39 protein-coding genes (1 of these 39 running past the window's edge) are annotated in these 42,484 nt (G+C 35.5%); 21 read left to right on the top strand and 18 right to left on the bottom strand.

Annotation, left to right across the window (positions count from 1 at the left end):
* The first annotated feature begins 329 nt into the window (after positions 1-329).
* Positions 330-1,886, top strand: coding sequence for an MAC/perforin domain-containing protein (locus ACMHJ2_RS01405; RefSeq protein WP_413511177.1), 1,557 nt, complete (start codon positions 330-332; stop codon positions 1,884-1,886).
* A gap of 185 nt (positions 1,887-2,071) precedes the next feature.
* Here ACMHJ2_RS01405 and ACMHJ2_RS01400 read toward each other — a convergent pair whose 3' ends face one another.
* A complete protein-coding gene (locus ACMHJ2_RS01400) occupies positions 2,072-2,569 on the bottom strand; it encodes a DUF6265 family protein (protein ID WP_413511176.1) in 498 nt (165 codons plus the stop codon).
* A gap of 191 nt (positions 2,570-2,760) precedes the next feature.
* Between ACMHJ2_RS01400 and ACMHJ2_RS01395 the strand changes: the two genes are divergently transcribed.
* Entirely contained in the window at positions 2,761-3,120 is a 360-nt protein-coding gene (locus tag ACMHJ2_RS01395) for a hypothetical protein (RefSeq protein WP_413511175.1), read from the top strand.
* Positions 3,121-3,270: 150 nt separating this feature from the next.
* On the opposite strand, the gene ACMHJ2_RS01390 is transcribed toward ACMHJ2_RS01395, so the two are convergent.
* The 6 genes from ACMHJ2_RS01390 to ACMHJ2_RS01365 form a co-directional block, all read right to left on the bottom strand.
* Positions 3,271-5,244 (bottom strand): OmpA family protein, encoded by a 1,974-nt coding sequence (locus ACMHJ2_RS01390; protein ID WP_413511174.1) that lies wholly within the window; start codon positions 5,242-5,244, stop codon positions 3,271-3,273.
* A 17-nt stretch (positions 5,245-5,261) separates the two neighbouring features.
* Positions 5,262-6,194: a type IX secretion system membrane protein PorP/SprF gene (locus ACMHJ2_RS01385; protein WP_413511173.1), complete on the bottom strand. Its 933-nt coding sequence runs from the start codon at positions 6,192-6,194 to the stop codon at positions 5,262-5,264.
* A gap of 8 nt (positions 6,195-6,202) precedes the next feature.
* On the bottom strand, positions 6,203-7,438 hold the full coding sequence (locus tag ACMHJ2_RS01380) for a gliding motility-associated C-terminal domain-containing protein (protein ID WP_413511172.1): 1,236 nt from the start codon (positions 7,436-7,438) through the stop codon (positions 6,203-6,205).
* A gap of 34 nt (positions 7,439-7,472) precedes the next feature.
* Positions 7,473-8,078 (bottom strand): hypothetical protein, encoded by a 606-nt coding sequence (locus ACMHJ2_RS01375; RefSeq protein WP_413511171.1) that lies wholly within the window; start codon positions 8,076-8,078, stop codon positions 7,473-7,475.
* Positions 8,079-8,163: 85 nt separating this feature from the next.
* A complete protein-coding gene (locus ACMHJ2_RS01370; protein WP_413511170.1) occupies positions 8,164-10,230 on the bottom strand; it encodes a hypothetical protein in 2,067 nt (688 codons plus the stop codon).
* A 31-nt stretch (positions 10,231-10,261) separates the two neighbouring features.
* A complete protein-coding gene (locus ACMHJ2_RS01365; protein WP_413511169.1) occupies positions 10,262-15,934 on the bottom strand; it encodes a DUF11 domain-containing protein in 5,673 nt (1,890 codons plus the stop codon).
* A 1,096-nt stretch (positions 15,935-17,030) separates the two neighbouring features.
* Here ACMHJ2_RS01365 and ACMHJ2_RS01360 point away from each other — a divergent pair.
* The 4 genes from ACMHJ2_RS01360 (at position 17,031) to ACMHJ2_RS01345 (ending at position 19,967) form a co-directional block, all read left to right on the top strand.
* Entirely contained in the window at positions 17,031-17,792 is a 762-nt protein-coding gene (locus tag ACMHJ2_RS01360) for an enoyl-CoA hydratase/isomerase family protein (RefSeq protein WP_413511168.1), read from the top strand.
* A 71-nt stretch (positions 17,793-17,863) separates the two neighbouring features.
* Positions 17,864-18,655 carry a hypothetical protein gene (locus tag ACMHJ2_RS01355; RefSeq protein ID WP_413511167.1) on the top strand — a complete coding sequence of 264 codons (792 nt, stop codon included), beginning with the start codon at positions 17,864-17,866 and terminating at the stop codon, positions 18,653-18,655.
* A gap of 82 nt (positions 18,656-18,737) precedes the next feature.
* Positions 18,738-19,190: a 6-pyruvoyl trahydropterin synthase family protein gene (locus tag ACMHJ2_RS01350; RefSeq protein WP_413511166.1), complete on the top strand. Its 453-nt coding sequence runs from the start codon at positions 18,738-18,740 to the stop codon at positions 19,188-19,190.
* A gap of 6 nt (positions 19,191-19,196) precedes the next feature.
* Positions 19,197-19,967: a UDP-2,3-diacylglucosamine diphosphatase gene (locus ACMHJ2_RS01345; protein WP_413511165.1), complete on the top strand. Its 771-nt coding sequence runs from the start codon at positions 19,197-19,199 to the stop codon at positions 19,965-19,967.
* A gap of 57 nt (positions 19,968-20,024) precedes the next feature.
* Here the strand turns inward: ACMHJ2_RS01345 and ACMHJ2_RS01340 are convergent, their stop codons facing one another.
* Together ACMHJ2_RS01340 and ACMHJ2_RS01335 are read right to left on the bottom strand one after the other, a co-directional pair.
* On the bottom strand, positions 20,025-21,335 hold the full coding sequence (locus ACMHJ2_RS01340) for an HTTM domain-containing protein (RefSeq protein WP_413511164.1): 1,311 nt from the start codon (positions 21,333-21,335) through the stop codon (positions 20,025-20,027).
* Complete coding sequence (locus ACMHJ2_RS01335; protein WP_413511163.1) at positions 21,307-22,260, bottom strand: bifunctional riboflavin kinase/FAD synthetase; 954 nt, start codon at positions 22,258-22,260, stop codon at positions 21,307-21,309. The genes ACMHJ2_RS01340 and ACMHJ2_RS01335 overlap by 29 nt, the downstream gene beginning before the upstream one ends.
* 142 nt (positions 22,261-22,402) lie before the next feature.
* Between ACMHJ2_RS01335 and ACMHJ2_RS01330 the strand changes: the two genes are divergently transcribed.
* Positions 22,403-23,215: an endonuclease/exonuclease/phosphatase family protein gene (locus ACMHJ2_RS01330; protein WP_413511162.1), complete on the top strand. Its 813-nt coding sequence runs from the start codon at positions 22,403-22,405 to the stop codon at positions 23,213-23,215.
* Between the two features lie 169 nt (positions 23,216-23,384).
* Here ACMHJ2_RS01330 and ACMHJ2_RS01325 read toward each other — a convergent pair whose 3' ends face one another.
* The 4 genes from ACMHJ2_RS01325 to rimP all read right to left on the bottom strand — a co-directional run bounded on the left by ACMHJ2_RS01325 (position 23,385) and on the right by rimP (position 28,959).
* Positions 23,385-24,059 (bottom strand): zinc metallopeptidase, encoded by a 675-nt coding sequence (locus ACMHJ2_RS01325; RefSeq protein ID WP_413511161.1) that lies wholly within the window; start codon positions 24,057-24,059, stop codon positions 23,385-23,387.
* Positions 24,060-24,184: 125 nt separating this feature from the next.
* Complete coding sequence (gene infB, locus ACMHJ2_RS01320; RefSeq protein WP_413511160.1) at positions 24,185-27,187, bottom strand: translation initiation factor IF-2; 3,003 nt, start codon at positions 27,185-27,187, stop codon at positions 24,185-24,187.
* Between the two features lie 54 nt (positions 27,188-27,241).
* On the bottom strand, positions 27,242-28,480 hold the full coding sequence (gene nusA, locus ACMHJ2_RS01315) for a transcription termination factor NusA (RefSeq protein ID WP_413511159.1): 1,239 nt from the start codon (positions 28,478-28,480) through the stop codon (positions 27,242-27,244).
* A gap of 11 nt (positions 28,481-28,491) precedes the next feature.
* Positions 28,492-28,959 (bottom strand): ribosome assembly cofactor RimP, encoded by a 468-nt coding sequence (rimP, locus tag ACMHJ2_RS01310; protein WP_413511158.1) that lies wholly within the window; start codon positions 28,957-28,959, stop codon positions 28,492-28,494.
* Between the two features lie 180 nt (positions 28,960-29,139).
* Between rimP and ACMHJ2_RS01305 the strand changes: the two genes are divergently transcribed.
* Positions 29,140-29,967: a universal stress protein gene (locus ACMHJ2_RS01305; RefSeq protein WP_413511157.1), complete on the top strand. Its 828-nt coding sequence runs from the start codon at positions 29,140-29,142 to the stop codon at positions 29,965-29,967.
* 254 nt (positions 29,968-30,221) lie between these two features.
* Here the strand turns inward: ACMHJ2_RS01305 and ACMHJ2_RS01300 are convergent, their stop codons facing one another.
* From ACMHJ2_RS01300 to ACMHJ2_RS01280, 5 genes are all read right to left on the bottom strand, one after another.
* Positions 30,222-30,440 (bottom strand): hypothetical protein, encoded by a 219-nt coding sequence (locus ACMHJ2_RS01300; RefSeq protein ID WP_413511156.1) that lies wholly within the window; start codon positions 30,438-30,440, stop codon positions 30,222-30,224.
* Positions 30,441-30,576: 136 nt separating this feature from the next.
* On the bottom strand, positions 30,577-31,404 hold the full coding sequence (locus tag ACMHJ2_RS01295; RefSeq protein WP_413511155.1) for a mechanosensitive ion channel family protein: 828 nt from the start codon (positions 31,402-31,404) through the stop codon (positions 30,577-30,579).
* A complete protein-coding gene (locus tag ACMHJ2_RS01290; RefSeq protein ID WP_413511154.1) occupies positions 31,385-31,615 on the bottom strand; it encodes a hypothetical protein in 231 nt (76 codons plus the stop codon). Before ACMHJ2_RS01290 ends, ACMHJ2_RS01295 begins: the two co-directional genes overlap by 20 nt.
* Positions 31,615-32,199 (bottom strand): RNA polymerase sigma factor, encoded by a 585-nt coding sequence (locus ACMHJ2_RS01285; protein ID WP_413511153.1) that lies wholly within the window; start codon positions 32,197-32,199, stop codon positions 31,615-31,617. The genes ACMHJ2_RS01290 and ACMHJ2_RS01285 overlap by 1 nt, the downstream gene beginning before the upstream one ends.
* 66 nt (positions 32,200-32,265) lie before the next feature.
* Positions 32,266-32,859 (bottom strand): riboflavin synthase, encoded by a 594-nt coding sequence (locus ACMHJ2_RS01280; protein ID WP_413511152.1) that lies wholly within the window; start codon positions 32,857-32,859, stop codon positions 32,266-32,268.
* A gap of 57 nt (positions 32,860-32,916) precedes the next feature.
* Between ACMHJ2_RS01280 and pdxA the strand changes: the two genes are divergently transcribed.
* The 13 genes from pdxA to nuoF form a co-directional block, all read left to right on the top strand.
* Positions 32,917-33,987: a 4-hydroxythreonine-4-phosphate dehydrogenase PdxA gene (gene pdxA, locus ACMHJ2_RS01275; RefSeq protein ID WP_413511151.1), complete on the top strand. Its 1,071-nt coding sequence runs from the start codon at positions 32,917-32,919 to the stop codon at positions 33,985-33,987.
* Positions 33,988-34,037: 50 nt separating this feature from the next.
* Positions 34,038-34,625, top strand: a complete 588-nt coding sequence (locus ACMHJ2_RS01270) for a YceD family protein (RefSeq protein ID WP_413511150.1) — start codon at positions 34,038-34,040, stop codon at positions 34,623-34,625.
* 9 nt (positions 34,626-34,634) lie between these two features.
* Positions 34,635-34,832 (top strand): 50S ribosomal protein L32, encoded by a 198-nt coding sequence (rpmF, locus tag ACMHJ2_RS01265; protein ID WP_002989043.1) that lies wholly within the window; start codon positions 34,635-34,637, stop codon positions 34,830-34,832.
* A 166-nt stretch (positions 34,833-34,998) separates the two neighbouring features.
* A complete protein-coding gene (locus ACMHJ2_RS01260) occupies positions 34,999-35,997 on the top strand; it encodes a beta-ketoacyl-ACP synthase III (protein WP_413511149.1) in 999 nt (332 codons plus the stop codon).
* 30 nt (positions 35,998-36,027) lie between these two features.
* Entirely contained in the window at positions 36,028-36,513 is a 486-nt protein-coding gene (gene accB / locus ACMHJ2_RS01255) for an acetyl-CoA carboxylase biotin carboxyl carrier protein (RefSeq protein ID WP_413511148.1), read from the top strand.
* A gap of 67 nt (positions 36,514-36,580) precedes the next feature.
* A complete protein-coding gene (gene accC / locus ACMHJ2_RS01250; protein ID WP_413511147.1) occupies positions 36,581-37,933 on the top strand; it encodes an acetyl-CoA carboxylase biotin carboxylase subunit in 1,353 nt (450 codons plus the stop codon).
* Between the two features lie 405 nt (positions 37,934-38,338).
* Entirely contained in the window at positions 38,339-38,539 is a 201-nt protein-coding gene (locus ACMHJ2_RS01245; RefSeq protein ID WP_413511146.1) for a cold-shock protein, read from the top strand.
* Positions 38,540-38,746: 207 nt separating this feature from the next.
* The gene (locus ACMHJ2_RS01240; protein WP_413511145.1) at positions 38,747-39,112 is read left to right on the top strand and encodes an NADH-quinone oxidoreductase subunit A; all 366 of its coding nucleotides are present in this window, start codon (positions 38,747-38,749) and stop codon (positions 39,110-39,112) included.
* Positions 39,113-39,124: 12 nt separating this feature from the next.
* Positions 39,125-39,679 (top strand): NADH-quinone oxidoreductase subunit B, encoded by a 555-nt coding sequence (locus ACMHJ2_RS01235; protein WP_413511144.1) that lies wholly within the window; start codon positions 39,125-39,127, stop codon positions 39,677-39,679.
* Between the two features lie 2 nt (positions 39,680-39,681).
* A complete protein-coding gene (locus tag ACMHJ2_RS01230; RefSeq protein ID WP_413511143.1) occupies positions 39,682-40,203 on the top strand; it encodes an NADH-quinone oxidoreductase subunit C in 522 nt (173 codons plus the stop codon).
* A gap of 25 nt (positions 40,204-40,228) precedes the next feature.
* Positions 40,229-41,464: an NADH-quinone oxidoreductase subunit D gene (locus ACMHJ2_RS01225; RefSeq protein ID WP_413511142.1), complete on the top strand. Its 1,236-nt coding sequence runs from the start codon at positions 40,229-40,231 to the stop codon at positions 41,462-41,464.
* Positions 41,465-41,467: 3 nt separating this feature from the next.
* Entirely contained in the window at positions 41,468-41,998 is a 531-nt protein-coding gene (gene nuoE, locus ACMHJ2_RS01220) for an NADH-quinone oxidoreductase subunit NuoE (RefSeq protein ID WP_413511141.1), read from the top strand.
* A 4-nt stretch (positions 41,999-42,002) separates the two neighbouring features.
* Positions 42,003-42,484 carry the 5' end (the start) of an NADH-quinone oxidoreductase subunit NuoF gene (nuoF, locus tag ACMHJ2_RS01215; protein WP_413511140.1) on the top strand. Its footprint extends 877 nt past the window's final position, so 482 of the gene's 1,359 nt are visible here — the first part of the coding sequence; the start codon lies at positions 42,003-42,005; its stop codon lies off the right edge, out of view.

Genomic DNA, 42,484 nt, shown 5'->3' with positions numbered 1-42,484 from the left:
AAAATTAGTATTTTCAAATGTAGTATACTCCTTACTTCCTTTATATAATAAAGCTCTTTAATGACCTTTATCTAATCTTAATTTAACAAGGACGCCAATATTAATCATACTTACGATTAATTTAAAGAATTCATTTAAATGCAAACAATCTAGCTTCTCTATACATAAAAACAAATAATTAAACATTATGTTTAATTTAAAAACATTAGAACACTACTTATTAAAACATCAATACTAAATAATATATAATTAACTATTAACATTAAACAAATATTAATAAAATCAATTAATTTTAAGCTATTATTGTATAATTTATAACAATTAACGACATGAAAAAAAAACTGTTTTTAACATTACTAATTGCTTTATCGATACTATCATGTTCTTCTGATGATAAAACTATCGTTAAAGAAACCGATTATTCAGGTCAAATAATAGCTCCTAGGACAGCAGGTGATAGTAAATATGATATCCTAGGGTATGGATATAAAATAACTGAGCCACTAGCAAGCACTCAAGCAGTTGGGAATTTTTCTATCATAGATATAGAAAAACTAGTAAACTCTGAACCAGCCAATTCGATTTATTTTGACAACCCCTTTATAGGAGAAATCACCCAAAGAATTTTCTCTGGGGAAAATTTTTATAAATACGTAGAAGAAGTTATCTCTCATACAAATTTTAGTGGTTCAGTAGCTTCCAATGGTATTGAGAAATCTGCAGAACAAGGAATGTTTTCTGCAAGTGTTAAAACTTCCCAAGAAAATCAATCAAAAAACTCATATTCTTCAGCCTATTCGTATGCGACAGCAGAAGTAATAAAAAAAGAAAGAAGATTATTCATAGATACAGATATTGAAGTATTAAAAAAATATTTAACTCCATATTTTCAAGAGAAGGTATCAAAAGTAAACTCTAATTCAAATGCCTATGATTTGGTCAAAACTTTTGGTACTCATGTTTTATTAGATATCACAATTGGTGGAGATTTTAAATCCGAATTTAAATCTTTATCAATAGAAGAAAGTAACTATACTAATAAAAAAAGGAATGCAGAAGTTGGAGCAAAATTTACTTTATATAAAATTGGCGTAGGTGCTTCAGTCGGTTGGGGAGGAGAATCTTCAGAACAAGAAATAAACAGAATTACTAATTGGGCAAGCTACATTCATTCTAAAGGAGGAACAACTAACGGGTTGTCTTTAACAGTAAATTCAATTGGTGCTATTACTTATTCCATAGGAATTGGTACCTGGGCAAGTTCTATTACTGATAAAACAGCACGATTAGTAGATTTAAACTGGGACAAAACCTATCCGCTATATGAATTAATTACTGATCCTATCAAAAAAGAGTTGGTTAAAAAGGCAGTAAATAATTACATCTATGCTAATACTCCTGAAGAAATTGAGACCAAACCTTTACATAGATATTGGAATGGAAGACATAAAATGTTTTACTCAACTACTATTTATGGAGAATCTAGAATGACAAATGATTGGAAATATGAAGGGGTTTTAGGTTATATTGATGCTAATCAAAAATCGACTACTAAACCTTTATATAGATATTGGAATGAAAGACACAAAATGTTTTATTTTACTGCCACTTATGGGGAATCTAGGATGACCAAAGATTGGAAATATGAAGGGATTTTAGGTTATATATATACTACTGAAATAAAAGGAACAGTTCCTTTGTATAGATATTGGAACGAAAGACACAAAATGTTCTACTTAACTACCACTTATGGAGAATCTAGAATGACAAATGATTGGAAATATGAAGGGCTTTTAGGTTATGTCTATAAATCAGATCTGCCTTGTATAAATATAGATGACAATCCGAATGCCAAACCTGTTCCCAATATTATGAATTGGGAATAAAACTAGGGATTAGGTGAATTTTTAAAGACACTGTACCACAAACTGTATAAGTATAAAATTCTGCTTGGTTGAAACTAAGCAGAATTTTTTTATATCCCTACTATATTGGCTTCAAAGACTTAATCTTGCAATTATATCCATGTTTTTTTATTAGATCATGTTTCGAATTATTCCTTTGTGAAACCTTATTTCTTCACAAACTCAAAATCAATCTGCATCTCTGTATTAGAAATCTTTGCTTTGAGTTTTTCTCCTTCCCTTTTATAGGCAATATGCGTTGGAAAATCATTCGCTTCATTTACACAAACAAAAGAATCTTTGGTCAATTCAGCTACTTTAAAGACTGTTTCATCTTTATCATCTGCTGTTTTCACAAAAAGGCTCCACTGCCCATTCCCGTGTTCCAATCGCATGTACTCTTTACTTAAGGTATCTCCTTTAGCCAAAGTAAATCCTATTCCCTCATATTTAGTTTCATTGATTTTTTTCCAAGATTCAAAGGTTTCATTTCCCTCTTTATCATTGGTTCTTTTCCAATCGCCAAGTAGCCAATCCACTCCTGCTTTTTGTACAACCTCTGTGGGTGTTTCTGTTGGGCTTATTTGCTGTTGACTGTCGTTTTTTTCGTTTTTACACGAGGTTAATGTAACAGCTAAAGTCACTAGAACTATTATTTTTTTCATCTATTAGTTGAGATTGGTTATTGTAATACAAATTAAAGGTAAGCAATTTTGTAAATAAATAAAGCTGTATTTCTTGTTATTTTTTAGATCCCTAAGTTTAAAATAGAGGTATTAACTTGGGTTAGACCTTCCTAAATTTTGCCTAAAAAGAAACGGAAATTGAGAAAAACTGAATATATTTGTTTTAAGTCATGATGAAATACAACAAACATATCGCCCACTTTTTGTGTCTTATTCTAGTATTACTAGGTGCAGAAAAGATTAGTTTCTTTGCTCCACAAGACTGTGAAACCAAGCAATCTTTTTGCCCAACAGCGAATATGTATGTGTATCATTTGGGAACTTCGTCCCCCAATGATTTAGGAAACACTTCTAAAAGCAAGAATTGTAAAGCTACTAATATTCTGTGTGAAACTTTTTTTATTGCACAAGATATTGCACAAACAAAAGAACGCAAGGCCCCAAAAGTGATAACTGAATTGTATTTCTACAAACCCGTCATCCATTCGAATCCATATATAACACTAGTAGATCCACCTCCTATTGTTTAGTAGCCAATAAAACAGACTAAGAGTTCCCAAGAAGGGGACTCTTTTTGTTTAATTATAGAGGTACAAAATAGTCAAAAAAAAGAGCTACTCAAAATAAGTAGCTCTTTTGGATTTAAAATCCTGTGTTTATAGTAAATAGCAATTTCGATTTTACATTTTTACAATAATAAATTCACTTCTTCTGTTTTCTTGGTGTTGTTCTTCAGAACATGAACTATCATTCGTACATCCGTTGATTAATTGACTTTCTCCATAACCTTGCGCAGAAATACGCGCTTTATCTATGCCTTGTTTGATTATCCATTGCATGGTAGCTTTTGCTCTGCGGTTAGATAATTGCTTATTATAGGTGTCATTTCCGCGACTGTCTGTATGAGAGCGAACCTCAATCTTAAGGTTTGGATACTTGTTTAATACCTCAACTACCTTGGCTAATTCAGCTGCCGCATCTGGACGAATCACAGCTTTATCAAAATCAAAATAAATAGGTTGTAATTTCAATTTCTTAAATAAGTCATCGTCTTCTGTAATGGTTTCTTGTATAGGATCTAAACCTATTTCCACTTGCTCGACTGCGTTTAATTCATACCCCATCGTTTGACTGATTTCTTTGGTTTGGAATTCAGGCGCTTCGGCTTTTAATCGGTATTTTTTACCACAATCCAAATCGGTAAGAATGAACTTGCCATGCTCATCGGCTTGTAAGTTATGCAACACCGAATAAGTCGCATCATAAACGGTTATTTTGGCTTGTGCTAGTGATTCTTTTGTAGAGGCATTGAACACCCGTCCATCGATACTTTGTTTACAGATCAAGTCTTTTTTCTCTTGTACGAAGTAAATATCATCTCCTCCTGTTCCGCCACTTCTATTAGAACTAACAAACCCTTTTTTTGTCTGAGGATCAAAATAATAGCCAAAATCATCCGCAGAACTATTCATCGGTTCTCCTATATTTTGGACCGCACCAAATGATCCATCTACATTGATTTTGGTTCTAAAAATATCTAACCCGCCTAATCCTGGTCTTCCGTCTGTTGAGAAATACAACATATAATCACTGGAAATAAATGGAAATGTTTCACGTCCTTCCGTATTAATTGGTTTACCAATATTCTCCACCTTTCCAAAGCTTCCGTCGCTTTGTCTTTCTACGCGGAACAAATCACTTTGTCCAATCGAACTGTGGCGATCCGAAACGAAGTACAGCCATCTATCATCGGGCGTTAATGCAGGATGTGCATTATTGGCTTTGGGATCATTAATTGTTACTGCTACAGGCTTACTCCAGGTTCCATTCTCTTGCCAATTGGATTGAAACAATTCTAACCGTGCGTTTTTATACCTATTTTGCTGGATTTCATCTTTTTTAGCTGTTGCATTTTGGGTAAAATACACCGTTTTTCCATCTTTCGTAAATACGGCTGTCGATTGGTTGATATCTTGTCTATCGCCATCAAAAAACAACTGGGGTTCATCGAAGGTTCCATCGGGGTTTATTCTGGAAGCATATAAGCTTGTATAGGCTTCATTGGTCCATTTGTGTATTTCATTACCCGAAGCTTCTTTGGATGCCCTTGCAGAGGTATAAACGAATTGATCTTTATAAATAGTCGCTCCATAATCGGAATACTCACTATTAATTTGCAGGGCTTCAACTTCATATCGATTGGAACGTTTTTCAATATCGGATTTGTAGTCGTTCTTATTTGCTTCAAACAATTGAGCGCGAGAATCTCCCTGCTCTAAAGCAGTAAATTCTACCATATACTGATCTGCTAGCTCATAATTTTGTATAGTTCGCAACGTTTGAGCATATCGATAATAATATTCTGACTCAATAGCTTCTTGGCTTTCTTTTGCGAATTGAAAAAGTTCTTGATACCATTTATTTGCATCGATTAGCTTTCCCGTAAAATAATAGGCATCTCCTAATTTTTGAAGTGTATTTACACTTTTAAATCCTTTTTCAGCTGCTTTCTGGTATATTTCAATCGCATTGATATACTCATATTTTTCAAATTTTTGATCCGCTTTATTTTCCCGTCTTTCTTGTGTCCATCCAATAGATGTGGTCAAGGCGATTGAAGATAAAACTAGGAGTTTAACTACTCTCTTTTGCATAATTTATCATCTTTAGGTTAGAAGAAACGCGGTGCGGTTTTTCTTGTGTAGCGATTAAAAATATCGGCGCGTAAGAAAAATTCATGTGATCCATTGTTATAGTGTCTCAATTTGGAAGTATCTGCATCATACGAATAGCCTACAAATAAACTTTCAGTAATTTGGAATCCAACTAATCCACTGACAGCCGCATCCCAGCGATACCCTATCCCAGCAGTTAACTTTTCAAAAAGCAGAAAGTTTGCGGTTACATCTACCTGTAAAGGAGCTCCTTGTACCCCTTTCATTAAAAACGCAGGTTTGAATTTCAAGGTTGGATTGATATCAAATACATAGCCCCCCATTAAATACAAGTGCATTTTTTGCTTCATGGTAGTCACCTCATTGTCGTCATACCGATGGGTTTCCAAAAAGCTAGGAATAGATACGCCCAAATAAGAGCGATCTGAATATAGATAAATACCCGCTCCAAGGTTAGGTGTAAATTTATTAGAAATATTCTCTTGAATATTCACATCTGACGGATCAAAAGGATGTCCTTTAGCATAATCTACATTCAGCAGATCTGCGGATGCTTTTAATCCAAAAGCCAGTTGATAGGTATAATTTAATCTTACTTTATACGAAAAATCAATTGCAATATTATTTTCATCCATAATACCAATTGATTCATTTACAAAAGATAATCCAATCCCTACATTAGAATCACCAATAGGTGTAGAAACAGAGAAGCTCGCCGTTTTTGGTGCGCCATCTAATCCAACCCATTGCGTTCTATAATTTCCAAATAGGCTTAATACTTCTCTAGTTCCTGTATAAGCAGGGTTATAGACAGAAGTATTATACATATATTGCGCAAACTGTGGTTCTTGTTGCGCAAAACTGTGTTGACAAGCACTTATCAATACTAAGGCTGTTCCAACTTTTTTGAGTTTATTTAAAAAATCCATCCTTTGTATTAATTCGTTTCTAAATGTAAATACCCTGCTTTCTTAATTGTCCGTGAGCCTCCGTCTTTTACTACTTCATAGACTAAAACATAATAATAGGTTCCTGAAGGCAACATTTTACTGTCGTTTATTGTTCTCTTACCCTGAGAATATCCATCAAAAACATTTCCATTCGAATCGTAGTTCTTAGTTTCAAATACTTTAGCCCCCCATCTATTAAAGATTTGAACGCTATTATTTGGGAATCTATTAATATTATCAATAAAGAAATAATCATTTACTCCATCTCCGTCAGGAGTAACAATATTATAAATAACAACATCGCCTTCTAACAGCCAATCCGTTTTTACTGTAGCAAGGGTAAAATACCCTAATCCTTTTACGGTTGTAGGTGTTGTAACCCTACGCGTACTCATATCAACAATTCCGCCTTCATCGATCCATATTTTTTTATCTTCATCCCATCGAACAATATGCAGATCTTCTTCTGGGGTACCTAAAACTTCAGGAGAAGTAGTCCTATCATCCCAAGTTAATTCCAGAATGATATGTTTCTCATCTTTACTTCCTTTGTTGATGTACCAATATTCTTTTGTGTTTAACGCCTTGATTATTCCCGACGTTTTAGATCTCGTATCAAAAAAAGCATCATCCTTGTATTTATAGTGACCCACATAAATTTCTTTCGCATTTTCTGGTGCAGAAATACGCGCTTCTCTATAATATCCTTCATCGCCTATTGGAAAAGTAAAAGCGTCTTTTCCTACTTTATCAATCGAACCATCTACGTGACTCGCATCACTTTGTTTGTTTGCTTTTGCTCCTTCTAAGAAGGCAAAAGAGCCTTGGCTTTCATCAATCGTTACAATACCGTCCAAAAATTCAACTTCTCCTTTTGCTGAAATCCCATTTGAGATATAAAAAGCATTTTTAGGTGTTGAATTATTAAATTCAATGTGATTAAAACGGATGAATTGACTCCCTGTAATCGTCTGTAGTTGATTGGAGATAAAAATAGTTTTTCCTGAGGTTCTCAGTTTACTGTCTTCTCTAAAATCAAACAAACCATCATTAGTCAAGTTATCATGTACATACAAAGTTCCGTTGTTAAACACTGTGGCTTTATTTTTGTTTTCCAAGGGAAAAAACGTTGCCATTTCAGTATTTGGCATAATGTACAAACCTCCATAATTAACGGTTTGCCCAAACGCTAAACCACTTGTCAAAGCAAAAGTCCAAAACAAAATTTTAGGGTTTATCATCATCTTTAATTTATGCTTATTCTTTAACAACAAAAACAATATTCATAATCGAATATGCATTTCCAGCATTACTAATTGTATAGGTCATTTTCCCATCTGCTTGAATCACAATATTTGAAAATACCGCCGTATCATAATCGGTTACATAGTAATACAAATCCGTTGCACTAGGGAAGTAAGGAATCTCTGCAGGTGCACCACTACTACTTGCAGTATTGCCTTGTAACGTAAATTGTTTGGTATATTCTTGGTATAAATCCTTCGCGCCATTCCCTTGTGTTGACGTATCAAATACAATGGATGGCATATAGAAAAATTTCACTGCTTTATTATCCGTAGTCACCATTTGTTGCCATTTCGTTCCATCATTATAATAGAATCCTGCAACTACATCATTTTGTTTTTTTGTGTTGTAAACCGTCATCCCAGCTACATGAACATTTAAAGGAGAGGGATTTGTAGTACTCACTAATTCTAATCTTGGCAATAACAATCCTTTGTTTGTCGATTCAATTTCAAGCATTGCATTAGCATTGATTTCAGGAGTTCCGCCTACTTTAGTTTGTGCAAAACTTACAATACTCCATACTGAAAATAGTAATCCTAAGTATATCTTTTTCATTTCGTTATTTGTTTTAGAAAAAATGATGGGAGCTCATTCTCTCAGAAAAGTGTGCCCCCCATCATTTCCTGTGGATTAATTTAAATTAGGGCTGAGCCATTTCATTTGAAGTATATTCAACTACAACTTCATACGTCGCAGCTGGCAACATGAGGTATTGATTACCAACTCCGATATTAAATTTAATTTCAGTTCCTCCAGTCACTTCAACATCTGTTGTACTGGCAGTAACGATATGCCCTAAGGCATCTAGCAATTTGATAGACAATACTTGTCTAATTTGTTTATCCCCAGCTAAAGTAAATGAAACAGGTGCTGCAACTGCTGAATAAGCTTGAAGGGTTGTTGCACCTTTTCCTAAATACACTCTATAGCCATTGTAAATATTTCCAGTAAATACGGTATCACCTAAATTGGTAATCGTATCTCCTAGGGCTTGCTTCACAACATCTTTGTATTTATTGATTAAGTTTACTAAGAAAGAAGCTGGTAATTCAATTTCTTTGTTCTCTTTTGTTCCATTAGGAAGTGTAAGTATTTCGTAGAATACAGGCGAAGTAGCTGCATCATTATCATGATCTCCAAAATACACGTTTCCGCCTTGATTCAATACATTGGTAATAGCATTCTTAACCTCCTCATTGTTATTGATAGAGTTTAGGATATCTTCAGTCATATTGATGAAATCCTTATTTCCTCCTTCCGCTGTATATTCATAATAGATTTCCCCTACTTTAACATCTGCAGCAACAGGAGCTGTGCGCACATCTGCAAAAGAAGGCAATGTACCATCAGTAGCCACTTCCGAACGTTTAATTTGGGTTTTGGTTTCGTTTGCAGCAACTAAGTCTGTTAAGTTAATCGTTTCATAAGCAGTTCCATTCCAGTATTGGAATACCCAAATGGTTTGACCTGCATTATTTGGATCTTCAATCTCTTGATAAACCACATTACCTTGATAGAATTGCGAAACATATTGCAAGTATTCTTCCACCGAATTGAAGGTCATCGCTGTTCCACCAATCGTAACATTAATTGGCTGTTGTGTAGTCAGAATTTCTTCAATATTGTGAATTACACCTCCTACAACATCTAAATAAATAGCTCCTACAGGAACACTTGTCCAATTAGCTGTATTAGTTTCTCCTCCAGCTTTGATAAAAGCTTCAGATAAGTAGTACTGTTTATTTTCATAACTTACAACCGTCGTATTAGTTTCAGCAGCTGCGACTAAGTCACTGATTTCAATTGTTTTGTAGGTATTTGTTACCTCATCCCAATATTGGAATACCCAAATTTTTTGGCTTGCATCATTTGGATCTTCAATCTCTGTATAAATCACATTGCCATTTGAGAATTGCGTAATATACTGTAGGTACTCTTCTACAGTTGTAAAGGTTTTATCTCCTTCAACTGTCGTAATAGTAATACTTGTCGGAGATTCAATAATCTGTTGAATATTATTAACCACTATATCTGATACCGCAATCGTGATTACGCCAGGTGCATTGTCTGGAATATTTGCCAAGGTGTTTGCAGCATCAGCGGCTAACCAATCAATAATCGTTTGTTCTGAAAAATAAATAACGCCCGTTACTTTTCCATTAGCTCCTACGACTTCTCTCATAAATGTTTTGGTTTCCAAGCCATTTACAAGGTCTTCGAAGTTAATTTCTTGTCTTACATATTTTGTATCTGCAGTACTGTAAGTTACCGTGTAGAATTTCCCGCCTTCGTATACAACAGAGGTATGCGTTTCTGGTGTGCCGTCATTATCTGGATTAGAAGGAACAATGTAATTGATTAATTCTTGAATATTTGTAATGTTTCCTGCTATGTTTTCAATTACTGTATCCAATTCTGCTCTTCCCACAATTCTATTCCATTTCGCATCTACCCAGTAGTAAAACCCAGCAGGTACATCTGTTGTACCTTTTATATTGTACACTAATAAGCTTTCTGTTTGTACCCCAGTAATTGGTGCAAATATGGCAAGGTCTGTTAATTCAACACGAGGAATTAAAATACCTTTATTTGTTGCTGTTATATCTAATTGAGAAGATGTAACAGGGGTTGGAGTTCCGATACCAACCTGAGCGTTCGCAAAATAACTCGCTCCTACTAATGCTGCTAATAATGTAATTTTTTTCATAGTAAGTATGATTTTGATTGTGATTTGTTTTTTATTTAATTTTTTGTGTTACGTTTAGATTTGATTTGACTACACAAGTATTCATATGTAGACGAATAGGTAATCTTTTACCTACTAAACATCCATTTCTATAAGTTTGAACATAGATGACGCTGTATTTTGGCCCTAAGCCAGCTCCATTTGGTAATTCATCTTGAAATTCTGGTAAATTAGTTGGTAGATTGTATTTGTTTGCACTCGTTTCCGTAAGTGGAAGTCCTCCCATTTCTGCTGTAAAAACTTCGTAAATAGAACATCCATCCCCCGGATTAATGGTAAAAGTTCCTCCTTTACACACCTCGAGAACTTCAGTTTCAATATCTACTCCCACATCAATTTTAGGAACCACACTTACTTCATAAATCTTAGTAAGGTCTCCCAATACGCCAACCACACTTCCGTAGGATATTTTAACGCGGTCAAAAGGCTGGTCAACATCGGAAACAATTATTTTATACTTGTTACTGTAACCTAGACCCAATAATTTTAGAGAAAGAAGCTGAGCGCCATTGGTTCCGTCGAGTTCTGGACCAACTTTATGCTCTCCTAAGTATCGCTGAATGGTATATCCTTTAATCAACTCCAAACTTAAAAGAGGATTTCCAGGAATCTCTGTTACGATGTGTACTTTATCTCCTGGCATTGCTTGTTGTTTGAATATAACCGTTAAACTAGCAGCATTTAATACCGCCACGCCTCTCGCAATTGTAGCATAGGTAGTAGGATCATTATCAACTGCATTCCATGCATTAGTCACAGAAGCTGTTGCACTTGCGACACCTAATCCTAAATCTTGCACGCCATGTAAAACATCTAATACAGATGGATGAACTCCGTCAGCTACAGGTTGACAATAGTCTGTTGAGAATTGAGTAACGTTTTTAGTATAGTGTACACTAAATACTTTAGCTATTTGTGCAAGTCCTACTAGCGATCCTTGAGAAATACGGATGCCCTTAAAGTCTTTAGGTCCTGATTTATCAGATGGAACAAAAGTAAATTCAACTACGTTATCTGCTGCTAATAAGTCTAGCAACCCTCCTTGTACCGATTTTAACGTTCCAATCGTATTTCCATTGGCATCTAAACCTTGTACAGAAATTCCACCAGCAAGCACTAATAAGCTATATTGTTTACCTAATTTAACAGATACAGGTGTACCCGCAGGAACGATATGATCGAAATTAATATTTTGCCAAACCGTACCAATTCCCAGTAATCCTAACCCTGTTGTTAACGTTGAATACGTTTGTGGATTACCATCAATGGCATTTTCTTGATTTGTTACCCCCCCTGTAATGACTGCTCCCCAGCTTGAACTATGTCTAGCATATACTCGCTCAACAGTTGGTGGACATAGGCTATCATCATACACAGTGATAATTATATTTTCAAAAGATTCACAACCTTCATTTGAAATAGCAACAACCGTAAAAGTATAAATCCCTGGTGCAGCAAATGAGCTTGTTAAATCATTAAATAGATTTCCTTCATGGTCATACCATTCAATTGTTCCACTCATTGAACTTGTAGCTGTTGGTAAAGTTATGATTTGACCAACTCTTGTGCTGATTTGTTGACTTCCAGAAAACGTAATTACGGGAGATTCTTTTTGTGTTACTACAAAGGCATTTGACATTTCAGCCACTTCACTTCCTTTGGTATAATTAACCGTATAGCTACCTGGAAAATCACTAATTAAGGTCTTTTCCTTTCCATAATTAACGTTAGTATTCCCTGATCCAAATGTAGCTTGATCAATCGCTTCTCCATTGATATACCATTGATAGGTATCTGCATTAGCAACTGCTATATTTGAATCCAAGGTAAAGGTCGTATTCTCACATAGATCAGGAGCTTGATTCGATGTAATCACTGCTTTTGGCAAAGCAGTATCGAAAGTAACAGCTATAATTGTCCCTGGATTTTTTGTCAAATCAGGTTGCGTAGGATTCGTATTATCCACTGGAGGGTAAGAAGGATAAGAAATAACATTACCAGCTTCTTTGGTAAATGCAATATTCTTAATTTCTGATATTCCTACTAGCGTTTCATTCACATCCACAGAAAAAACGAACTGTCTTTCACTATTTGGAAGCATTGCCCCAGTAAAATCAAAAATCACTTCCTCTCCATCATCTGATAATCTACCTGCAACAGAAGATCGAAATGCAGTACCAACAGGCCATTTATCCGTTACCGTAAATTGACTTACTGTGGTTGTTCCCGTATTTTTCACATGAATCGTATACTCCACAACTTCTCCTCCAGATACCGAATCAATTGTAGCATCTCCATCTACTTTATATGATTTCCAAGAAACTAACTGTTGCGGTTGACAAAGTCTTTCTACTTTATAGATTTCTATAGGAGGAAATACGCCAACGCTTACTACATTTTTGATTCCGATAGCAATGCGATCATATTGTCCATTTGGTTTGAATGGAATATCGACAACCGCAGTAGAGTTTAATAAGCCTAAGATGTCCGTTCCCTCTAACAATCCGTTATTCCAATTTAAACGATCTACTAAGACATCTCCTCGATAAGCGGCTATTTCCAAATTTTCTAATAATGAAAGAGAAATACCTCCAGTACCTACTTTCATGCGAATATTCGTCACATCATTTGCTTGTGAGAGTGAATTAAAGTTTATCCATTGTTTCACGCCTCCTGCTACACTAATCGTACCTAAGCTCATTTGTGAACCATGGGTAGAGTTATCATCAATAGCGCGTTCTGGATACGTTACTCCCGCACCTCCTAATAGATTAACGGATAAATTAATTCCTTCATATTCAAACGAAGTTGAGAAAGGAGCTACACAAGAATCTGAACCTGTTTCATAACACATCCCATACACATTCATCGTATTGGGTTGGGCTAGTAATCCTATAGCGCTATCGGTCTTGTCTGTGATACGAACCGTTTTATACGCTTGTGTTGGTGTGATTGCTAAATAGGTACGTCCTAATTTATCTACGACAACTCTTATTTTCCCATTTCTAAGCGAAGAGGCAACCGCTTGACTACTTTCTTCTAAAATAGGGTTTCCATTGGCATCCTTAACGGTTACTACAAAAGAGTGATTACCTAATAACAACCCATCTAATAATCCAGTAACAATATTCCCCAAACTACCTCCTATCAACTGTTTTAGGGCAGAGCCCTCAAAGTCAATGCGAACATAAGAGGTCGTATGTGCAGGTACTGGGTTTGTATATCCCAACTCAACAAAACCTTCGTATTTATTTCCTAATCCCAATAAAATACCTGCTCCAGATTGCAAGGTTGCATAGGAATCAAAATTATCATCAAATAGATTATCGATATCATTGGCATTTTTTGCATCTACTAATTGCGTAGCACAAACTGGGGCTATAAAAGGAGATACAACTGTGGGTTGTAAACAAGCTGTATTTACTCGTTTTACATCGTATAATCGAATAGATGGTGCAGCACTTACACTGACCAGAGATTGAACTTGAATATCAACGCGATCAAATATTTGCGTAGTGGGAAAAGTTAGGGTTTGAATCCCACCTGATCGAAATAAGTTTAATAGATTTAAATTATTAACCAACCCTTGTTGTAGGGTAAACGTTTGTTTTTGTTCGTTTCCTAAATACGTTATTACTTTATATCTTCCCAATAAGTCTAGAGATAAAAGACTCGGCGTATTCAATTGTAAACGAACTTTGACCTGATCACCTACTTGAGAAGGTTGATTAAAATAGATTGTCTGATTAACTGTTCCAGCTACAGATACCAACCCATTACTTATTTCAGCATAGTCCGATGAACTATCGCTGATTGCATAATAAGGGTTCTTCACACCCGCACTACTTAAATCACCAATACTTACTGTTAATCCCGTTTGATCATACGAAGTAAATTGAGGAGCAAAACAAGCATCTGTTCCAATTTCACGACACATATTATAAACTTTTAATGTGCGTATTGCTCCATTTGGAATACCTCCTACTTTATTGGTAATTTTAATACTGGTATAGGGTTGATTCGGGGTCACAGCAATATAAAAACGACCGATCTTATCTTGAACCAACGTCGTCTTTCCTCCTGTAGTAGTAGTGGATGAAAATCCATTTTGACTTGTGGCATGCGATACCACACTCGAGCCGTTATAAGCATCTACTTCGAAATAGTGATCGCCAAGTAAAATGCCCGTTAACCCTCCTACTAAACCTCCTAAAGTACCTCCTACTAATTTATTTATTATTTCTGCTTCCATATCAATGCGGATATAAGAAGTTGTATAAGCAGGCACCGTATTTGGATACGCCATCTGAAGCATACCCGAAGCATATTCGCCAGCTAATAGCGTTCCTGCTTTGGCATATAAAGTAGCATAGGTTTCGTTATTATTGTCTAAAACATTCGTTGCAAAATCGACGTTTTGGAAATCGACCAAAGAAGTAGTACAACTAGCCGTTTCAAAAGGGGTTGCTGTCGCTGTTGGAATTGTGATATTAGGATTTATACAAGTAACGCCATCATAGCGTTGCACGTCATAAATACGCAATCCACCACTAGCCAAACCAATGTTAACTGCTGTATTGAGTCGAACCTCTACTTTATCAAAAGACCTTCCTGGTGCAAAGGTTAATGTAGGAGGTGTATTACCTTGTAAGAGTCCTAGTATATCTACTCCGTTTAACAACCCACCTCGTAAAGCTCGAACGTAAACCTCGTTATTTCCATCATAGGCTCTAATTTCGATACCCGAAATAAGGTTTACGTCTAACAGCCCTGTTTCAGGACCTAATTTGATAGTAAATGTTGCATCTACTTTCGATTTATTAGGAAATTGAAACACCTGTGAAATGTGACTTCCTACATTGACATTTAAAAGATTACCCGCTTTTAAAACCGAATACGTATTTACGTCTGTATCGATTGATTTACCATATTGATTCGTTCCTATCGTTGTAAATAATCCACCTAGTAGGTTAACATTTAATCCCGCTGATTCAACACCTGTAGCTAAAGGCCTCCCACAAGAAGTATCTCCAGTATAATAGAACGCTTCGTAAACATCCATATCAAGTCCTGCTCCTAATGATAGACCCAATAAATTACTTTGACTTCTCAATTTTAAGCGTATACTCGTATACGCTTGATTGGGTGTTGCTTTTACAAAAATAGCACCCGTTGCATCTTCTACAATTGTGGAGGTAACATTATCAAGCTTCGTATTGCCATTATATGCCTCAACAATAATAATATTTTCACTTAATAAACCTAACAATCCACCTACTAACCCCAACAAATCAACACTAAGACCTCTTGCTACGGGTTTACCTATTTTTACAAAAGTCGTTGTATTGGGTAAAGCGGGACTGGGAAATTGCATTTGCAACCAGCTCTCACCTGTCGCTAATAAAGCCGATGTCGATTTCATCGTAGCAGCCGTAGTAGCACTTCCATCTACCGCAAGGGTAGGATTCAATATATCGGCTAAATTCGTATTCGTTGTTGGAGTATAGGCACCTAATATTCCTAGTACCGATACAGCCGAATTCTTTCCGTTTGTTTGTGTATTGGCAGCAACCTTTGTCTGCCCATATCCCTGAGCCCAGGGTGCAATCAGCACCACTAAAATCAATAACCTCATCCAGAGGGAAATAGTAATTTTCTCTTTCATGTGTTGTGTGTTAAAAACATATTATGGTATGCGTTTTAGGGTATAATATGTATGAGTATAGCACGACAACGATATGCGTTGCACATGTGTCATAAATAGAAGATCTACTAAAAAAAATAGGTAAAAAGGAAGGGGCCCCAATACGGCTATATTGGGACAAAACGACATAGGATGAAACTATAGACATAGTAACTAGACTATCTCTATGTTCAATTTGAAATAAATTTAGGTTCTCTTAGCCCAAGTGAACCTAAATCTATCCTTTTAAGTTTATTTTTTTTCGATCAATCCTGCGTAGTTCTCAAGCATCCCACTTAAAATATCTACAGAAATACATGGTGTTTTCTTCTTATATTTCTTTACTTTTTTATGCTCTTTACCGATTCTATTTTTCTATTTTCTACTCAGCCCAAGTATATTAGTAGAAAACCAATAAAAAGTAGTTTATACTTATAAATGTTTATGATTTACACTCCTTTGTTTCAATTTTTTCAAATTTAAGTAGTAAAAGGTATAAATACATCTTCATGATTTTATAGGTTATTTTACAAAATCTATTTAAAAATAAGTAATTATTTACAAATAATAAGCTTTTTGAAGAATTTTGTTCACAACAAGAGAACTTAATTAACTAATCAAACAGGCTCGAATTCAGAAATAACAAAAGTTAAACTGTAAATAAAAGTTAATATAAAGACAAAAACACAAGTAAACATAGATATATATAAAGAAAATAATTTTATGTTAATTTTCAGAAACTAACTAAAAAATATATTTTTTACACATTAGTACTATACAGACATGAAGAAAGTAAAACACAAGCTTTTTAACTTCTAAATAGCCTTTAAAAAAGGAAACAAACCACTGCTAATACACGTTCTTTTTAAGTGTAAGAATACCTTTTAACCTTAAATCAATACGGTCTTTTCATTTTGTTAAAAATAATTTTTCCGACCCTAAAAAAGTACTAAATACAAAAAAAATAGAAAGAAACGAACCTCTTCTTTTTATTCTTTTCTACATAAACTCGATTCCCTGGTCATAAACATTTTAATGCTTTCTCAAGATTTCTTACATTTGGCAAAAGACTTCAATTATGGAACCTAATTCATACATAAAAACCGCAGTGGCGGACAAAATTGCAACAATTACTTTTTATAGTTCAATGAGTAATTCCTTTCCAAGTTCCTTATTGGAAGAATTAACAACAGCCATTAACCAGCTAAGTACGAGCAACGAGATTACAACTGTAATTTTACAAAGTGAAGGAACGGGTGCTTTTTGTGCAGGGGCTTCTTTTGATGAATTGCTAGCCGTTCAAGACAAGGCTACAGGAAAAAGGTTCTTCTCTGGTTTTGCCTCAGTTATTAACGCCATCCGCAAGAGTCCCAAGATTTTCATTGGTCGCATTCATGGAAAAACAGTAGGGGGAGGCGTTGGATTAGCTGCTGCTTGTGAGTATTGTTTTGCTACAGAACAAGCGGCTATCAAACTATCCGAGCTTGCTATTGGTATCGGTCCCTTCGTTATAGAACCCGCCGTATCAAGAAAAATAGGAAAAACCGCTTTTACTTCTATGTCCCTCACGGCGAATGAATGGAAAACAGCTAACTGGGCGCACCAAAAAGGTTTATATGACGAAGTATATGATTCTATTGAACGTTTAGATTTAGAATTAACCGCCTTTGCAAAAAGAGTGAGCGCTTATAATCCAGAAGCTTTAAGCGAAATGAAAAAAATATTCTGGGAAGGCACAGCTCATTGGGATGAACTTTTACCACAACGAGCAGAAATATCGGGTAGATTAGTCTTATCCGAATTTACCATAAACGCCTTAAATACGTTTAAACAGAAGTAACAGAAATACAAACTAGAAAACGCGATTCTCTACCGAATCGCGTTTTTATTTTATCTATCTTTAAAAGAAAAATGCGCAACTCATTTCTATCTTTCTACCTTGGTTTCTTCTTATTGCTCCCCTTTTCAATTTTGGCGCAACACACGCGACAGCACACTCAGCAAGAAAACACAGAAAGATCCTTTAACCACTTGACGGTCACCGCAGGAATGAGCACGTTAGGTTTTACCGCAGAAGCCACAACTCCTTTACTATCCAATCTAATCCTCAAAGGTGGAATAAGCACGTATGATTACAATACCACATCTCATGCTTTTCATTTAAACGATCCCTATGGGGTCTTAAAGCAAGCCTTCGGACAAGAGGTGTCTTATACAATGAAAGCCCAGGCAAAAAATGTACATGGCCATCTTGTGGTGGATTACTTTCCTATTAAAAAGGGCTGGATTTACCTTAGTGGAGGGTTTTACTTTGGTCAGACCAAATTATCCGCTAAGGGTATTATCACCAATAGAGACGGAAGTCCAGCTCAATTACAAGCGCCCTATGACTGGCCACAACTTGAGTTTAATGGGCAAAAACTAGACATTACAAATGGGCAGTTAAATGCTGAATTAACTTTGGGTAATACAATTAAACCGTATATAGGATTCGGTTTAGGTAGAGCTGTTCCCAAAAGGCGTTTAGGCATTAAAGCCGAATTGGGTATCCTATTTGCAGGCGAGTATTCTTTAAAACAAAATGGGATAAACATTGATCGATCACTTACAGCAGGCGAGAACTTTGAAAAAGTCAATTCTTATCTGAGATGGTTCAAATATTATCCAATGGCAAAACTTCAAATCAACTATCGCATATTCTAAAATTGACCTAACGAATCAAATCCTCTGGTGATATCAGACTACCCAACTAGATTTTTCATTACCTTTGTCAAAATTTTTGGTTATGTCTAAAATTAGAATTACAAAACAATTTACTTTCGAAACAGGTCATGCCTTATATGGTTATGACGGTAAATGTCGCAATGTACACGGGCACAGTTATAAATTAGCCGTTACCGTAATAGGTACACCTATAACCGACGCTACTAATGTTAAATTTGGAATGGTAATTGATTTCAGTGATCTAAAAAAAATAGTAAAAGAAGAGATTGTAGATATTTTTGATCACGCTACCGTTTTCAATCAAAATACTCCTCATGTTGAGTTAGCACAAGAGCTTAAAAACAGAGGACATCACGTTATTTTGGTAGATTACCAACCCACGAGCGAAAATATGGTTATTGATTTTGCTACTAAAATCAAAAATCGTTTACCTTCCAATCTAGCCTTGTATTCATTGCGTTTACAAGAAACCGACTCCTCGTATGCTGAATGGTTCCAATCTGATAATTTATAAGTTAGCGTGAGTTTTACAATCCATACCACTAAAGGGGTTTACTTTGCTTCTGATCAACACTTCGGAGCGCCAACTCGTGAAAAAAGTTTACCAAGAGAAAAGCTTTTTTTAGAATGGCTCAATGAAAAAGAAGAAGATATGGGCGCTCTGTTTATATTAGGTGATCTTTTTGATTTTTGGTTCGAATACAAAACCGTTGTTCCCAAAGGATTTGTGCGTATACTTGGAAAGCTAGCTCAATTAAAAGACAAAGGAATTCCCATTTATTTTTTTGTTGGAAACCACGATTTATGGATGAATGATTACTTCCAGACCGAACTTGGTATTCCCGTTTTTCATGAACCGCAAATTTTCAACATCAATGACAAATCATTTTTCATTGGCCATGGAGATGGATTAGGCCCTGGTGACTTAGGGTATAAGCGCATGAAAAAAGTATTTACAAACAAATTCTCTAAATGGCTATTCAATTGGCTACATCCTGATATAGGTGTACGCTTAGCACAATACTTATCTGTAAAAAATAAACTTATTTCAGGAGATGAAGACATTCGCTTCTTAGGAGAAGATAAGGAATGGTTAGTTGTATATGCAAAAAAGAAACTAGAAACCCAACATTATGATTATTTCATCTTTGGACATCGCCATCTACCAATGGTTATTGAATTAAACGAACACTCCAAATACATTAACTTAGGCGATTGGATTAACTATTTCACCTATGGTTATTTTAACGAAGATTTTCATCTAGAAAAATATAAAAAGCCTTCTAAATAAGGCTTTTTTTTATGCTTTTAGTTTTGTTCCTTTACGCTAAAGAACCAAAAACTAACCTTAAAACGGTTTATCTAAGATCCACTCGCTATGCGAAAAATAATTCCAAGGCGTACTCGCCAGATCGGTCTTTTCATCAATATATCTGCTATAGGACCTACCATTAATTGAGACCCAGCTATCCGCATAAACAGCGACATCTATTCCCTGATTTGCATAATCCTCTTTAATGTATTGTGCCATCTGCCAAATCATATCCGACGTATTTAAACGGGAATTTTGCTTGGAACTTAAGATATGCTCTGAAGGATAGAAGTAACGTTCTTTGGTATTTTTATTCTCTACAATAAAAGTTGTATATCCCGCTCTAGAACGCAACATCATGCGCCAGCTTAAACGATGTGCCTCATCCGTCCATAAAACATCTCCTTCAATAAAATGGTGTCTTAAAGGTAACGCAAATTGAAAGAACATGAAAATAGCTAAAAAGGCCAAAACAGGTTTACTCAACTGAGGGGTCGTGAAATTGGTCTTTTCCTCTAATACCGGTTTCTTTTTAAAAAAGATGCGTTGAATCTGACTCGAGGGATAAAAGAACACAGCGAAAGTAAGTGCAAAATAAGGAAAAATGCCAATATGTAACGTTGCTGAATTGAATAAATGAAAGATCAACGAAGCAATTAATCCTAAGGTACGCGTGCGTTTCCACAACAGCGCCGGGACAATCAAACCATCGAAGATGATTCCTAAATAGGCAATAACTAAATAAAATTCTTTTTGAGTAAATACATTTTTAAAAGCATCCGGAATGTTGGCAGAGTTATACATCAATTCTGTAAACGTTCCATCCAACCAATCGGGGTAAAATTTAGCAACCGTACCATAAATATAAAGGACACTAACTTGAAAGATAAAAATCCAATTAAAATACAAAGGCATAGAAAGCTCTTCTTTCACGCGATTCGCTTTTACGTCTAAGGACTTATAAGAGGCTGCAGGTAAAAAGCACATATAAACGCAGATAATCAGCAACATATAATAGTGATTATTATACGATGTTTTCTGAAGAAAATAGGCGCCTGCCCATAAAAGAGTAAGCAAAGGCATAGACCATTTATAGCGATAACCCAACATAACCGCCACAGAAACTAAGCCCATAACAAAAAAGTAGACATACATTTGTGGACCAACCAATACTTGCAAAAAATCCATATAAATATGAGAAAAGGTCAATTTTACATCGACCATATTTTCTCTTACCCAGCCTGTCGCAAGCGCGCCAAAGGATTCACAAGCAAATAAAAACCCAAAAAAGATACGAAATACTAATAAAGGGGCATTGTCAACGGGTTGTAGTGCTTTTTTCCACATAGTCCTTAAAATATGCTCTTGTTGCGTTCTCATCCATTTTCAACTGTTCCACAAGCTCCTCAAGCGAATTAAATTTTTGTTCATCTCTAATGCGATTCAAGATACGAACTTTAAGTGTTTTATCATATAAATCTCCAGACCAATCTAGGTAATTTACTTCTAAAGTATGTGGATGATTCGCAAAAGTTGGATTTATACCAATACTCATCATTCCCTTAACTTTAATACCATCAATTTCTGACGCTACTACATATATTCCGTTTTGAGGAATCATTTTATAGGATTCAGAAATTTCAAAGTTGGCGGTTGGAAATCCAAGGGTTCTTCCTAGTTTTTTTCCATGAATAACTTTACCTGAAAAATAATATTCGTGACCTAGAAACTCATTAGCTAACACAATATTCCCTTGCTCTAATGCCGTTCTGATTTTAGTTGAGCTAATAGAAACATGATCAATTTCTTGAGCTGAAATCTCTTCTACTTCAAAGCCATAAATAGCGCCGAATCGCTTCAAATCATGAATATCAGCAGTTCTATTTTTTCCAAAACGATGATCGTAGCCTATAATAATTTTAGAAATATTGAAGGTATCAACCAAGACTTGTTTTACAAATTCCTCAGCAGATAAGTTGGCAAAATCCAAATCAAATTTCTGAACTACTAAATTATTTAACCCCAAACCTGCCAGAAGTTCTTGTTTTTCTTCCAACGTATTCAACAAGCGAATGCCATGGTCTTGTTTCAATACCATACGGGGATGTGGAAAAAAAGTTAATACTAAACTTTCTGCGTCCAACTCTTTAGCAGCATCAACCAATTTTTTAATAATCATTTGATGTCCAACATGAACGCCATCAAACGTTCCCAATGTTGCCACAACCTTTTTATCTGTTTTAAATTCGCTAATGGAAGAAAATATTTTCACGATGATAACTTTAGTCTTTTAAAGGGATTTTACTTAGTTTTGCCCCATTTTCTAAATAAATAGTCAAGCGGTAAAAATACTTCATTTTTTACAAATCACCTTGATTTTTATATAATAATAAGCCTAATCTAAAGTAATTAACATGCCTCGTTTACTAAAATACACCTGCCTTTTTCTTTTTGTATTTACCCCTATTCTTCTGTTTTCACAGGTTAAAATAATGACTTGGAATTTAAAAAATATAGGAAGTAGCAAAACAGAAAACAGCCTTAGTTATATGGCTAAAATAATGAAACAGGCCGATGTTGTTGCCATCCAAGAAGTCGTTACCAATCCCAGTGGAGCACAAACAATAGCTGCCTTACATGAAGAGCTCAATAGAAAAAGTGGATCCAAATGGGAGTATGCCCTAAGCGAACCCACCGTAAGTTCTCCTTACCGTTCAGAACGTTATGCCTATTTATGGAAAACCAAGCACGTAAAACTACAAAAGAAAGCCTTTTTGGAGCCTACCTACCAAGAGGAAATAGAAAGAGAACCGTATATGGCTACTTTTCAGTATAAAGATTTGCAATTCACCTTAGTCAATATCCATGCTTTACCAAAAAAGCACCAACCAGAAAAAGAAATTAAATACTTGAAATTCTTACCGGCGCACTATGAAAAAAACAGGTTGATTTTTTTGGGCGATTTCAATTTGTCAGAAGCGCACTCCGTATTTAATCCGCTTAAAAACCTAGGATATACACCCGCGTTTGTAAATCAAAAAACATCCCTTCGTCAAAAATGCATCAACAACGATTGTTTAGCCAATGCCTATGACAATATTTTTCTTCAATCGGCTATATTTACAATTAAATCATCTAAAGCAATCCTCTTTTTTGAAGATTTTGAAACACTGAAAGAAGCGTTGAAAATTTCGGACCATATCCCTCTTCTAATCGAAATAGAATAAAGAAATAACGCATTAGCAGATGAACTATTGGGTGCGACCGTTCGCTCCTCAGCATTGCCTTAAGATCCAGAACTTTCACATAGCTCCAGCTTTTTGATGTTAATACAAAAAAAAAGGATTTCAGTTTGAAATCCTTTTCTAACAATTAAAATATAATAAAAAACATCTATTACCTTCTATTCATATAAATCATTACATAATATAACAAAGTTCCCAAAGAAGAAATTGCGGCAACAACGTACGTTCTTGCGGCCCATGTTAGGGCATCTTTCGAGCCCACATATTCTTGGGGTGTTACTATGTTTTTGGCTTCTAACCATTTTAATGCTCTATTACTAGCGTCATATTCAACTGGTAAAGTCACAAATGCAAATATTGTAGTCATTGCAAATAAGACGATTCCAATCAATAATAATTGAGGAAAGGTTTGTAGCATTAATACACCACCGATTAAAACGAATGGCATAAAACGAGATGAAATTTCTACAACTGGGACTAATTTTGAACGCATGGTTAACCAATGGTATGCTTGTGCATGCTGGACAGCGTGTCCAACCTCATGGGCTGCAACAGCTGCCGCGGCGGCATTGCGTTGGTTGTATACTGCTTCACTTAAATTAACGGTCTTATCCACCGGATTATAGTGATCTGTTAATCTTCCCGGTGTTGATATAACACGTACATCTCTAATTCCATGATCAAAAAGCATTTTTTGGGCAATCTCTGCCCCGCTCATTCCATTTTGCAAATGAACCTCAGAATACTTCTTAAACTTTGCTTGTAAACGATTACCGACCCACCAACTGGCAAGCATCATGGCAATCATAAAAATCCATATAAACATATATCAATCAATTAATGTTCCTTACTTAAATAGCAAATGGTGCGCCAAACCAAAAATACAGTCATTTTGTCATAAAAAAAAGAGAGGTTCATCACCTCTCTTTTCAATCTTATGCGTATAAATGCTTATTTAAGCTTTTTCTTAACTTCCACTTCTTGGAAAGCTTCAATTGTGTCATATTCTTTAATGTCATTGTAGTTTCTAATTTGAATACCACAATCGTATCCTTTAGATACTTCTTTCACATCATCTTTGAAACGTCTAAGCGCAGTAAGTTCTCCTGTATAGATAACAACTCCTTCGCGGATTAAACGGATTCTAGAATTACGGAAAATCTTACCATCAAGAACCATACATCCTGCAATAGTACCGATTTTTGAAATTTTGAATAACTCTCTAATTTCAGCAGTACCAGTAACTTCTTCTTTCAACTCTGGAGATAACATTCCTTCCATTGCATCTTTTAAGTCGTCGATTGCAGCATAGATAATAGAGTAGTTTCTGATATCGATTTCTTCCTTATCTGCCAATACTTTCGCAGAAGCCATTGGACGAACATTAAATCCGATAATAATCGCATCTGAAGCAGAAGCTAACAATACATCTGATTCGGTAATGGCTCCAACACCTTTGTGAATAATATTGATTTGAATTTCTTCTGTTGTCAATTTCGAGAATGAATCAGAAAGTGCTTCAACAGATCCATCCACGTCTCCTTTTAAGATAATATTCAATTCCTTGAAATCTCCTAAAGCGATACGACGTCCAATTTCAGCAAGTGTAATATGTCTTTGTGCTCTAACTGATTGCTCACGTAACAATTGTGTACGTTTTGTAGCAATTTGTTTCGCTTCTTTTTCTTCTTCAAATACATTGAATTTATCACCTGCACCTGGAGCTCCATCTAAACCTAATACAGATATTGGTCTTGATGGTCCAGCTTCTTTAACTGCGTTTCCACGCTCATCATGCATCGCACGTACCTTACCATGACTACAGCCGGCAAGTAAATAATCTCCTACGCGTAAAGTACCACCTTGTACTAATACGGTTGAAATATATCCACGTCCTTTATCTAAATAAGCTTCTACAACTGTACCTGATGCTAATTTATCTGGATTCGCTTTTAATTCAAGCATTTCTGCTTCAAGTAAAATTTTCTCCAATAACTCTTTCATTCCGATACCTTGTTTCGCAGAAATGTCTTGTGATTGATAAGTACCTCCCCATTCTTCAACGAGTAAATTCATTGAGGCTAATCTCTCTTTTATTTTTTCTGGATTTGCTGTTGGCTTATCCACTTTATTGATTGCAAAAATAATTGGAACACCTGCAGCTTGTGCGTGACTAATTGCCTCTTTCGTTTGTGGCATAATGTCATCATCCGCAGCAATAACAATAATTACAATATCTGTAACTTGAGCTCCACGTGCACGCATTGCTGTAAACGCCTCGTGACCTGGTGTATCTAAGAAAGTAATTTGTTGTCCACTTTCTAAAGTTACTCCATATGCTCCGATGTGCTGTGTAATTCCTCCTGATTCTCCTGCAATTACGTTTGCTTTACGCACATAATCCAGTAAAGATGTTTTTCCGTGGTCAACGTGTCCCATTACAGTAACGATTGGCGCACGAGGTTTTAAATCTTCTGGTCTATCTGGAGCTTCTTCAATAGCTTCTTCTAAATCAGCCGTTGTAAAATCTACTTCGTAGCCAAATTCATCTGCTACGATAGTCAATGTTTCAGCATCTAAACGTTGATTCATTGTTACCATAATACCCAATGACATACAAGTTCCGATTACTTTAGTAATAGGCACATCCATCATAGTAGCAATTTCACCTACAGTAACGAATTCCGTCACTTTAAGCACTTTGCTTCCTGCTTCCAATGCTCTTTGTTCATCGTCAGATTTTCTACGGTGAACATCTCGTTTATCTCTACGGTATTTTGCAGCTTTAGATTTCGTCCCTTTTCCTTGTAAACGCTCTAAAGTCTCTTTAATTTGGTTTTTAACTTCCTCATCTGTAGGCTCTGCTTTTACAACAGGTACATTTCTTCGCGTGTTGTTATTGCTCTTATTGAACTTATTACCTGGTGCACCACCGGGTCTGTTCGCATTGTTTCCTCCTGGACGGTTGTTATTACCTCCTGGACGATTATTGTTTGCGCCTGCAGGTTTATTTGCATTTGCTCCCGCATTAGTTTGATTTGTCCCAGCACCTTCAGTTGCTGGTTTTATAATGCGCTTTCTTTTATTTCTTCCTGCTGCTGCAGCACCTTTTTTATCCTCCTTCTTATCCTCTTTCTTCTTCTTAGGCTTGTCAAACTGAGATAAATCAATTGTTTGTCCTGTAAAAGTAGTTCCAGAAAGTTTTTGATAGTTTGTTTTGATGATTTCATCCGCTATCGCCACTTCGGTCTTATCCCCTTCCACCACCTTAGTTTCTTGGTTTGCTGTTTTAGCAGACTCCTTATGTTGCTTTTCTTCCACAGGTTTGTCTTTTTCTTTTGATTCTTTATTAGCTACTTTCTTTTTCGCTTCAACTTTTTTTGTCGTATGTTCTGCTGAATCAGTTTTTGAATTGACATTAACCTTAGCAGCAGGAGCAGCTTCAACTTTTTCCTCTACTTTTTCTTTTGCAACGCTTTCTTTCGCAACTGGTTCTTCTCTCTTTACAGGCTCAGCTTTAATTTCTTCTTTCTCAACCACTTTATCAGATACAGCTGAAGAAGATTCTAAAGTTTTTTTAGGTTCAAGATCAATTTGCCCCACAGTTTTGATAGAAACTTGTTCTTCTGCTTTAGCTCTAATTACTTCTTGTTCTTTCTTGATACGAGCTTGTTCTTCTTGTTTTCTTTTCTCTTCTAATTCACGTTCACGCTGAACTTTAAGCGCTTCCTTTTCTTTTCTTTTCTCCTCACTCACTTCAATAGAAGCTTCCTTTTTCCCTCTATCAGCAGAAAACTGTTTATTTAGAACATTGTATTCATTTTCTGAAATCTTAGCATTCGGTGTTGCTTCAATATCATACCCTTTGCCTTTCAAAAAGTCCACGGCTCTATCCAGAGAAATATTTAATTCCCTTAAAACTTTATTTATTCTTATTGCTCTTTCTTCAGACATATTATCTTTTTAGTGTATTATTTGTGTTGTGTTGTTACATAGAAGTGTTTTTTGTTAATCTTCAAACTCCTCTTTCAGAATGCGAAGAACATCTTGAACGGTTTCTTCTTCTAAATCTGTACGCTTGATTAACTCCTCAACACTTAGGCTCAACACGCTTTTTGCAGTATCTAATCCAATCTTAGCAAACTCTTCAATTACCCACCCTTCAATTTCATCGCCGAATTCTCTTAATTCAACATCATCATCTTCTGGGTTCAATTCGCGCATCACATCGATATCAAATCCTGTTAACATTCCTGCTAACTTAATGTTTTGCCCTCCTTTACCAATCGCACGAGAAACTTCTTCTGTATCTAAATATACATTTGCTTTTTTCGTTTCTTCATCAAATACAACTTTATTTACTTTTGCTGGTGCCAAAGCACGTTTAATAAATAAATCTGTATTAGCTGTATAATGAATAACATCTATATTTTCATTTCCAAGTTCTCTAACGATACCATGAATACGTGACCCTTTCATTCCAACACAAGCACCTACTGGGTCAATTCTATCATCCGATCCTTCTACAGCAATTTTTGCTTTTTCGCCCGGGATACGAACTACTCGTTTTACAAAAATCTTATCTTCTCCAATTTCAGGAATCTCTTGTTCTAACAATCGCTCTAAAAATCGAGTCGAGGTTCTAGACATAATAATTTGAGGTTTTGCACCTTTCAATTCAACAGCCTCAATAATTCCTTTCACCGTATCTCCTTTTCTGAAAAAGTCAGAAGGAATTTGTTTCTCTTTAGGCAAAACAATCTCATTTCCTTCATCATCCATCAAAATTACAACTTTTGGACGGATATGATGTACTTCTGCCACGTAAATCTCTCCAATGACTTCTTTAAACTGCTTATATAGCGTAGCATTATCATGCTCTGTAACTTTTGAATTCAAATATTGACGTAAAGCTAAAACGGCTCTTCGACCAATATCTTCTAATTTCACTTCTTCTGAAACTTCTTCACCTACCTCAAAATCTGATTCAATCTTTCTAGCTTCACTTAATGAAATTTCGTATTTCTCATCTTCAACCTCACCATCGTTTACAACGATTCTACTTCTAAAAACCTGGAAATCTCCTTTATCAGGGTTAATAATGATATCAAAATTATCATCATCGCCATATTTCTTTTTCAATGCATTTCTAAATACATCTTCTAAGATGGCCATTAACGTAACTCTATCTATATATTTTAACTCTTGAAATTCTGAGAACGATTCTACTAAACCACTATTCTCCATCTGATATTTTTTTAAAATGAAATTATTACACTAGCTTCTTTTATATTCTCGAATGGTATAACAGCTTGTTTTTCAACTGTAACCTTTCCTTTTCCAACAGCTTTTGCCTCACGGGCTTTCCACTGTAATACGATCGCTTCCGCTCTGACTTCCGTTAAAGTTGCTTCGTATTTTTCTTGACTCAAAGTTACTAGACTCAACTTTCGGCCAATATTCTTATTATACTGACGCAATAACTTTAAAGGTGCAGTAGCCCCTGCAGAAGCAACTTCCAAAGCAAAATCGTGTTCTTCTTTATCTAAGTTATGCTCAATAGCTCTACTTATATCGATACAACCTTGCAAATTAACTCCGTGATCTCCATCTAGAATCACTAGAATTTTATTATCTGAAGAAATTGTCATTTCAATCAAAAACAACTCTTGCTTCTCGGCTAAAGCTGCATCCAGCAATTCTTTTACTTTATTTTTAAATGTCATATGCTATAAAAAGAGGGGACTATAATGTCCCCTCATTATTTAACTTCTTTAATAAATAACGGTGCAAATATACTATTTTTTTTGTACTAATAAAAACTTTTGTGTATTGATAATTATATGCTTAATTTTAGAACACTAAAAAAAACATATCAAAGACTTAATCCACTTTAAACTTAATTTATGAAAAAAATATTAATACCTACGGATTTTTCGCAACAAGCGCATAATGCCATTAAGGCAGGTGTAAGTTTCGCGAAAAAATACAACGCAGAAGTTATCTTATTACACATTTTGGATCTACCCCAAGAAACAAGTGATGGTATTAGCAAAGGCACTCCTGCACCTGAAGTGATGTTTTTCAAAAATGCAGCTGAACAAAAATTACAGCAAATTGCGATGGATTCCTTATTTGACGGCTTAACGGTATCAACGAGTTTGATCCTAGACCGCACCTCTCAAGGGGTTACAAAATCTGCGACTCACAATGCTGTTGATTTAATTGTAATGGGATCTCATGGAGCAAGTGGAATGAAAGAATACTTTGTTGGATCTAATACCCAAAAAGTAGTTCGCACCTCACCGGTTCCTGTTTTTGTTGTAAAAGGAGAAATTGAAGATACAACGTTTAAAAATGTAGTTTTCGCCTCTGACTTTACAAGCGAAATGAAAGACTCTTTTAAAAGTACTTTGGCGCTAAATAAAACACTAGGTGCTAAATTAAATCTCTTAATGGTCAATACACCGAATAGCTTCAAGCCAACCCATGTTGCCGAAGAAACCTTAGACCTTTTCTTAGAAGATGTTACAGATAAAGAATTTGATCTAAGCATTTACAACGATATTAATGTAGAAAAAGGTATTTTAAATTTTTGTGAAAAAATCGATGCTGACTTAATTGCAATTGCTACACATGGCCGTACAGGATTAGCTCATTTCTTTAATGGAAGTATCAGTGAGGATTTAGTTAATCACTCGTCAATATCTGTTCTTACCTTTAAAATTGATTAATTTTTTAGGATAAATTGAACGGCAAGAAGCAAGTCTTATTTTACCTTGCCTTTCACACCACGTACTACTAAAAAAGCCTTTTCTATACGAAAAGGCTTTTTTATTTCTATTCGCCTTGGATTTTCTCTTCTACAAAACAACCTTTTATTTGGTTTTGAAGCATTAATCCCGGGTAAAAAGGAACAGCCTACAAAGTGAAACCTGCGACAGCTAACCGCTTCCCGTTTATAATTCATTGGTTTTTATACGCTTGCTCAGCTTATATTTTTCCTATACGCTCCTTTGCTCAACAAACAATCAACCCCTTCCAAAACCTTCTTTACTTGATATTCCTTCGACAATTCTTCATGAATAGCCCATAGATTGCTTGAAAAAACAGCTTTTTGTCGAAGAAAGGTTCTACCACTCTCCAAGGAATCTTTTATCAACTCCCAAGAATAACACAAGCCATCAACCATCAAAATGCTTTTCATTTAATTTCTTCAACTTTAGACCCTGGTCCGACAGACTGCATTATATTCCAAAAAAAAGGCTCCAAAAAGTTAGATCCTTTTTGAAGCCTTTTTAGCTATAGTAAGTACATCCTTATTTTAGATGTTGTACATGCGTTTAACTCAAAATCTCAATATGACTTTCAGAAACAGTCTTAATGGGAATGTAGTTCTTTTTTCCTTCTACCAACAAACACAGATATATATTATCAATTGAGATAACATATCCTTTCAACCCATCAATGGCAATATATTGGCCTACTTCTAGGTTTTTTCGAGCATAGAATGAATATAATAACTTCGTAACTACATCTTTTGCACCCAAACCTAAAGACAAAGCGACAGTTAACAAAATTGCGCCAATAATAATTGAGATGTTACTTGTTACAATTGAGGTATCGATTCCCATTTGGTTTAAAGTAGTAATCACTACAAAGATCAAAATCAAATAGAATAAAATATTTCCAATCATACGAGCCCCTACAAAGTCAACCGCTTTTAGCACCTCTACAACAATTTTCTTAATCCAAGAAGCAAAATAAAGTCCCCCAATAAAAATCAACAAGGCCACGAATAACTTCGGCACAAACATCATCAAATTACCTATTTCTCGCGAAACAATCTCTAATCCAAATAGCTCCGCACCTATCAATACCATTAAGAAAACTAAAAAAACTTTTACAAAGAAAAGCAAGATAGCATCTACTTTAACTCTAATTTTAATTTTGTTTAAAAACTCATTTTCATCTAATCCGCCTTGAATTTTTTCCAAGCGAATCAGTTTAAACACTTTTTTAATAATATAAGAAAAAAGTTTCAACAACAACCAGCAAAGCAAGATATAGCCAGCGATTAGCAGAAAACCAAAAACACCTTTTATCAGTGAATTCACCACATCGTTAATCATTTCACTTGGATATTCAAAATTATATAATTTCTCCATCATGATTTTCTTTTTTAATTTTTTCTATTATTTTCTTTTCTTTCTCTTTATCAACATCTCCCAAAAGTGATTCAACTACTTTAGGCACTTGTACCGTATATAATTCTGACACATCTAAGGACAGTTTAATAAAATTCAAATTGTCAATCACCCGATTTTTCAGATATTCCGGCAATTTCTCGTCTTGCAGTATTTTCTTAAAAGGATTTTCCATTATGACAACGAATGATATAATTCTACAATTTTCTTTTTAGCCCTGTGTAATCGCATTTTAACAGCACTTTCACCTAATTCCAACAAAAGTGCTATTTCCTTAATCGATTTATCATCTTGATACTTCATCAACAGAACAATTTTATCTTCAGGGTCAATTAATCCAAGTGCTTCTTGAAGTTTTTCAACCGTTAATGAAAAAATCTCTTCATCCGTCACTTCCTCATCCACAATCGAAACATACAATGCTTCTTCCTGTAATACCTCATTATTGCGTTGTCTCCTCAAAATTGACTTAGAATAATTCACACAATGATTATACGTAAAGGAATAAAGCCAAGTTGAAAACTTCGCTTCTCCCCTAAAAGACCTTAAATTAAGGTATAATTTCACGAAAACATCCTGTGTTAAATCTTCTGCAGCATCTCGAGACTCAGCAAATCCTAAACATTTTTGGTATACCTTCTGGCCATATCGGTCATAAAGAATACCAAACAAACTTGTATTTCCATTATGGATAATGAATTGCACCAATTCCTCATCTGTCATAGAAACAAAGTTCCGACTTTGCACATCTATCCTCATACTACTAATTTACACTTCAAATATACCTTAATTTAACAGATACGTTTTTTCTTTAACAAAGAATTCTTAACTATTCCTAATACGCAGTAATTTCTCTACATATTTGCCAATTACATCAAATTCTAAATTAACTGCATCCCCAATTTTATACTGCTTAAAAATTGTATGTTCCTTAGTATAAGGAATAATGGCTACACTAAACGTGTGTATTCCCGAATCCACAACCGTCAAGCTTGTTCCATCAATTGTGATAGAGCCTTTGGAAATCGTAATATGCTCTGCCTTTTCCGCATATTCAAATCCATAATACGTACTGCCGGCTGCTTCTTGCATAGACACACAGCGCCCTACTAAATCAACATGCCCTTGTACAATATGCCCATCCAAACGAGCATTTGCCAACATACCTCGTTCTAAATTAATTTGTTGACCAATTTTCCATTGCCCTAAAGTTGTAACGTCAATCGTTTCTTTAATTGCAGTCACAGTAAATGCTCCCGTCTCAATAGCCACAACGGTTAAACAGATTCCATTATGCAATACACTCTGATCAATTTTCAATTCATCCACAAATGAACACGCTATTGTTAGGTGTATATTTTCTTGTTCTTTGACAATATTTTTAATGATTGCAATTTCTTCAACAATTCCTGTAAACATTACTCCAATTATTTTATTAAATTTGTTTTCAAAATTACTAATAATTTATACGAAACTATGAGCCATAAAGAAGAAAATGTTAGGGTAGGTATATCCATAGGCGATTTAAATGGTATTGGACCCGAAGTTATCCTTAAATGTTTCGAAGACAATAGAATGCTTGAGCTTTGTACCCCTGTTATATTTGGTAGTTCAAAGCCCTTATCATACATCAAAAAGAATATCGATAGCAGTGTAAATTTTCATGGTATTGATAGTTTAGACCAAACTATTCCAGGCAAACTAAACGTTTTAAATTTGTGGAAAGAGAATGTAAACATCAATTTTGGCGTTAATGACCCCATCGTAGGGGGATATGCCATACAATCTTTTGTTGCTGCAACAGAAGCGCTAAAAAACAATGAAATTGATGTCTTGATTACAGCTCCAATCAACAAATACAATACGCAATCCGAAGATTTTAAACATCCAGGGCACACCAATTATTTAAATGAGCAATTAGAAGGAAATGCCTTGATGCTTTTGGTGAATGAAGATCTAAAAGTTGGTTTATTGACGGATCATCTACCTTTAAAAGAAATTGCTCAAGCGATTACGCCTGAGCGAATAGAGGAAAAAGTAAAAACGATTCGCGAAACGTTAATGACTGATTTTAATATTTTCAATCCGCGTATTGCCGTTTTAGGACTCAACCCACACGCAGGAGATGAAGGTGTGATCGGAACAGAAGAACAAGAAATTATAAAACCAACGATAACTAAACTAGTAGAAGAAGGTATACTCGTTTCAGGACCATTTCCAGCAGATGGATTTTTTGGTTCACAACTTTACAACAGCTTTGACGCTGTCATTGCGTGTTATCACGACCAAGGTTTAGCTCCTTTTAAGGCATTATCCTTTAGTAAAGGGGTAAATTTCACCGCTGGCTTAAACAAAATTAGAACTTCGCCAGATCACGGAACAGCCTATGACATTGCAGGTAAAAACCTAGCTGACCCTACTTCTTTTCGCGAGGCTTTGTACTTAGCATTAGATATTTTCAAAAATAGAAACAGAAATATCGAAACTAAAAGCAACCCTTTACTTCCTCAAGAAAAAGAAATTAGCACAAAAAAATTTGATAATTAGCTTGTAATAATAATAATTTTTTATCTTTGCACGCTCAAATCATGTATTTGATGAATACCGAAAAAACATATTCGATATCCTTTATAGGGTTGAAAAATGGAGAACACGCTTTTGAATATCAAGTAGATACTATTTTTTTTGAAAAATATTCTTTCAATGATTTCAATAGTGTAAAAGCAAACATTAGCGTTCTTTTAAATAAAAAATCTACCCATTTAGAGGTAAATTTTAAAGCAAACGGAGTTGTAAATGTTCCTTGCGACGTCACAAATGAGGATTTTGATCTTCCTATTGAGAATGAATTCAACCTCGTTGTCAAGTTTGGAGAAACCTATAATGACGATCACGATGAAATACTAGTCATCCCGATGAATGAGTACGAAATTAATCTTACTCAATACATTTATGAATTAGTAGTCCTTTCAATTCCCGTCAAACGAGTTAGCCCAGAAGCTAAGGAGGATGGCTTTGACGAAGATGACTTTGATGAAGATGAGTTAGACTTTTTATTTGACAATGACGAAGAAGACCAGGACGAAGAAGACAATGAATTAGAAGAATCACCTGAAAGTGATTCAGAAAATAAAGATATTGACCCACGATGGGAAAAATTAAAGAAACTATTAACGGATAAATAATATAGTAAAATGGCACATCCTAAGAGAAAAACCTCGAAAACAAGAAGAGATAAAAGAAGAACACACTACAAAGCTGTAGCTCCAACTATCGCTACTTGTCCTGTAACTGGTGAAGCTCACCTATTCCATAGAGCTTACTGGCACGAAGGAAAACTTTACTACAGAGGACAAGTTGTAATTGATAAAACAACAGCAGTAGAAGCATAAGCTTCTGGGAAAAAAAACACAAAAAACTCTCACAATGTGTGAGAGTTTTTTTTTGTTGAAATTTACTGACAAAACGAGTTTTAAGACTTAAAAACGTACCAATTCGTTTTTTTTTTGTAATTTTCGCTTCTTTTTGGAATGTTTTTATAAAGTAAAGCAACACCATATGACAAAAATACATGCAGCCATTACTGCTGTTGGTTGTTATTTGCCTGAGACAAAGTTGACCAACGCGGATTTAGAGAAAATGGTTGAAACTAACGACGAGTGGATTACCTCTCGAACAGGAATTAAAGAACGACATATTCTTAAAGAACCTGGAAAAGGGTCTTCATACATGGCAATTAAAGCGGCAGAAGACTTAATCAAAAAATCGGGTGTAGATCCAAAAGAGATAGATTTAGTTCTATTATCCACGGCTACTCCAGACATGCCTGTAGCAATAACAGGCGTATATGTAGCTACACAAATTGGCGCTACTAATGCTTTTGCTTTTGACCTACAAGCTGCTTGCTCTAGCTTCTTATATGGGATGTCTGTTGCTTCTGCTTATATTGAATCTGGTAAATACAAAAAAATACTATTGATTGGATCAGACAAAATGTCTTCAATCATTGATTATACAGATCGTGCAACTTGTATCATTTTTGGTGATGCTGCCGGAGCTGTTTTATTTGAACCGAATACGGATGGTTACGGCATTATAGATGAATATCTAAGAAGTGACGGAATCGGAAGAGAATATTTAAAAATTGATGCTGGTGGTTCTATTTTACCAGCAAGTGCTGAAACAGTAGCCAATAAACAACATTATGTTTTTCAAGATGGCAAAACTGTATTCAAATACGCCGTATCTAACATGGCTGATGTTAGTGAGAAAATCATGCAACGCAACAATTTAACACATACAGATGTAAATTGGCTAGCTGCACATCAAGCCAACAAACGCATTATCGATGCAACTGCACACCGAATGGGATTAGACGAATCTAAGGTCTTAATGAACATTGAGCGATACGGAAATACAACCTCTGCTACTTTACCCTTATTATTATGTGATTATGAACGCCAATTAAAAAAAGGTGACAATATTATCTTTGCTACATTTGGCGGAGGATTCACATGGGGATCGATATATTTAAAGTGGGCTTACAATAGTAATTAATTTAGAAAAACAACTAACCAATACAATAGTATGGACATTAAAGAAATTCAAAACCTAATCAAATTCGTAGCTAAATCAGGAGCTACAGAAGTAAAATTAGAAATGGATGATTTTAAAATCACCATCAAGACCACAGACACAGGAAGCACTGAAACTACGTATATCCAACAAGTTCCAGTAGCTCAATCTATGCCACAAGCACCTGCAGCTCAAGCTACAGCACCTGTAGCAAGTGAGGCTCCTGCAGCTGATGCTAAAGCTGGAGAAGATGCAAAATACATCACTGTAAAATCGCCAATTATCGGAACATTCTACAGAAAACCAGCTCCTGACAAACCTTCATTTGCTGAAGTAGGAACGGTTATTAAACCTGGAGATGTAGTTTGTGTTATTGAAGCAATGAAGTTATTTAACGAAATTGAATCTGAGGTTTCAGGTAAAATCGTAAAAATCTTAGTTGATGATTCATCACCTGTTGAATTTGATCAGCCTTTATTCTTAGTTGACCCATCTTAAGAAATTAAACAATCCTTCTTTGTTTTTCAAAGGAGAAAAGTAAAATTAGAATTTAAAATTTCAGAAGATGTTTAAAAAAATATTAGTAGCTAATAGAGGTGAAATTGCTTTACGCATCATTAGAACGTGTAAAGAAATGGGCATAAAGACTGTAGCTGTATATTCAACTGCAGATGCGGATAGTCTTCACGTACGCTTTGCAGATGAAGCTGTATGTATTGGCCCTCCACCCTCAAATCAATCTTATTTAAAAATTTCCAACATTATCGCTGCAGCTGAAATCACAAATGCTGATGCGATTCACCCTGGATATGGTTTCTTAGCTGAAAATGCGAAATTTTCAAAAATCTGTCAAGAGCACGGTGTGAAATTCATCGGTGCATCACCAGAGATGATTGAAAAAATGGGAGACAAAGCGACAGCTAAAGAAACGATGAAGTTAGCTGGAGTACCTACTGTTCCTGGTTCTGAAGGGTTATTAGATTCTTTAGAACACGCCAAAAAAACAGCCAAAGAAATCGGATACCCTGTCATGATGAAAGCAACTGCTGGTGGTGGTGGTAAAGGGATGCGTGAAATTTTCAAAGAAGAAGAAATAGACAGAGCTTGGGAAAGTGCACGTCAAGAAGCTGCTGCTGCTTTTGGAAACGACGGAATGTACATGGAAAAACTTATCGTTGATCCTCGTCATATCGAAATCCAAGTAGTTGGAGATTCTTATGGAAAAGCCTGTCACTTATCTGAAAGAGACTGTTCAATCCAAAGGCGTCACCAAAAACTTACAGAAGAAACACCTTCTCCATTCATGACCGATGAATTGAGAGATAGAATGGGTAAAGCTGCTGTAAAAGCTTCTGAATTCATTAAATACGAAGGAGCAGGAACGATTGAGTTCTTAGTGGACAAAGATCGCAACTTCTACTTCATGGAAATGAACACCCGTATCCAAGTAGAACACCCAATCACAGAACAAGTAATTGATTACGATTTAATTCGCGAGCAAATACTAGTAGCTGCAGGAGTGCCTATTTCTGGAAAAAATTATACACCGAAACTACATTCTATCGAATGCCGTATCAATGCGGAAGATCCGTTTAATGATTTTAGACCTTCTCCAGGAAGAATTACAACTTTACATGCTCCAGGAGGACATGGTGTTCGTTTAGACACACACGTGTATTCGGGATATTCTATTCCACCAAACTACGATTCAATGATCGCTAAGTTGATAACAACTGCTCAAACAAGAGAAGAAGCAATCAACAAAATGAAACGCGCGTTGGATGAGTTTGTAATTGAAGGTATTAAAACAACAATTCCTTTCCATAGACAGTTAATGGACGATCCAAACTACAGAGCTGGAAATTACACCACTGCTTTTATGGAAACATTCAAAATGAAACCCCTAGAAGAAGAATAAACTTCTTTAGTATACGTATAAAGCTACCCTTTTGGGGTAGCTTTTTTTTTTATTCCTATTTTAAAATAACATACTCCTTTCACACCGTATTTGAAAAAGAAAAAAGTATTTTATTCCTTTCTACTTTCACACTAAAATTTACAAACGAATCAAAGAAGCGCAGCACCGAAAAAAGAAACCAATACTTATTTAGTTAAAAAAATCAGACTTTCATTTAACTTCTGCTTTCTAAAGCTATTTAAAAACAAAATAAAAGCCATAAAAACAAAATACATCATTAAAAATGGGCTTCCCAACTAAAAAAAAGACAATCCACAATCTTTTTTAGTAAAAAATTCAAATTCAACCCCTTTGGACACCAAAAAAACTATATATTTGGAGTTCTAATATATTTATTTTTTTAAAATGCACACAGGCGTAATTAAATTCTTCAACGAAGACAAAGGATTTGGTTTCATTACAAATGAAACTACTAAAGAAGACATTTTTGTTCACATCACAGGTTTAAACACAAAAAATCTTGAACAAGGAAACCGCGTTTCTTACGATGAGGAACAAGGTAAAAAAGGGCTTATTGCCACTAATGTACAAGTGATAGAAGATTAAGAAAATATATATAATTTTCCGTTACAGTAAAGCCACTTAACTTGCGTTAGGTGGCTTTTTTTATTCCTTATGACACTATTTATAATTAATCTAAATACATATTGGGCTATATTAAAGAATAACCCCAAGACCAAGAGTTCCAAAACTTTGTAAAAACAATCTAGGGCTCTATATTTGTATATTGTATCTAATATAAAACTTGTACTTATGCAATCAAGTCAACTCGATTTTATACCAATTTTAATGCAAATTGCACTTGCTGCAGGATTTGTATCCATGACGATATGGGCTTCAAGTAAACTTGGACCAAAAAAGCATTCTAAAATAAAGGATAGTACTTGGGAATGTGGGCTAGAATCTTTGGGAAACGCACGTATTCCCTTTAATGTAAAGTATTTTTTAGTTGCTATACTCTTCGTTTTATTTGACGTTGAAGTGGTTTTCCTATATCCGTGGGCAATGAACTTTCAGGAATTGGGATGGGACGGATTGGCTAAAATGGGAATTTTTTTATTCCTATTACTAGTTGGACTATTATATGAATTTAAAAAGAAGGGTCTCGAATGGGATTAAATATCTAGGAAGATGAGCGATAAAAAATATAATACAGTAGAAGCTCCTGAAGGTTATGTAGGAGAAGGTTTTTTTGCTACTAAATTAAGTGAAGTAGTTGGTTTAGCGCGTTCAAACTCAATGTGGCCTTTGCCTTTTGCAACTTCATGTTGTGGTATTGAATTTATGGCTACTATGGCTGCAACCTATGACATAGCGCGTTTTGGATCTGAACGTATGAGTTTCTCTCCTAGACAAGCGGATATGTTGATGGTAATGGGTACTATTTCTAAAAAAATGGCTCCTATTTTGCGTCAAGTATACGAACAAATGGCAGAACCTAAATGGGTAATTGCCGTAGGTGCATGTGCTTCTTCGGGTGGGATTTTTGATACATACTCTGTTTTACAGGGTATTGATAAAGTTATTCCTGTAGATGTTTATGTTCCTGGATGTCCGCCTAGACCTGAACAAATTCTTGATGGCGTTATGAGATTGCATCAAATCGTTAGGGCAGAATCTGTTTACAGACGCGGAACAAAAGAATATGACGAGTTGTTAAAATCTTATAACATAGAAAGTAAATAAATATGGCATTAGATAATCAAATCATTCAGAAAGCTTTAATCGATCAATTCGGTTTATCGGTTAAAGAATTTCACGAACAACACAACATGCTAATTTTTGAGGTATCGCCAGATACTTTGCATGCTGTAGTTGCCTTCTTGAAAGAAAATGACCAGATGAATTTTAACTTTCTAACGGATGTATGTGGGGTTCACTACCCAGACTCAGAAGAAGACAGACAATTAGCTGTTGTTTACCATATGCACAATTGGATGGACAATGTTAGAATTCGCTTCAAAACGTTTTTAACGCTAAAAAATCCTTCGGTTGATACGGTCTCAGACCTATTCAAATCCGCCAATTGGCAAGAAAGAGAAACGTATGATTTTTACGGTATTAAATTCAAAAATCATCCGCAACTAAAACGCATCCTCAATATGGATGAAATGGAATCTTTTCCACTGCGCAAAGAATTCCCATTGGAAGATGAAGGCAGAACAGACAAAGATGATCGATTCTTTGGTAGAACGATTCACAATTGTTAATAGCAACTGATTAAGATTCATGATTATGTCAGATTTATTATTACCACCGGAGCAAAGATACGCGAAGCTGATTGAGGAGAAATTTAAAGAAGATGGTACAGAGTTACAAATCTTAAACTTAGGTCCCACTCACCCAGCAACGCACGGTATTTTTCAAAATATAATATTACTAGATGGGGAAAAGGTTTTAGAAGGAGAAGGTACAATCGGATACATCCACCGTGCCTTTGAAAAGATAGCTGAAAACCGTCCCTTCTATCAGATTAATGTATTAACTGACCGTTTGAACTATTGTTCTTCACCCATCAACAATACAGCTTGGTGGTTAACAGTTGAAAAAGCATTAGGCATAGATATCCCTAAACGCGTGCAATATTTACGTGTAATTATCATGGAATTGGCACGTATTGCAGACCATATTATCTGTAGCTCAGTAATGGGTGTTGATACAGGAGCCTTAACCGGATTTTTATATGTATTCCAATACAGAGAGAAAATATACGAAATATACGAAGAAATCTCAGGGGCACGATTAACTACCAATATGGGAAGAATCGGAGGCTTTGAAAGAGAGTGGAGTCCAGCGGCATTCAAGAAAATCGAAGAATTTTTGGCTGAATTTCCAGCAATTTGGAGTGAATTTGAAAGTTTATTGACTCGAAACCGAATCTTCATGGATCGTACGATTGGCGTAGGCGGAATTTCTGCGGAAGATGCTATTAACTTTGGTTTTACAGGACCAAACTTAAGAGCGGCTGGCGTAGATTATGATGTTCGCGTTGCAACACCGTATTGTTCGTATGAGGATTTTGATTTTGAAATTCCTGTAGGAACTGCTGGCGATTGTTACGACCGTTTTTGCGTGAGAAATGCTGAAGTATGGGAAAGTATGAAAATCATCCGTCAAGCATTAGATAAAATGCCTGAAGGTCCTTATCACGCAGATGTTCCTGAATACTATCTACCTCCAAAAGAAGATGTATATACCAATATGGAGGCTTTAATTTATCACTTTAAAATCGTGATGGGTGAAGTACCTGTTCCAGTCACTGAATTGTACCACGCTGTGGAAGGCGGAAATGGTGAATTAGGTTTCTATTTAATTACAGATGGTAGCAGAACCCCGTATAGATTGCACTTCAGAAGACCTTGTTTTATCATTTACCAAGCGTATAATGACATCGTAAAAGGAGGTATGCTATCAGATGCGATTATTACTTTATCAAGTTTAAACATCATTGCAGGAGAATTAGACGCTTAAATCATGGAAACGAAGAAATACAAACAAAATATAAATATCACACCCGAACTTCAACAACGCATTGATGAATTGTTGAGTCATTATCCTGCTGATAAAAAGAAATCAGCTCTTTTACCTGTTTTACACGCGGCTCAAGATGCACATGAAAACTGGTTGAGTATTGAATTAATGGATAAAGTGGCAGAGATGTTAGAAATTTCATCTATCGAAGTATATGAGGTAGTTACATTCTATACCATGTACAACCAAAAACCAATGGGTACTTATACATTCGAGTTTTGTTTAACGTCGTGCTGTGGCCTTCGTGGAGCAGATGATATGATGGAATATACGTGTGAAAAATTAGGTATTAAACCCGGAGAAACAACCCCTGATGGGTTATTTTCAGTTGTTGGGGTTCAATGTTTAGGCGCTTGTGGCTATGCACCAATGATGCAGCTAGGCGACTTTTACAAAGAACACTTAACCCCAGAAAAGATCGACCAAATCATAGCTGATTGTAAAGCAGGAAAAGTAATTCTTCACGACAAATAGTACTATGGCTACAAAAATATTATTAGACAAAATAAATATCCCTGGGATAAAATCATACGACGTATATCGTGAAAACGGCGGTTATGCTTCTGTTGAGAAAGCACTTAAAACTATGGCTCCCGATGACGTTACTGAACAAGTAAAAGCATCCGGACTAAGAGGTCGTGGAGGTGCGGGTTTCCCTGTGGGTTTAAAATGGAGTTTTATTGACAAAAAATCGGGCAAACCCAGACATTTAGTTTGCAATGCCGATGAGTCTGAACCTGGTACATTCAAAGATCGATACTTAATGGAATATATCCCTCACTTATTGATCGAGGGAATGATTACTGCTAGTTATGCTCTAGGAGCCAACTTATCCTACATCTACATTCGCGGAGAATATATGTGGGTATTTAAAACCTTAGAAAGAGCCATCAAAGAAGCGTATGCTGCGGGTTGGTTAGGTAAAAATATCTTAGGTACAGACTACTGTTTGGACCTTCA

Source organism: Myroides odoratus (genome assembly GCF_965118575.1).
Taxonomy (GTDB): Bacteria; Bacteroidota; Bacteroidia; order Flavobacteriales; family Flavobacteriaceae; genus Flavobacterium; species Flavobacterium odoratum_B.
The sequence above is the reverse complement of the archived record's forward strand: the minus strand, read 5'-3'. Positions and strand labels throughout refer to the sequence as shown.

Coding starts and splice junctions, on each gene's coding strand:
- ACMHJ2_RS01385 (WP_413511173.1), bottom strand. CDS start 6,194: ATGGATTTTTTAAATAAACTCAAAAAAGTTGGAACAGCCTTAGTATTG.
- ACMHJ2_RS01365 (WP_413511169.1), bottom strand. CDS start 15,934: ATGAAAGAGAAAATTACTATTTCCCTCTGGATGAGGTTATTGATTTTA.
- ACMHJ2_RS01230 (WP_413511143.1), top strand. CDS start 39,682: ATGGCATTAGATAATCAAATCATTCAGAAAGCTTTAATCGATCAATTC.
- ACMHJ2_RS01260 (WP_413511149.1), top strand. CDS start 34,999: ATGACAAAAATACATGCAGCCATTACTGCTGTTGGTTGTTATTTGCCT.
- ACMHJ2_RS01330 (WP_413511162.1), top strand. CDS start 22,403: ATGCCTCGTTTACTAAAATACACCTGCCTTTTTCTTTTTGTATTTACC.
- ACMHJ2_RS01350 (WP_413511166.1), top strand. CDS start 18,738: ATGTCTAAAATTAGAATTACAAAACAATTTACTTTCGAAACAGGTCAT.
- ACMHJ2_RS01355 (WP_413511167.1), top strand. CDS start 17,864: ATGCGCAACTCATTTCTATCTTTCTACCTTGGTTTCTTCTTATTGCTC.
- rpmF (WP_002989043.1), top strand. CDS start 34,635: ATGGCACATCCTAAGAGAAAAACCTCGAAAACAAGAAGAGATAAAAGA.
- ACMHJ2_RS01375 (WP_413511171.1), bottom strand. CDS start 8,078: ATGAAAAAGATATACTTAGGATTACTATTTTCAGTATGGAGTATTGTA.
- nuoE (WP_413511141.1), top strand. CDS start 41,468: ATGGAAACGAAGAAATACAAACAAAATATAAATATCACACCCGAACTT.
- ACMHJ2_RS01400 (WP_413511176.1), bottom strand. CDS start 2,569: ATGAAAAAAATAATAGTTCTAGTGACTTTAGCTGTTACATTAACCTCG.
- ACMHJ2_RS01225 (WP_413511142.1), top strand. CDS start 40,229: ATGTCAGATTTATTATTACCACCGGAGCAAAGATACGCGAAGCTGATT.
- ACMHJ2_RS01305 (WP_413511157.1), top strand. CDS start 29,140: ATGAAAAAAATATTAATACCTACGGATTTTTCGCAACAAGCGCATAAT.
- ACMHJ2_RS01280 (WP_413511152.1), bottom strand. CDS start 32,859: ATGTTTACAGGAATTGTTGAAGAAATTGCAATCATTAAAAATATTGTC.
- ACMHJ2_RS01240 (WP_413511145.1), top strand. CDS start 38,747: ATGCAATCAAGTCAACTCGATTTTATACCAATTTTAATGCAAATTGCA.
- accB (WP_413511148.1), top strand. CDS start 36,028: ATGGACATTAAAGAAATTCAAAACCTAATCAAATTCGTAGCTAAATCA.
- accC (WP_413511147.1), top strand. CDS start 36,581: ATGTTTAAAAAAATATTAGTAGCTAATAGAGGTGAAATTGCTTTACGC.
- pdxA (WP_413511151.1), top strand. CDS start 32,917: ATGAGCCATAAAGAAGAAAATGTTAGGGTAGGTATATCCATAGGCGAT.
- ACMHJ2_RS01270 (WP_413511150.1), top strand. CDS start 34,038: ATGAATACCGAAAAAACATATTCGATATCCTTTATAGGGTTGAAAAAT.
- ACMHJ2_RS01245 (WP_413511146.1), top strand. CDS start 38,339: ATGCACACAGGCGTAATTAAATTCTTCAACGAAGACAAAGGATTTGGT.
- ACMHJ2_RS01405 (WP_413511177.1), top strand. CDS start 330: ATGAAAAAAAAACTGTTTTTAACATTACTAATTGCTTTATCGATACTA.
- ACMHJ2_RS01285 (WP_413511153.1), bottom strand. CDS start 32,199: ATGAGGATAGATGTGCAAAGTCGGAACTTTGTTTCTATGACAGATGAG.
- ACMHJ2_RS01390 (WP_413511174.1), bottom strand. CDS start 5,244: ATGCAAAAGAGAGTAGTTAAACTCCTAGTTTTATCTTCAATCGCCTTG.
- ACMHJ2_RS01295 (WP_413511155.1), bottom strand. CDS start 31,404: ATGATGGAGAAATTATATAATTTTGAATATCCAAGTGAAATGATTAAC.
- ACMHJ2_RS01300 (WP_413511156.1), bottom strand. CDS start 30,440: ATGAAAAGCATTTTGATGGTTGATGGCTTGTGTTATTCTTGGGAGTTG.
- rimP (WP_413511158.1), bottom strand. CDS start 28,959: ATGACATTTAAAAATAAAGTAAAAGAATTGCTGGATGCAGCTTTAGCC.
- infB (WP_413511160.1), bottom strand. CDS start 27,187: ATGTCTGAAGAAAGAGCAATAAGAATAAATAAAGTTTTAAGGGAATTA.
- ACMHJ2_RS01340 (WP_413511164.1), bottom strand. CDS start 21,335: ATGTGGAAAAAAGCACTACAACCCGTTGACAATGCCCCTTTATTAGTA.
- nusA (WP_413511159.1), bottom strand. CDS start 28,480: ATGGAGAATAGTGGTTTAGTAGAATCGTTCTCAGAATTTCAAGAGTTA.
- ACMHJ2_RS01395 (WP_413511175.1), top strand. CDS start 2,761: ATGATGAAATACAACAAACATATCGCCCACTTTTTGTGTCTTATTCTA.
- ACMHJ2_RS01235 (WP_413511144.1), top strand. CDS start 39,125: ATGAGCGATAAAAAATATAATACAGTAGAAGCTCCTGAAGGTTATGTA.
- ACMHJ2_RS01360 (WP_413511168.1), top strand. CDS start 17,031: ATGGAACCTAATTCATACATAAAAACCGCAGTGGCGGACAAAATTGCA.
- ACMHJ2_RS01290 (WP_413511154.1), bottom strand. CDS start 31,615: ATGGAAAATCCTTTTAAGAAAATACTGCAAGACGAGAAATTGCCGGAA.
- ACMHJ2_RS01370 (WP_413511170.1), bottom strand. CDS start 10,230: ATGAAAAAAATTACATTATTAGCAGCATTAGTAGGAGCGAGTTATTTT.
- ACMHJ2_RS01325 (WP_413511161.1), bottom strand. CDS start 24,059: ATGTTTATATGGATTTTTATGATTGCCATGATGCTTGCCAGTTGGTGG.